This window comes from Arthrobacter sp. SPT-J7 (genome assembly GCF_059089965.1).
The window spans coordinates 1-56662 of record NZ_JBNHFF010000007.1; the positions used below are offsets into that span (position 1 = coordinate 1).

The following is a 56662-nucleotide window of genomic DNA, read 5'->3' on the forward strand; positions in this document are numbered from 1 at the left end:
AACGGGACGAGGTGTGTCCATTCGCCGGCTGCCGCAAACACGGCAAGGCCTGCCAGATCGACCACACCCGGGCCTTCCGCGCCGACGGCGCCCAGGGTGAAACCGACGCCGGGAACCTCGGCCCGCCGTGCGAGACCCACCACCGGCTGAAAACCAGCGCGGGCTGGCAGATGACACAGCCCGCACCCGGGGTGTTCGAAGTGACCACCCTGGCCGGCCGGACCTACACCGAACGGCCCGGCGAAGACAACGACCCTCCCGGCCAACCCCACTACCCGCCCGCCCTCGCCGCCGCCCTGCCCGAGGACCAACGCCGGCACATCGAACCGCTAGTCGTCCATTCACCGACGGGACCCGGGGCCGGTGGACACTCCTACGGTGACGATTGGCTGCCGTCCTGGCACCCCGCGCGCAAAAACCGTGCAGCGGACAAACTAAACGAGCCGCCGGCGGTCAACCAGCAGCAGGACCCGCCGCCGTTCTAGAGGGAAAGTGCGCGTATGTGCCCTCTAGGTCTTGGGCTGCGCGGCATTGCCGCGCACACCGAGCGAAGGCCCGCAGGCGGTTTGGAGAGGCGCCAGTTGACCGGCGAAACAACCGTTAGTCGTGCTTAGTGCCGAAAACGATTTCGTCCCAACTGGGGACGCTGGACCGCTTGGGTTTAATGGCCCGCTTAGGCGGTTCCGGTGCAGAGTCCGCTCCGTCGGCGCTATTCTCGTCGGTTGCTGATTCGTCAGCGGCGGTCTTCGCCCCCGCCTGTTCCGGCCGGTTCCTGCCCCAGACAAAACCGTTGTCCTGCGCCACGGTTTTCATCGGTGCGGTGGAAGGGCGCACTTCTTCTGCCGGCTGGCCGACGGGGGAGTGGGCGGTCTGTGCGACGTCGCTCGTTTCGACGTCGTCCTCTTCGGCAACGTGGCCCTGCGGGTCCTGATCGTCGCCGTGAGTCGCATCGCTAGGTTCGTCTCTGAGGAATTCGGGCGCTCCGGAAAGCGTGATTTCGTGCGTGATGGTGCTGACACCGTGCTCCAACTCCAAGGAGGAGACGGAGCCGTCCTCATAAGCGGGGGCCAGCGTCAGCGGGAACCCGGCCCGCTGACGAACGGCGGGGGCATCGTCGTCTTGGCCATCTGCTTCGTCAAACGAGTCATGTTCAAGTGAGTCACGCGGATGAGCGGCGGGCACCGGGCCTTGGGTGAGCATCAGGGCCAGCGCGTCGTCGGCGTCTTCATCGACGCCCAGCCGCTGACCGCGGCGCGCGCGCAGCACTTCCAGCAGCTCTTCCGACTCAGCGGACTGTTCGTCGTCCTGAGCGTCCGCCGAGTCGAGCTCTGCTTCGGCGTCGGCCTCAAAGTCGAATACGTGGTCGGTGACGGCCTTCAAGCGGCGCCCGGGTACAGGACCCTCCACCGTCTCCAGCTCGCTCAACTGCTGTGCCCATCGGTTGGCATTCTGGATGGTGCGGCGGGCAGCGTGGAAAATCCACCTCGCCGGCGGTTCTTCGCCGATCGACTCGGTGGCCGGCGCTGCCGGGACAGTGAACGAGGCCACGATCTCCCATGTGCCGTCGCTGCGGCGCCAGGAATCCCAGTTCATCGAGTCCGGTTCGATGCCGAAGGCATGGATGCGATGGTCCACCATTCCACCCAGGGTGGCCGGCTCATCGCCGAAGGCCGATCGGTAGCCGTCGTGCCCGGGCAGCGGACCCGCGACTTCTACCTTGCGGGCTTGCTCAACAATGTAGTGCCGCTCTGCCAGCACCGGGCTCTCGTAGCGCCGGATGCGTTCGAGGTCGAGGCCGGATTCGGCCGCAACCTCCTCTGCGGTGGCGCCTGCACGAATGCGCGCCTGGATTTCGCGGGGGGACAGGCCAGCTTCCGATGGCTCGCCGGCACCGGGGGCGCGTGTGGTTGTAGGGCGAAAAACCGCTGTTCGCAGGGCCTCGTCTATCGCCAGACGGTAGTCGTCTCCACCTGCGCTCAACAGCAGATGTTCGCCATCCTCATGGACACCCACCAGCCGTAGATCCTGCATGAAAACCCTCCACCAGACGACACGTTCTGCCTGAAACTCTGCCATCGATACAGTGCTTTTCCTATTGTTTTTGCAGGTGTGGCGTGGAGTTTGTGGCCAAGGTCGCCGTCCTGAGCCGCCGGCGTCCGAGCAGGCCACAAGCGCCCGGCAGCGGCGGAGTTTGTCATGCGCACAGTAATCAGGCAAGAATCTTCGCGTCACGGGCACAAAATCGACAACGGATACGTTGACCTGTGAGCGGCTCGTCAGGCACGGGACACCGGTCCCGGAGCGGGGGATCCTGCCTCGATGAACCTGGAACGGAAGGGAGTGAACGGACAACAATGGCCACTGACTACGATGCCCCTCGGAAGCCCGACGAAGAAACCAGCGAGGAATCCATTGAGGAGCTGAAGTCGCATCGGCGGACCGACAAGCAGTCTTCCGTCGTCGACGAGGATGAAGCCGAGGCAGCGGAAGGATTTGAACTGCCCGGGGCCGACTTGTCCGGCGAGGAGTTGCTGGTGCGCGTGCTGCCCGCGCAGCAGGACGAATTCACCTGCGCTTCCTGTTTCCTGGTACGCCACCGGTCACAGGTGGCCAAGGAAAAGGACGGACTGCTCTATTGCACGGACTGTGAGGGGTAGCAACAAGCTGTGCGGGCCATCCGCACAGCGCCCTCGTGCGGCTCGGCCTCAGCTGCGCCGCTGCGGCCGGCGCAACTGAGGTTCCGCCGGGCTAATTTTCGTTCTGCGCGGGGCGATTCAAGGCCGCGGCTAGCTGCTGCGGCCGGCGCGTCGAAGCGATCCAGTACGGTGTCAGGTCTGTTTCGTCGGTGATCTCGATGGTGACCACCGGATCAATCCAGCCGCGCATGCACATATAGGCGGTGCCGTTCAGCTTGCGACCGCGCTGCTCAGTGGCGGCCTCACCGGTGAAGGCCTCCACGTTGCCCACGTATCGACGCTCAATTTGGGCGCGGCCTACCTGAAGCATCGTGTCGGTGACCACGATCCGCGGTGTGGATGCGATCAGCAGCACGGCCAGCAGGATGGCGGCCACGACGGCGCCGATGATGCCGGCGGCCATGCTGATGGGTGCCAGCATCACGACGACGGCGGCGGCGGTGCCGGCGGCAATCAGCCAGACCCAGAAATTGGGCCAAAGCCGTTCCTCGTAGTGGGGCACGGAAGAAGGACCGCCGGCGGGACCGGAGCTGCCTGCAGGGGTCGCTGGTTGTGTCATGAACTCAGCTTTTCACCTTTTGGCGGCCATTTCACCTTGCTGCCGCCGCCGTTGCGGAACCAGCCTCGCACGCGGGCGGGAGGGCTGAAAACGCGCTAGAGTGTTGTGCGGAATATCTCAGCGGGCGAGCCTTGGAACGCCGGAAAACAGCCCGCACCTTCGCCCCTCTCAAGGACAGACGATCACGAGTGCAGCAGACAATTGAAACGCTGACCGTTCAGCTGAAAATGCTCGACGACGGTCTGGAAGCGCCGTCCTATGCCCACCCGGGAGATGCCGGTGCGGACCTGCGGACCCGGATTGATTTCCGGATTGCCCCGGGGGAGCGGATCCTGGTGCCGACGGGCGTGGCGATGGCGCTGCCGCACGGTTATGTCGCCTTGGTGCATCCTCGGTCCGGCCTTGCCACGAAACACGGCCTGACGATCGTGAATGCTCCTGGCACCGTTGATGCCGGGTACCGGGGCGAGATTGCCGTCACCTTGCTCAATACCGACGCCAGCGAGACGCTGACATTCAAGCGGGGCGACAGGATCGCACAGCTGGTCATCCAGAAGGTGGAAACAGCCGCGTTCGAGCTCGTCGCAGAGCTTCCGGACTCCGCCCGGGGCGCCGGCGGATTCGGGTCCACCGGAGGGTTCGGCGCGCAGTAGCGACGCGGGCGCGTCTGGCGGCCAAGCCCGCGAGCACGGGCGGCGGCCCTCCTGCCGCAGGCGGCAATAACGCCACGCAGACAGAGACCAACCCGGTGCAGCACCGGAGGAAGAGGAAACTCAAGCTATGGCATTTGGGCGTTCCAAAAAGAAGAACAAGAACGACGGCGAAGATCGCGCAACCGAGGCAGCCGAACTTGGTGAGCAGGTCACCCAGCAGGCGCCGGAGAGCGGTCCACGCCGCAACGGCCCCTTTGACGACTCCGAGCAGGACGCCGGGGAGGACTATCTGGATCTGGGCGCGCTCAAGATCCGTCCCCGCGAGGGCCTGCAGCTGCGGCTGGAGATCGAGGAAAAGTCTCAGCGGGTCGTCGCCGTGACGCTGGACTTGGCCGGGTCCAATCTGCAGCTGCAAGCGTTCGCCGCGCCGAAGTCCGAGGGGTTGTGGGACGAGATCCGCACCCAGATCGCCAGCTCGGTCGGATCCCAGGGCGGGACCGTGCAGGAGCTGGACGGTCCGATGGGTACCGAAGTCGTCGCCAAGCTGCCGGCGCAGGCTTCCGACGGCCAGAAGGGCTACCGGGTAGCCCGGTTCCTCGGCGTGGATGGGCCACGCTGGTTCTTGCGCGGCGTCATCGGTGGCCCCGCAGCGCTGGATCGTGCCAAAGCCGCGGACCTCGAGGAACTGTTCCGGTCCACCATAGTGGTCCGCGGCACTCAGCCGCTGCCGCCCAGGGACCTGCTGCCACTGAAGATGCCCAAGGGCGCCGCCGAACAGCATGCCGCCGCGCAGCAGGCTGCTGAGCAGCAGGCCGCCGAGCAGCAGGCCGCCGAGCAGCGGCGGCCCGGACTGTCCGCCCCGGAGCGGGGTCCGGAAATCACCGAGATTCGCTGACTTGCCGGAGCTTCCATTCCTGGCCGGGGCCGGCGCCAGTCCCATGGCTTATCTGCCGGAGCGCGGCCATGTTGCCGGCAGCGGTTTGGTGGAGGCTATTACCATCGAGCCGCCCAACCGGCCGCCGCGTTTTGCCGCCGTCGTGACCGACGCAGGCCAGCAGCATCCCGGAAAATCCCGTGACGGCGGGCACCCGCGGGTCAGGCTGGTCTGGCTGGGGCAGCACCGCGTCCCAGGGATCGTCGCGGGTATCCGGCTCTCTTTCGAAGGCATGCTGTTCCGCGTGGACGGGCTGGCCACTATTTATAATCCGCGCTACGAGATCCTCAGTCCGTTGGAGAATTGACCTATGACAGATCAGCACCCGGACAGCGGTCGGCAGCATAGCGGGCGTTCGAACGACGCCCAGCAGCCTGCAGCCAACCCCGACCCCGCCGAAGAACCAGGCAAGGGCAGGCCGGACGCTACCGAAGCGCTCGCGCGCAGCTATGCCGCCCGTGCCGGGGTGCAACGGAGCGCCGATGGACAAATCGACGTTTTGAAGACAGTGGGCGGTGTCCGCGGGCTGGCTGAGAGCATCCTGCCCGGTGTGATCTTCCTGGTGGTCTTCACCATCGGCCAGGAGCTCGGCCCCGCACTGATTGGGGCGCTGGCGGCTGCCGCCATCTTCACCGTGCTGCGCCTGTTGCAGCGGGGCACGGTCACGCAGGCATTCTCCGGCCTCGTGGGGGTTGCCATTTGTGCGTTTGTCGCCAACACTACGGGCCGCGCCGAGGACTTTTACGTCTGGGGCTTTTTCACTAATGCGGCCTACATTCTGGCCATGCTGGTCACCATTGCCGTCAAATGGCCGGCGCTGGGACTCATTTTCGGGCTGATCCGCAACGAGGGGACAGCTTGGCGCAAGCAGCCGCAGCGGCTCAAGGCGTACACCATCGCCACGTGGATCCTCACGGCGGTGCTCTTCCTGCGCCTCGCGGTGCAGGTTCCGCTCTACTTGATGGGTGATGACGGGCTGGTGGCGCTGGGTACCACCCGCTTGCTCATGGGCGTTCCGCTGTATGCGCTGGGACTGTGGTTGGCCTGGCTGGTCTCCCGTCCGGCCGCCGTGGAGGCAAGCCGGGGCGACTGAGTCAGTCTCCGGCGGCAGGCCGCCCCGTCAGGACCGCCCGCAGATCGTCCTCCGCGGCGATGGTGCTGATGAAGAAAAGCTCGTCGCTGGCTTCAATCACGTCGTCCGGGCTTGGCGTGATCGGAACGTCGTCGCGCAGAATAGCGACCACCGTGGCGTCCTGCGGCCAGGCAATGGAGCCAATCCTGCGGCCGATCAACGCCGACTCGGTGGGAACAGTGAACTCGACCATCGAAGCGATGCCGGTCTGAAGTGTCAGCAGTCGGACCAAGTCGCCGATCTCCACCGCTTCTTCCACCAGCGCCGTCATCAGGCGCGGGGTGTTCACGGCAACGTCCACGCCCCAGGAATCGTCGAACATCCAGTCGTTTTTTGGATTGTTCACCCGTCCCACCGTGCGGCCCACGCCGAACTCGCTCTTCGCCAGCAGTGAGACCACCAGGTTCACCTTGTCGTCGCCGGTAGCGGAGACCACCACGTCGGCATCCTCGAGCCGGGCTTCGCGCAGCGTGGTGATCTCACAAGCGTCGCCGATCAGCCAGCGTGCTCCCTTCAGCCCGCTGCGGCCAATCACTTCGGGCTTCGGATCGATCAGCAGGATGTCGTGGTTGTTCGAGAGCAACTCACGCGCGATCGACGAGCCAACGCTGCCTGCACCGGCAATTACGACTCTCATTCGGACTCCTCTACCGGCGGCCTGGACAGAATCCGGTCGATTTCGAATGTTAAATCTACGCTCATCATGGCGTGCACGATGTCGCCCTTCTGGTATCGAGTGCCCGGACCGGGCAGGATTCCTTCACCGAAACGCGTCAGGTAGGCCACCCGGGCGCTGGAGGCGGCTTCGATCTCGGTCAGTTGCCGGCCTACCCAGCCGTCGTCCAGTTGCACTTCGCCCAAGATCAGGCGGCCGGATGCCTCACGGAAGTCTCCCTTGATGCTCTGCTCGGGCAGGATCCGCCGCAGCACCTGATCTGCGCTCCAGCGCACCGCGGCCACTGTGGGGATACCGAGCCGCTGATAAATTTCCGCGCGTCCCGGATCGTAGATCCGCGCCACCACGTGCGGCACGTGGAAGGTCTCGCGGGCCACCCGCGTTGCCAGGATATTGGAGTTGTCGCCGCTGGAGACGGCTGCGAAGGCGTAGGCGTTCTCGATGTCGGCCTGCCGTAGCGTGTCCCGGTCGAAGCCAACACCTGTGACTTTGCGTCCTGTGAACCCCGAACGCAGGCGACGGAAGGCCCGGTCGTCCTGGTCGATAATGGCTACGCTGTGCCCTGAATCAACCAGGGTGTGGGCCAGCGTGACGCCCACGCGTCCGCAGCCCATGATCACAAAATGCGCCATCAACGTCCTTCCGGCACCAACCTGAAACAGCGGGATACAAATCTACTGCAACCATAACGCCGAACAGGCCCTCCCCCCGCCATGGCAAGCGGCCTTGAACCTGTCCGGCAGTGACGAGGTCGAGGACTCGCCGCCTCCCTGGGCCGTGCTCTGAGCCGAAATGGGACGGCTAACGGCAGTCATCAGACGCGGCGAGACGAGACTTCTTTCTGGTCCCGCCAAGGCCATGACCTCTCTCGCTATTCTGTGGGGCGCGAAACACCAGCGTGCTGACCTTCAGCCTGATGAGAGTGCAGTTGTGTGCGCGACAAGTGTCGCTCGCTTTCCTCCTTACCGGGCTGGAACTATTGGCTGAACAAGCCGAATAGTTCAGGATGTGAGCAGCATCGTTAGCAGGTTTCAGTGGCGCTGTGGGCCTCATGCCTAGGAATGGAACATGGGCGGAATCGACGAACTCATGGCGGAGTCCAATGAACGTTGGGCGCACGCAGCCAAGCGAGCTGAGGGGTTGGCAGACAACGGACTGGGCGCCGCCGTGAAGGTTTACTACACGCAATTCTGGCTACCGGGCGTCATCGTCCTAGTCGCGGTTGGTTCAGTAGTGGCTGCTCTAGCATTCGGGGCCTCTTATGGCGACTGGCCATCGAACGTAACGTTCGGCTTCTTGCTCGCGGGGGTAGGCACCATGGTCGGAGGTCTGATCTTTAACTCGAAGAAGGTCGTGCCGGCAGCCGAATATGGAAACGTCGACGTGACTCTTTCGCTCACTGGCGCGGAACAAAAACATGTCCGCCGACAGGTAGCAGGAAAAGCGGCGGTCGTTCCCGAGCATCTCACGGTAACCCGCGGTGCGGCTGTGCAACTGCGAAAGGCTCTCGCAACGCAACTGCTGATAATGCCGTTGTATCCCTTGGTCTTCATTCCTCAAGCAATCAGTGGCGCCGGACGTAGTGATCCATTCGGCTGGCTCTCTGTAGGCTTGGTATTCCTCTTCGTAATCTCGAGCGCTTTTCTCATACGAGATTTCCGCCGCTCGGGTCACTTTCTAACGCGAACGGCTAATCAGCCTGCAGGAGTGCGGTAGCTGATCCTTCGGCGGACATCATCAATCGCTTGGGAAGAGAGCGAATCTAGGACTTCGGTTCGCCTGACCAGGAAATAGGGTTGCAGGCATACTCCAAGCAAAATCCGATTGGATGACACGATGTGGAGCCGGGTCGCATTCAAAGCATTGACACTTCGTGGTGGCTTTATGGTCCTCTACTGCGGTGCGCTTCTCTACCTGGGCTACCTGCTTGAGAGTGTTTGGGCAGCCGTGGGAGCAATAATCGGCAGTGCTATAGGTGGTGCTATACGCATCCGGTGGCGAAACCACCCACGTCAGCGGTATGTGGCGCGGAACCAATATCTGGGATTCTTGCGTTTTCCCGACGGTGCACCGACGTCCGTAACCAGCAAATGGCGGTTCGGCCTCGCCACCCCGTCCGAGGATCATCTTGCGTTTCAACCGCGATGGAAGAACTCGCGGCTGGACTACGGGGATGTCATCCTTTTATCCGTCATCGGTGTCACTGGCTCGATGAGAGAGCCATCTCTGGCAGACGCCATCTTCAGAGTCCGGCCCACCTATTGGATCATGGAACTAGAAACAGACGTAGGGAAAGCAGAAATCGCGGGACCACTGGACCAACTCCACAAGAGCGCGGCAATCGTGTCCCGAGGAAACCGCATGGCTTGAACCCAGATTCTGTGGTGACCGTTTCCCCTGACTTCCTTCGACCCTCACCGGCACAATCTAACGTCGACAAGAGTGGAAGCCCGCTGAACGGTCCAGCGACGGACGGTTTCTCCCGCGGTTCTACGACCTTCCTGTCATCAGTACTGAAACCAAGGTCTGGGATACGCCGTGATTTCCCAGTCCAACAGCCGCCGGAGAGTGCGCGACAGAGGAACTAGGAGGAGGGACCGGCGTCGTGATCCGACGGCCGATTGCCGGCGGCGGCGGCGCGGGCGTCGCCGTCGTCGTGCGCATCCTTCTTCTTGCCGAACGGCAGGACTTTGAGCAGCGGGTGCAAGATGGCCATGACAACGAGGCCCCAGGCGAGTCCGAGGACGGCGGAGCACAGGGTGTTTACGAGCCAGGCCAGGAAGCTGCCGACCACCGCGATCCCGGCGAACGGGGACTCGAGGACGTGGACCAGGTCATAGGGACCGTGCCAGCCGAGGTCGTAGGCACCCTGCAGCATGATGTGACCACCGACCCAGAGCATGGCAATCGTCCCGACGAGGGTGATCGCTGCCAGTACCGCGGGCATCCCCTTCACGAGCAGTTCGCCGAAGCGCTGCGAGCCCGCGGAGTCCTTCGTGGTCAGGTGCAGGCCGATGTCGTCCATCTTGACGATGAGTGCGACGGCGCCGTACACGAGCACCGTTATTGCGATCGCCACGACGACCAGGATGAGCGCCCGGACCCACAGGGACTCGTCGGCTACCTCGTTCATGGAGATGACCATGATCTCGCAGGACAGGATGAAGTCAGTGGTGATGGCACCCTTGGTGACCTTGGCCTCGGCCGCCGGACCGCGTTCAACTGCCGGCGCCTTCTCTGCCTCGTGGTGGCCCCGGAGTTTGTGCCAAACCTTCTCGGCACCCTCGTAGCAAAGGTAGGTGCCGCCCAGCATGAGGATGAACGGGATGACCCAGGGGATGAAGGCGCTGATGAGCAGCAGCGCGGGCAGGATGATCAACAGCTTGTTCCGGAGCGAGCCCCAGAAGATCCGGTTGATCATCGGCAGTTCGCGGGAGGGGTCTGCTCCGGACACGTACTGCGGGGTGACAGCCGCGTCGTCGATCACCACGCCGGCGGCCTTGGTCCCCGCCTTGGCGGCCCCGGCAGCGACGTCGTCGAGCGAGGCTGCCGCTATCCGGGCAAGGGCCGCGACGTCGTCCAGCAGGGCAACGAGACCGCCGCTCACAGGGCGCCCCCGCAGTTCTCGACGGCGGGCTGCTGGACCTCGAGGCCAGGGTTCAGTCGAGCGATAAGCATGCTTCGAGTATACGGGGGCGGATGCCTATGATCCGGTGCGTGGCCTCTCGTCAGGGACTAAACTCACGCTGTTCGCGGCACTCGCAAGTGCCAATTTACGACAATGTTCCAGCAGCTGGTGCATGTGCGGTGAACGAGTGGACTGATGCGGCAACTGCTTTGATCGTCTCCACAGCTTGCCCTTGTTCAAAGCCATGTGTGCAAACAGCCAGGAGGTAGGAACTTGGCCCGTGGGGCCGCCCGACGAAGGCGACGTCGTGATGGATCCCGTCCACCCAGCCTGACTTGCTGCCCCAGTCGGTTGCGGGGGGAAGTTCCGTCCCAATCACCGGATGTTCCTGACGTCGCAGCTGCGCCAGCATGAATTCGGTGGTCTCCGGCTTAGTCAGCGTTCCCGTGACGATCGCTCGCATGATGCGCACCAGATCGCTCGCGGTGGTCTGGTGCGTGAATCCTGCATCCCGTGCTGCGTGGTCGCTGATGAGCCGTTCCAGCCTCGACGACTTCGCCCCGCACAGATCCAGTGCATCAGCTGCTGCCTCCATGCCGGTCAACTCCAAAACCATATTTGTTCCGGAGTTGGAGGAGGCATAAATCATCCGTCCCAACGCTTCGGCCAACGGCACCGTGCTGCCTACCGGGGGCATGCCCCGGTCTATCTCGTCTTCATCAAAGGTGAAGTCGCCGGCGTCGGCGATCCGGCTTGGGAATTGGTCCCTGACGGTCACCGGCTGATCAAGGCTGAGCAGGCCGGTGTCGATCTGGCGCATGGCCGCGACCAGGACGGCGAGCTTGATCGTGCTGGCAGAGTAGACGATGCTGTCCGGCTGGCGGGAGGCCAGCACCTGGCCCTCATAGTCCAAGGCCAGGTAAGAGATCGAGGGAACACCATCGCTGTATGGGGAAAACACGGGCATGCTCGAAATGCTCTCACGGACGGGGAGGTTAGCGGGATAATGGCACTCATGCTCTCATCCGGCCGCCTCCGCGCCCTCCTCGAAGTCTCCAGGACGGGCAGCATCTCGGCTGCGGCCAAAAAGCTGCAACTTACCCCGTCTGCGGTGTCGCACCAGATTTCGACCTTGGAGCGCGAACTGGAGACCAAGCTCATCGAACGCGGCACGCGGGGCGTCTGGCTCACCGCGGCAGGCCGCCGCTTGGCTGAGTACAGCGAGTCAATAGCCGACCTCATGGAACGGGCGGAGCAGGAGACCCGGGAACTGGGCGGCGGGCAACGCGGCACCCTCAGCCTGGGCTTCTTCGCCTCGGCCGGTCTTCACCTGGTGCCCACCGCCTTGTCCTCATTCATGGCAGAGCGGCCGCGCGTGGACCTGAACCTCATCCCCGGACAGCCCCACGAGCTGTTGCCGAGGTTGTTGAGCACTGAGCTCGACGTCGCCGTCGTCTTCGACTATTCGGCGGCTGCGCCTTCGGACATTAGCCATGGCAGGAGCCCAAGCGTTGTCTATCATCCGCTGCTCATCGACCCCCATTTCCTGGCGGTGCCGCACGGGTACCGGCAGCGGCCAGGCGAATCGGTGCGCATCGCAGACCTGGCCGGTGAGCAATGGATTGCCACAGAGGGCATGGACAACGAGGTGGCGCTAGTTGACCGAATCTGTGCGGCGGAGGGCTACGCGCCGAACGTACGCTGTCGGACGGACTACTACGACATCACGCTTGGCATGGTTTCTGCCGGACTGGGTTTTGCGTTGATTCCAGCCCTCAGCCTCGGGCCCGTTGCTGAACGGCGCCGTGCGCCCCTCCGCCGGCTGTCTACGCCGCACCCCTCGGTCAGGCACATCAGGGCGGCGACCCGTGGCGACAACCCCAACCCGCTGGTTCCGGCATTTTTGACGCATCTTCACAGCACGGCACGACGGATCCGCGAAGAGGTCGAACTCCTGACTGCTGCCGTCGAGTCCGCCTCCGGGTAATACCCGGGGGGCCTTCAGCGCGGTCCTGCCCCTGCGTTCCGCCGCACAGTGACACCTGGCCGGACACCCGTCAGCCGCCCGCCGCGCAGGACCTCACTGCCGGAGACAAACACATGTTCGATGCCTGTGGGTGCCAGCAGAGGGTCTGTAAAGGTGGCGTTGTCCGTGACTGTAGCGGGGTCGAACACTACCACGTCTGCCACCGACCCAGGGGCCAGCACGCCTCTGTCTGCCAGACCAAACCGCCGCGCTGGAAGCGCAGTCATTCTATGGATTGCATCCTCCAAGGACAGCAGGCCGAGGTCGCGGACATAGCGGCAAAGGACGCGGGCGAAGGTCCCGGCCCAGCGCGGATGGGGCTTGCCTTCCTTGGGCACACCGTCTGACCCGATCATGGTGCCCGGATGGGCCAGCACTCGTTGCATGTCCTTCTCATCCATGGAATGGGAAATGATGGTGACCGCTCCGGATTCGGCCAGCAGCAGGTCGGCCACATAGTCCAGCGGGTCCTGTCCTGCCTGGGCCGCCAGCCAGGCGATGCTGTGCCCCTCGCTGGCAGGATGCAGGGGTGCGCTGGCGACATCGATCTTGTCCCACCCGCCATTGCCCACGGTGTTTTCCCAGTCGGGTTCACCGTGGGTGATGGAAGCGCGCATACGGTCCCGCAGCGTCGGATCTGTGAGTCGGCCCAGCAAGGCGCCGAAGCCGCCGTCGGCAGCCCACGGGGGGAGCATTGCATGCAGTGAGGTGCTGGCGGCCACGTACGGATAAACATCACAGGTGACATCCAAGCCCAGCGACCGCGCCTCATCCATCATGGCCAACGTGGCGGCGGACCTGCCGATGCCGTGCTTACCTGCCGTCTTATGGTGGGATACGTGCAACGCAGTTCCGGACCGCCTTGCGATCTCCAGCGCCTCCTCGAGAGCCTGCTCCACTTTGCTCATCTCATCGCGCAGATGGGTCACATACGGCACGCGGTGTCGGGCCGACATCTGCCCCAATGCAACGAGTTCGGCCGTATTCGCATAGGTGCCCGGAGGGTAGATCAGCCCGGAGGACCACCCTGTTGCGCCCGCCGCCAAGGCCTGGTCCAACAGCGAACACAGTCTGGCCGTTTCCGACTCCGTCGCCCGACGCTGCGCGAAACCCATGACTGCTGCCCGCAGACTCGAATGTCCCAGCAGCGAGGCGATGTTGTTGATTCGGCCGGCGCCGTCGTGCCGTGCCGCGAAGGCGTCCATCGAGGGCAACGGATCGGCAGCAGGGCCGAGCAGCGCGATGCAGAATTCGCGCAGACCGGCGTCGTGAGCAGGCTCGGTCGCCGCAGGAAACAGCGAGTACCCGCAGTTGCCTGCGATCTCTGTGGTTACCCCTTGCCGCACGGCCGCGGCAGCCAGATCGGCGGACGGCTCTGTTGCGCTGGCGTTCAGGGCAGTGGCATCAGAGTGGGTATGAACGTCAATAAAGCCGGGACTAACCACCATCCCGGTGACATCCAAGACGATGGCTTGCCGTGGATCGACAGCGCGGGCTGCAACAATTCGGCCATGCGAGATGGCGACGTCGGCCCGCACGGGATCCGACCCGCTGCCGTCAGCCACGTGGCCGCCGCGCAGCAGGTATTCTCCGGACACGCTACCCGACCCTGGCGAGGAAATCGGCGGTCCGCCGGTGCTGGGGGTTTCTGAGCACTTGTTCAGCGCTTCCCGCTTCCACGATCGCACCGTCGGCCATGAAGATCACACGGTCCGCCACCTCTCGGGCGAAGGACATTTCGTGGGTCACGACCACCATGGTCATTCCGGATTTGGCCAGATCCTTCATGACGGCCAGCACCTCACCCACGAGCTCCGGGTCAAGGGCGGAGGTGGGCTCATCAAAAAGCATGAGTTGCGGCTCCATGGCCAGCGCTCTCGCAATCGCGACCCTTTGCTGCTGGCCGCCCGAGAGTTGAGCTGGGTAAAAGTTCATCCGGTCCCCGAGACCGACACTGGAGAGAAGATCCTCAGCGCGCGCCAGCGCCGCTGGTCTCGGCTGGCCCTTGATCTTCCACGGCCCTTCGACCACATTTTCCAAGGCGGTCATGTGCGGGAACAGGTTGAACCGCTGGAAAACCATGCCGATGCTTTGGCGCTGGCGCCGCAGGTCCTCATAGCGGCGTTCCATCAGCCGACCGTCGGGCTGCTCCACGTAGCCGAGCAGCTCTTCGTTAATCCAGATCCGGCCCGAGTCAATGGCCTCCAGCCTGTTGAGGCAGCGTAGCAGCGTTGTCTTCCCCGAGCCTGACGGCCCGATGATGCACACGACTTCACCGGCGGAAATGTCCAGATTGATCCCTTTGAGGATTTCATCGTTCCCGAAACTCTTCCGGACGGACCGGGCACGGACTATGAGGTTAAGCATGGGATCCTGGCTTTCGTCGTGAGACAGGGGAGAGGTTGGCCAGCACCTTGCTACGCACTGGCGTCCTGCCGTCGAATCCCTTTGAATACTTCTTCTCGAGGAAGTGTTGTCCGACGGTGGCCACGCTCGTCAGGACCAGGTACCAGATCGAAGCGACGATCAGCATCGAAATGACCTCAAAGTTTCCCAGGTAGATCCGCTGCACCACGGTCATCAGATCGGACCCGGCGATGATGGACACCAAGGAGGACGTCTTGAGCATGGAGATGAACTGGTTGCCCGTCGGAGGCAGGATGATGCGCATGGCTTGGGGCAGGATGATGCGGCGCAAGATGCCCGCGCGCGACATGCCCATGGCCTCGGCCGCTTCCCGCTGGCCGTTGTCAACCGAGAGGATGCCGGCCCGGATGATTTGCGACATGTAGGCACCCTCGTTGATCGCTAGTCCCAAGAGGCCTGCGATGAAAGGGGTGATGATCGATGCTTCGACGCCGAACAACTTGGGGCCGCCGAAGGGGATGCCGAATTCCAGCCGGGGAAAAATCACGCCGAGGTTAAACCAGAACAGCAATTGCACCAGTAGCGGAGTGCCCCTGAAAAACCAGGAGAATCCGCCGGCAACGATGCGCAGCACCGGGTTTCTGGACAACTGCATGACGGCCACTACCAGGCCGATAATCGTGCCGGCGGCCATCGAGATGACGCTGAGCGCGATCGTGACCCACAGGCCTTCGAGGATGGGGGCGGATGCGATGTATGCGGCGACCACATCCCAGTGGATGTTGGGTGTCACCACGAGTATGTAGACCACCCACAGCCCGAAGATTCCAGCAGCGGTACCGCCTATCCAGCGGCTCCAGGCCGGCGGCCGTCTGGCGTTGAGCGGAAGCTCCGGCGCCTGCTGGCCGCCGACTTCGGAGGTGTCGGTGCTACTGGCCGGCATTGATTTCTGCGCTCTCGACGGCGGCGTCTGTTACTCCGTACTTTTCAAGCACGCCCTGGTAATCCCCGTTGTCGATCAATTCCTGCAAGGCAGCCTGTACAGCGGTAGCCAACTCCTGGTTGGATTTGTCCACGGCCATGCCCCAGGGCCCGGCCTCGTACTGCTCTTCCAGGACCTCGTATTTGCCCGCTTTGGCAGCCAGTTCTACTGCCACCGGGTAGTCGACCATGGTGGCGATGGCCCGGCCGGTGTCCAGTTGGAGCAGCCCGGTCGGTGCGTCTTCCGATTCCGAGATTTTCATGGGCGTGCTGCATTCCTGCTCGGAGTAATCCTGCAGGATGGCCAGGTTGGACGAGCCTTTGGCTCCGACCACGTTCTTGCCGCATAGGTCGGCTATAGTGCCGATTCCTTCGGGGTTGCCCTTGTTCACCATGATCGCCCCACCGGCGACGAAGTAGTCGATGAAGGTGACCGCTTGGCGGCGCTCTTCGGTGTCGCTCATGGAGGAGATGGCCAGGTCCCACTGCTTGGACTGGAGGCCCGGAATCAGGCCGGGGAAGGAGGCGTTGGTGATTTGGAATTCGAGGCCGAGTTGACCGGCAATCAGTTCGGCGAGTTCCGGGTCCACGCCGATCAGTTCGGTGGTACCTTCCTTGTACATTTCCATCGGAGGGTATCCCTCGGCGGTCGCGACCTTGAGGACACCTTTCTCCTTCAGGGACGCGGGGACCAAGCTCTCGGCAGTGGCTCCCTCGGCAGCGGATGTTGCCGCATCGGTTTCGCCGCTGGCAGCGGGGGCTGCGGAGCGTCCGCATCCGGCCGCGGTAGCCAATAATGCAATCATTCCGAGGCTAGCCGCCGCGCGGCCCCACCCGTTGAGGCGCTTGTTCATGTCCCCCTGCTTTCTTCGTAGTGAGCCGGCCCAGCTGGATCTGTGCCGCCCGGGATGTTGAGAAGATGCTGCCATTCAGGCTGCGGGGACCACAATATTTTTCAATATTTAGATGCCAGTCATCGATTTCTTTCATGTCGGACTTGGCATCGTTCGGGCTCACCTCGCTAGCCATGGAGAAGCATAGCCCGCGGCCGCGCAGCACCAGTTACCCGAACAGGGCGGAATCGTCTCGCTCCATTGGCGTAGGTTGTTGCAGAAGATTTGCGGGCCGCCGGCTGTTGGGCACACGAATAAGGGGGTAAGCGACGCAGCCACGTTCCCGCCCGTGCAGGCGGAGCCACCGGCCGGAAGGCGGAGGCCCAGGACGCGCGTCAGAGTGGGGTGCCGGTTTCCTCGGCGAGCGCTTCGAGGAGTTGGTCCTGGAAGGCATGATTGTTGACGGCTTTGTGCGGCTGCTGCCGCTGTCGGTGGTACCAGTACCCGCCGCTGGTGAGCGCCTCGGGTTCATCGCTGGTTGCGAGCCATTCCTGGGTCTGGTGACCAAGGTCGAGGTCGTCGGGAGCGCCGTGTCCGCCCATCTTGGTCGGGACCCAGCCGGGGTCCACGGCATTGCTGAGCAGTTCGGGGTGCAGGCGGGCGAGCGCCGTCGCCAGCGTGGTGACGAACAGCTTGCTGTCCGCATAGGAACCCGGTGTCTTGCCCTGCCAGTCAACCTTGGCAAGCGATGGACGCCCCGCGAAGTGCGAACCGCTGCTCACATACACGCATCGCTTTGGTCCTTCGAGGAGCGCCGTGAGGAGGTAGGGGGCAATGATGTTGACCGGCATCACCGCTCGACCGCTCCAGACGCCGGCATTGTGGATCACGACGTCGAGCGGGTCACGGTCGTTGAGTTCCCCGGCAATCCGGCGCACCGCGTCGCGGTCGCTGAAATCGCCCACTACGATGTCTGCGCCGCGGTCGACCAGCGGGTCGAGAACGGCCGCGCGGTCCTGGTTACGGGCATGCACGACGACGTCGTGCCCGGCGGACAGCAGGGCATCCGCTGCAGCCCGGCCGAGGCCGTCTGCTGAACCGGTGACCAGGATTCTCATGCTGTGCCGGTCCCTTACTCCTCCACCGGTTCCTGCAGGGCGGCGAGCATGTGCATGTGCTCACGGTTTGACGGGTACAGGAGCCCGTAGGTGCGGTAGAGCTTTTCGTAGAGCGGTGCGGTCGCCGGATCAGGCTTCACCGTGGCAGCCGTCCGGGCCCAGTCCGTCCCGGCGGGCACGGCCCCGGTCCCGATGGCGGCGAGCAGCGCGTCCCCATAGCTGGCGCCGATGGTCTGTTCCGGGACCAGCTGTTCGCGGCCGGTGATGTTGCTAACGATCTCCGTCCAAAGCCGGGCCTTGGTGCCACCGCCGACGGCTGCGACGCGCCGGATCGGTTCGCCGGAGTTCTCGAGGTATTCGACGATCTGCCGGATGCCGAAGCCGATGCCCTCGTACGCAGCTCGAAACAGGTGGCCGCGTCCGTGGCGCAGCGACAGGCCGGTGATCAGGCCGCGGGCATCGGGATCGAAGACCGGCGTGCGCTCGCCGGCGAAGTAGGGGAGCAGCAGCAGTCCGTCGGAACCCGGCGGCACTGCGGCGGCCTCGGCGATGAGCTGCTCGAAGGAAACGTCGCCGAAGAGTCGCTGCAGCCAAGTGGTCAGGCTTCCGGAGGTGGACATCCCCGCGGCCAGCGTCAGCGACCCGGGGTCCACCCCTGCGGTGGTCCAGAGCTTGGGTTCGGCACGGAACTCCCCGAGGACCTGGACGAAGAACATGGTGGAGCCGTACATCAGCATGAGGTCGCCCGGCTGCCGGACGCCGGCGCTGAACGCCTCGGCCCAGGCGTCCACGGTGCCCGCGCAGACCGGCACACCTTCCGGCAGCCCCGTCGCCTCGGCCGCCTGGCTGTGAACATGACCGCCTACTTCGGCCGGCCACGCCAGCCGGGGTTTCGGCAGGTGGCCGGCGACGGCGTCGTACCGCTCCGGATGCCACCGGTTGCCGCGGAGGTCGTAGAGCGGATCGCATTGGCTGGCGGTGTGGTGGTCCATGACCAGCTCGCCGGTCAGCTTGGCCAGGATGAAGGAGTTCAGGCTGTGCCAGTTCCGGGCGCGGGCGAAAATTTCCGGTTCCCGGTTGCGCAGCCAGCGGAGCTTCGGGCCCACGGCCTGGGAGGAGAGGACTTTCCCCGCATCGCGGAAGATTGCCTCGGCACCGAACTCTTCCGTGAGTTCGCGGATTTCGACGACGGCGCGCGCGTCGATTCCGTACAGGATCGCCGGGCGCAGCGGGGTCAGGTTCTGGTCTGTGACGACCAGGCAGGGACCCATCGCACTGACGCAGACACCAGCGACAGCTCCGGCGTCGTTGCGGGAGAAAAGCTCCCGGCACAGCCGGACCACCTCCGTCCACGCCCCGCCCTCGGCGTCGAACTCCGCCCAGCCCGGCCGCGGGTAAGCGACGTCGTGCATGACGGTCGCACTGTCCAGGACTTCGCCTCGGGCGTCCGCCAGCACCGCTTTGCTGCTGCCGGTGCCGATGTCGATGCCCAGGAACATAGCGCTCAGCCGGCCGGCCACTAGGCGCGGCCGTGCGAGGTGCGGGACTTGCGCGATACGGCGTCGAGGATCACGGCCAGCAGCAGCACCACGCCGGTGATCATGTAGCGGAACGAGGACTCAAGGTTGAGCAGTGTCAGGCCGCTGGAGATGGACTGGATGACCAGGATGCCCAGCAGCGCGGAGAACGCGGAGCCGCGGCCGCCAAACAGGCTGGTGCCGCCGATCACCGCGGCGGCGATGGCGTTCAGGTTCACATCGCCGGTGCCGCTGCTCTGGGCCGAGGCGGCCAGTCGGCCGGCAGCCAGCATGCCGCCAACGGCCGCGAAGGTCGAGCACAGGACGAAGATGGACACGTAGATGCGGTTGACGCTGATTCCGGCCCGCCGGGCAGCTTCCCGGTTGCCGCCCACCGCGTAGACGGAACGACCCCACTGGGTCCGGGTGAAGGCGTAGTGCATGACGAGCACCAGGGCTGCGAAGAAAACAAACATCCAACCAACGCCTCGGGCCTGGTTGAGGTACCACACTGCGAAAAGCAGGATCACGGCCAGCACGACCGTCTGCACCAGAACCAGCCGCATCGGCCGCCCGGACAGCCCGGCGCTGACCCGCTGCCGGGAGAGCGTGAGCTGGCTGAAAAAGAAGCCGAGCACGCCGATGATGGCCAGCACGTAGGACAGCCAGACCGGCACGAACGCGGTCTGGCCGAACCAGACCAGGAAGGAATCGAACGGCAGGTTGATGGTGCCCTCGACCCCGAGCACCCACAGTTGCAGGCCGAGGAAGCCGAGCAGGCCGGCCAGCGTGATCACGAAGGACGGCACCCCGAACCTGGTGTACACCAGCGAATAGACCAGTCCGATCACAGCACCCGTGGCCAGCGCCGTCAAAATCGCCAGCCCGATCGGCCAGTCCAGCTTGACGAAAGTGACGCCGACGATCGCGGCGGAGAGGCCGCTGACGGAGCCGACGGACAGATCGATCTCGCCGACCAGCAGCACGCAGACGATGCCCAGCGCGATGACTCCGACGGCGGCGCTTTCCAACAGCAGGTTGACCAGGTTGGCGCTGGAAAGGAAGAACGGGTTGAGCAGCTGGAAAATGGTCCAAATGACCAGCAGGCCGATGATGATGGGCAGCACGCCCAGGTCGCCGCCGCGCACCCGGTTGATCCCGACCTTGACCGCGCCCTTGAAGCCCTCGGTCCGGATCAGCCGTTCATCCTGCAGGTCGGTGGCCAGCGGGACAACCGGGGCGTCTGGATCCGTTGTTGGGGTGGTTGGATTCGTTGTCATGGTACGGTCCCTTCTTCCGGTGCTGCCCCGGGTCCCCGTTGTCCCGTGTTTCCGGGTTGGCCGGGCGGCAGCGATCCGCCGCCTGGTCCGCCCAGCCCGCCGCCTGGTCCGTCAGTTCCACCTGCCATTCCTTCAGCGCTGGCAGCGGCACCCGTTTGGGCGGCGCGCTGGGTCACCACGTTGTCGGTGGCACCGGTAATGGCGGCGATCAGGTCGTCGGTGGACACGTCCTTCATCCGGAAGGTCCCGTTGTTCTTCCCCAGCCGCAGCACCGCAACCCGGTCGGCGACGGCTTGGACATCCTGCATGTTGTGGCTGATCATGATCACCGCGAGGCCGTTTTCGCGCAGCCGCTCCACCAGATTCAGCACTTCGGCTGTCTGCGCCACGCCGAGGGCGGCCGTGGGCTCGTCGAGGATGATGAGCTTCGGGCTGCCGAGCAAAGAACGGGCGATGGCGACGGTCTGCCGCTGGCCACCCGAGAGGGAGGCGACGGCGATACGCACTGAGGGAATTTTCGCCGACAACTGGCGCAGCAGCTTCCAGGACTGGACCTCCATCTCCACTTCGTTCAGCCGCCACGGCCCCAGCTCCCGGCCGAGGAAGAGGTTGTCGACCACGGTGAGGTTGTCACAGAGGGCGAGGTCCTGGAACACGGTGGCGATGCCCAGCGCAATAGAATCCACCGGCGTGTGGATGGTCACGTCCTTGCCGTCGAAGTTCACGGTGCCGGCGTCCTGCGGATGAACGCCTGCGAGGATCTTGACCAGGGTGGACTTTCCGGCGCCGTTGTCGCCGACCAGGGCAACGACTTCGCCGGCGTGGACGTCCAAGGCGATGTCCGTCAAGGCGGCGACGGCACCGAAGTGCTTGCTCACGCCCCGCATGGACAGCACCGGAGCTGCTGCCTCCGGCCGTTCCGCTGACACAGTGGACACTGCCTTCCCCTTTCCTTAGGGGCGGCGGCACCGCGGGATCGCGGCACCGCCGTCCGCGGCTGCACTACTTGATGTCGAGTTCGTCGCAGCCCTTCTTGTATTCGCCGGTGCAGATTTCCGCAGGCTTGTAGATGCCGCCGTCGAAAATCACTTTCTTGACGTTCTCCTTGGTGACCACCGTCGGCACGAACAGCGCGGCCGGGGTGTTGAAGAGCGTTGCGTCCGGTTTTGGCGTCTGTCCGTTCAAGAGCTGGACAGCCACCTCGGCCGCCTTCTCCGCAACGATCTTGATGGGCTTGGAGATCGTGTTGTACTGGTCGCCGCTAATAATCCGCTGGATCGCAGCGATTTCGGCGTCGTTGCCGGTGACCGGCGGCATGGGGGAGACACCGGCAGCCTTCAGGGCAGCAATGGAGCCGCCTGCCGTGCCGTCGTTGGCGGCGACGATGCCGGTGATCTTCTCACCGAACTGTGTGATCTGGCCGGCGACCCAGTCCTGCGCCTTCGACGGCTGCCACTCGGGCGTGTCATATGAGGCCAGTACCTTGTGGTCGCTGGAATCGACGGCTTCCTTCGCGCCTTCCTTGATCAGCTGCGCGGCCCGGTCGGTGGGGGAGCCGTTGACCATCAGCACACCGCCGGTCTTGTCGCCGTCGGAATCGAGTTTCTTGACCAGGTCTGTGGCTATCAGGTTGCCGATCTTCTTGTTGTCGAAGGAGACATAGAAGTCCGCCGGCGTGTCCGGGACCGGCCGGTCGTAGGTGACGACCTTGATCCCTTGGCCCTTGGCGGTGCTGACCAGCGAGGCAGCGGCGGTGCTGTCCACCGCGTCCAGGACCAGAACCTTGACGCCCTGGGTGATCATGGAGTTGGCCTGCTGCTGCTGCTTGTCCGCGTTGCCGTCGGCGTTCTGGTAGAGCACTTCGCAGCCGCCGCACAGCTCTTGGACCTTGGCCTTGAACAGCGGGCTGTCCTGCTGCTCGTAGCGGGTGGAGGCCCGGTCCGGCATCAGGAACGCGATCTTGCCCGACTCACCGCCGCTCGCACCTCCGCTCGCTCCGCCGCCGCCACCGCCGCCCCCGCCTCCTCCGCCGCCGCCGCAAGCGGTCATGCCGACGGCCAGAAACAGGGCGGTGGTGAAGCCCAGGATTCCCCGCGTGTACTTCTTCATCGGAACTCCTTGTACTGGTGGTGTGCCGCGTTGCCGCTCTTGCGTTTTCGGGCGCCCGCGGTCAGAGCCGCTGGGGGTAGATCATCGCCTTGAGCGATTCGGGTTCGGTGGAGGTGTTTTCCAGTGCGGCCGCGGTCTGCGGCAGTGAAAAGCTGTGCGTCACCAGTCCCTCCAGATTGATCCGGCCAGAGGAGACCAAGGCGATGCCAAGCGGCCAGGTGTCCTTGTACCGGTTCACCATCGAGATGGTGATCTCTTTCCAATTGAGCGTGGACAGAGGCAGCGGCACTTCCTCGGTTTTGGCCAACCCGATGACGGCGGCCCGCCCAGCCTCGTGCAACCGGCCGAGCCCGGCGGCGAGAACGCCGTTGGCGCCCGAACATTCCAGCAGCACGTCAAAGGTCCGCGCGGTCGGCGCATCGCTTTTCTCCACGGCGAATCCGTGGTCGCGGGCGATGCCGAGCCGGTAGTCGGAAATGTCCGTGAGCGTGACGCTTCCCGCGCCGAGGGCCCGCGCCGCTTCGGCCGCCAGCAGGCCAACCGGCCCGGCACCGGTGATCAGAACGTCGTCGCCGGCCTGAAGGTTCGCCCGTTGGCAACCCCACAACCCTACGGACAGAGGCTCGAGCAGCGCGCCGTCCTCGTAGCTCATCGAATCCGGTATCCGGAAAAAGCATCGGGCGTCCATGGCCAGATACTGCAGCAGCGCGCCGTCATAGGGCGGGGTCGCCAGAAACTCCAGGTTCGGGCAGAGATGGTAGCGTCCCGCCCGGCATTCGTCGCAGCTGCGGTCCGGCGTGCCCGGCTCGACGGCCACCCGGTCGCCGACGCGGATATTGTCTACCCCGTCGCCGACGGCGACCACTTCGCCGGAGACCTCGTGGCCCAAAATGAACGGGCCGTCAACCACGAACGGACCGATCTTGCCGTAGCGGAAATAGGCGACGTCGGAACCGCAGACCCCCACGGCTTCCACCCGGATGACGGCTTGGCCCGGGCCCGGCTCGGGCATCGGGCGCTCCTGAATCTCGATGCTGTTCAGGCCGGTCATCACGGCGGCTGCGTTGCCCATCAAGACTCCTTTGCAAGCAGCCCGAGGCCCAACGGCCCCGGGCGCTGGTGTGAGCCAGTGCACATTGACACGCACATGCTAACCCCGGCGGAGGTGCCGTGGCTATCAAATAGCAGGGCGGAGTTTCGCCAGCCTCTGTGAGTCTCCACCCGGCAGGATCAGGCGGTGCCAGGGAATGTCGGCCTTCGGTGCGCAAGCCGGGTGCCGTCTCCGCTTGCGAGGTTTGCATCCCGGGCGTCCGACGCCGCACCAACTCCTCCGTCCTGCCGCGCAGGCCCGTCCGTCCGCTGGCATAGACTCAGAGCCGTGAAGAATTGGCTCATGCTGTTGGCTGTCGCATCGAGCGAAGCGTGTTGACATTTTTCGATGCCCTCAAGCGGGTCTTGGTGGGCAAGCCATTCCGCACCGATCGGCTGAAGCAGGAGGCGCTACCGCGCCGGTTCGCGGTGCCGGTCTTCTCCGCGAACGCGCTCTCCTCGGTGGCCTACGCCCCGGACGAAATCCTGCTCACACTGGCCTTGGCCGGCGTGGCCGCCATACTGCTTGCCCCCTGGGTGGGCCTGGCGGTCATGGTGGTGCTGCTGGTGCTGGTGGCCTCCTACCGCCAAAGCATCCATGCCTATCCGGTCGGCGGCGACTACGAGATCGCCACCAAGAACCTGGGCAGGCCGGCGGGCATCACGGTGGGCTCCGCCCTGATGCTGGATTATGTGCTCACCGTGGCGGTGTCCATGTCTTCCGCCGCACAGTATTTGGTGTCCGCCATCCCGGCACTGAACGGCTGGCAGCCCGGGGCGGCCGTGGCCGGCATTGCGGTGCTGGCCCTGCTGCATCTGCGTGGGCTGGCCCGCGGGAGGCGTATCGTGGCGATTGCCACCTACGTCTTTGTGGGCACCGTGCTGCTGATGTGTCTGGTGGGGTTTGTCCTTGACCTCGCTGGAAGCCTCGGTGAGGCACCCAGCGCCGCGTTCGACGTCGTGCCCGAACCGGGCATGGAGGCCGGCCTGATGGGTTTGGCCGGCGCACTGCTGGTCCTGCGGGCCTTTTCTACCGGCGCCGCGGCGCTGACGGGGGTGGAGACGCCCGCCAGCAACGTGCCCGCCTTCGAGAAACCGCGGGCGAAGAATGCCGGTTTTGCGCTGCTGATGCTCGGCGTTTCCGCCACCGTGATCACCATGGCCGTGATGTACCTGGCCCGCGCCACCCAGGTGCGGGTGGTTCAGGTTCCCGCCGAACAACTGCGGTTGAACGGAGAGCCACTGCCGGCCGGCTATTTCCAGTCCCCGGTGCTGAGCCAGTTGGCGGAAACGGTCTTCGGCAGCGGCGCCCTGCTGTTTTACCTGACGGTCGCGGCCACCGCGGCCATTCTGGTGCTGGCCAGCCACTCGGCGTTCAACGCCTTCCCGCAGCTGGCATCGATCCTCGCCACCGACGGCTTCCTGCCCCGCCAGCTGCGCACCCGCGGGGACCGGCTCAGCTACAGCAACGGCGTGCTGGCGCTGGCGGCCGCGGCCGTGGTGCTGGTGCTGATCTTCAACGCGGACGTCACCCGGCTGATCCCGCTCTACGTCATCGGTGTCATCGTTTCCTTCACCTGCAGCCAGCTCGGCATGATCCGGCACTGGTCGCGCGAAATCCGGGCCACCCCGCACCGGCCGGTGCGCCGCCGGATGGTGCGTTCGCGGCTGATCAACCTGGTGGGCTTCATCCTCACCGTCACGGTGCTGGTGGTGGTGCTGGTCAGCAAGTTCATCTTCGGGGCGTGGCTGGCCGTGCTGGGCATCGTGGTGCTCTGGCTGATCATGCACAGTATTAACCGTCACTATGTCCAGGTGGCTCGGGAACTGGCGCTCGATCCAGACCAGCCGACCACCGCGCTGCCGTCGCGGGTGCACGCCGTGATTCTGGTCTCGAATGTGCGCAAGCCGGTGCTCCGGGCGCTCGCCTTCGCCCGGGCGTCGCGGCCGTCCCGACTGGATGCGGTGGTGGTGGATCTGGACCCCGAACAGACCGAGCGCACCCTGAGAGACTGGGAGAAACTCAACGTCCCGGTTCCGATCACCGTGCTGGCCTCGCCGTACCGCGAAACCACCACGCCGATCCTCGACTACATCAAAAGCATCCGCAGGGATTCCCCGCGCGAACTCGTGGTGGTCTATATCCCGGAGTACGTCGTGGGACGCTGGTGGGAACAGCTTGTGCACAACCAGACCGCGCTGAGGATCAAGACCCGCCTGCACTTTGAGCCGGGGGTCATGGTGGCCAGCGTGCCGTGGCAGCTGTCATCCTCCGCTTCCGCCCGCCGATACCAGGAGCTTCCATGACCAAACCCGCGCCGCAGCTGATCGAACTGACCGTCGGTGCTCCCGCGCACGGAGGCCACTTCGTCGCCCGGCACGAGGGCCGGGTGGTCTTCGTCCGGCACGCGCTTCCGGGCGAACGAGTGCTGGCACGGGTGACCGACGGCGGAGCGGGCGCTGGCTTCTGGCGCGCGGACACGGTGCAGGTACTGGAGGCGTCCGCCGACCGGGTGACGCATCCGTGGGCGCCGGCCGATGCCCTGGCGGCAGCGAAAGCCGGACGACCGCCCGTCGGCGGCGCCGAATTCGGCCACATTGCGCTGGCGGCCCAGCGCCGGCTGAAAGGCCAGATCTTCGCGGAGCAACTGCAACGGCTGGCCAAGCTGGAACGCGAGGTGACCGTGGAAGCTCCGGAGGGGGAGTACGACGACGGACTCGGCTGGCGTACGCGTGCCGCCTTCGGCGTAGGGCCGGATGGGCGCCTGGCCATGCATGCGCACCGCTCTGACGAGCTGATCCCGGTTCAGGAGATGCCGCTGGCCGTGGACGCCGTCAATGACCTGCGGCTGTGGGACCTGGACCTGACCGGGCTGGAGCGGGTGGAAGTCGCGGCACCGGCAGGCGGCGACACCCCGCTGGTGCTGTTGGTGCCCGCCGCCGGGACCACGCCGAGGCGGCTGGCCAAGCTCGCCGAACGGATCGAGCCCGGCGTCTCGGTGGCGGCCTGGGAGCCAGAGCCCGGCCGGCTCACCCGGCTGCGGGGACGCACCTGGGTCGCCGAAACCAGCGGTCCCCACCGGTACCGGGTAACCGGCGACGGCTTCTGGCAGATCCACCGGCTGGCGCCTGCCACCCTGACTTCCGCGGTGATGGACGGCTTGGCGCCGCGGGCGGGGGAGCGTGTCGCCGATCTGTACGCGGGTGCCGGACTGTTCACCGCGCCACTGGCCGACGCCGTAGGCAACACTGGCAACGTGCTCTCCGTGGAGGGATCGCCGGCGGCCAGCAAGGACGCGCGGAAGAACCTGCACGGCTTCGGCCAGATCGAGATCGTCCAAGGCAAGGTAGAGCGTGTGCTGCGCTCGCAGGCCAAGGTGCTGGACGCCGTCGTGCTTGATCCGCCCCGCGCCGGTGCCGGCAAAGCGGTGGTGCAGGCAGTGGCTTCCCGGCGGCCCCGCATGGTCGGCTACGTTGCCTGTGATCCGGCGTCCTTCGCCCGCGACCTCGGCTACTTCCTGCAACTGGGCTGGCAGCTCGATTCGCTGCGGGTTTTCGACCTGTATCCGCACACGCACCACATGGAGTCGTTCGCTGTGCTGACTCCCGGCAACGACTGAACGCCGCCGCCCGATTCCCGACTGTGACGCAGGCCTCAGGCGGCGATCCGGTTCCCGCAAACCTGCTACCGGCTAGGATGGAAGCAGTTGTTCCGGACGGTGCATACTGCCTCTGCCCTATAGATTCTGCGGGCTTCGGCGTGCAAAGCGGACCAGAGGTCGAGCCCGCAGCGGTCCCTTCACACTTAGGGACGCCTAACTAGCGGGTGGTTGCCGCCCGGACAAAGATAAAGTGTGGCGAGAGGAGTCCTGTTATGAGTAATGTGGACAGCTTCGGTTCCAAAGGCGTCTTGAACGTCGCCGGTGCCGAATACGAAATTTTCCGGCTGAGTTCAGTTGAAGGTGCCGAGAGCCTTCCGTTCAGCCTCAAGGTCCTGCTGGAGAACCTGCTCCGCACCGAAGATGGTGCCAACATCACCGCGGACCACGTTCGCGCCCTGGCCGGTTGGGATCCCAACGCGCAGCCGGACACCGAAATCCAGTTCACCCCCGCCCGCGTGATCATGCAGGACTTCACCGGCGTTCCCTGCGTCGTGGACCTGGCGACCATGCGCGAAGCCGTCAAGGACCTCGGCGGCGATCCGAAGCGCGTGAACCCGCTGTCTCCGGCCGAGCTGGTCATTGACCACTCGGTCCAGATCGATGTGTTCGGCAATGCCGGTGCGCTGGAGCGCAACATGGAGATCGAATACCAGCGCAACGGTGAGCGCTACCAGTTCCTGCGCTGGGGCCAGACCGCGTTTGAGGACTTCAAGGTTGTCCCGCCGGGAACCGGTATCGTGCACCAGGTCAACATCGAGTACCTGGCCCGCACCGTGATGACCCGCGAGGTCGACGGCAAGGTCCGCGCCTACCCGGACACCCTGGTCGGCACCGACTCGCACACCACCATGGTCAACGGCCTGGGCGTGCTCGGCTGGGGCGTCGGCGGCATCGAGGCCGAAGCAGCCATGCTGGGCCAGCCGGTCTCCATGCTGATCCCGCGCGTCGTCGGCTTCAAGCTCACCGGCGAGATCCCGGCCGGCGCCACCGCCACGGACGTGGTGCTGACCATTACCGAGATGCTGCGCAAGCACGGCGTGGTAGGCAAGTTCGTCGAGTTCTACGGCGAAGGCGTGGCGGCTGTGCCGCTGGCCAACCGCGCCACCATCGGCAACATGAGCCCGGAATTCGGCTCCACCGCCGCGATGTTCCCGATCGACGACGTGACCCTCGATTACCTGCGCCTGACCGGCCGTCCCGAGGAGAACATCGCCCTGGTCGAGGCCTACACCAAGGAACAGGGCCTCTGGCACGACCCGTCCCGCGAACTGAAGTTCTCCGAATACCTTGAGCTGGACCTGTCCACAGTGGTGCCGTCCATCGCCGGACCGAAGCGCCCGCAGGACCGGATTGAACTGACCACGGCCAAGCACCAGTTCCGCAAGGACCTGCAGAACTACGTGGCGTCGGACAACGAAGACGCTCTGGACGAGGCCATCGAAGAGTCCTTCCCGGCCTCCGACGCGCCGGCAGCGACCTCCCGTTTCCGCCACTCCTCGGCGGCGCAGGACGACCGCCCCACTGGCGGTTCGGCTGCCCAGGGACGCCACGTCGCGCTGCCCAGCGACGGCCGCCCCTCCAAGCGCGTGCACGTCACCATGGAAGACGGACGCGAGTTCGAACTGGACCACGGTGCGGTCTCGATCGCCTCGATCACCTCCTGCACGAACACGTCCAACCCCTCGGTGATGCTGGCTGCGGCCGTGCTGGCCCGCAACGCGGTGGAAAAGGGCCTGTCCTCCAAGCCCTGGGTCAAGACCTCCATCGCCCCGGGTTCCAAGGTCGTCACCGACTACTACGAAGAGTCCGGCCTGATCCCGTACCTGGAGAAGCTCGGCTTCTTCGTGGTTGGCTACGGCTGCGCCACCTGCATCGGAAACTCCGGCCCGCTGGAGCCCGAAATCTCGCAGGCCGTTCAGGACAACGACCTCTCCATCACCTCGGTCCTGTCCGGCAACCGGAACTTCGAGGGCCGGATTAACCCGGACGTCAAGATGAACTACCTGGCGTCCCCGCCGCTGGTTGTCGCTTACGCCCTGGCCGGCACCATGGACTTCGACTTCGAGAAGCAGCCGCTGGGCCAGGACCCGGAGGGCAACGATGTGTTCTTGAAGGACATCTGGCCGAACCCGGTTGAGGTGCAGGAAGTCATCGACGCCTCGATCAACAAGGAGATGTTCGCCAAGGGTTACGAAGGCGTGTTCGAGGGCGACGAGCGTTGGAAGGCGCTGGAAACCCCCGAAGGCGACACCTTTGCTTGGGACCCGAACTCCACTTACGTGCGGAAGCCACCGTACTTCGAGGGCATGACGGCGCAGCCGGAGCCCGTCCAGGACATCAGCGGCGCCCGCGTGCTGGCCAAGCTGGGCGACTCGGTCACCACCGACCACATCTCCCCGGCCGGTTCCTTCAAGTCGGACAGCCCGGCAGGCCGCTACCTGCTGGAAAACGGTGTGGAGCGCAAGGACTTCAACTCCTACGGTTCCCGCCGCGGCAACCACGAAGTGATGATCCGCGGTACCTTCGCGAACATCCGTCTGCGCAACCAGCTGCTGGACAACGTTGAGGGTGGCTTCACCCGCGACTTCACCCAGACCGGTGGTCCGCAGGCCTACATCTACGACGCGGCGATGAACTACCAGGCCGCCGGCACTCCGCTGGTGGTGCTGGCAGGTAAGGAATACGGCTCTGGCTCGTCCCGCGACTGGGCTGCCAAGGGCACCGCGCTGCTGGGTGTCAAGGCGGTCATTGCCGAAAGCTTCGAGCGCATCCACCGCTCGAACCTGATCGGCATGGGCGTCCTGCCGCTGCAGTTCCCGGCCGGCGAGTCCGCTGCCTCGCTGGGCCTGACCGGCACCGAGACCTTCTCCATCTCGGGTGTGACCGCGCTGAACGAGGGCACCACGCCCAAGACGCTGAAGGTCACTGCCACCGGCGAGGACGGCTCCACCAAGAGCTTCGACGCCGTGGTGCGCATCGACACCCCGGGCGAAGCCGACTACTACCGCAACGGCGGCATCCTGCAGTACGTGCTGCGCCAGATCTCGGCCAGCTAACCACTGCCGAGCGCGCCAGCGCAGGGGCGGGTGTCCGGACAACCGGACGCCCGCCCCTGCTGCATCCGGGCACGTTTCCCGGGCAGATGTCCAGCCGGCAGCGGTGTGTGCACCCTCGCATCAGCGGAACGCGAGGTGGAGGATGGATGGCGGTAGGATTAACCGACGCTTTGTGAAGGAAAGGACCTGCTCTGTGGGATTGCTTGAGACCATTCGCGAGCCGCGCGACCTGCGCCGGATCGACATGGTCCAGATGCAGGACCTGGCCCAGGAGATCCGCCAGTTCCTGATCACCAACGTCGCACAGACCGGCGGCCATCTGGGTCCGAACCTCGGCGTTGTCGAGCTGACCCTGGGCATCCACCGCGTGTTTGACTCCCCGCACGACAGCATCGTTTTTGACACCGGCCACCAGTCCTACGTGCACAAGTTGGTCACCGGACGGCAGGACTTCGGGACACTGCGGCAGCAGGGCGGCCTGGCAGGCTATCCGGACCGGGCCGAATCGGCTCACGACATCGTGGAAAGCTCTCACGCGTCGTCGTCGTTATCCTGGGCAGACGGCATTTCCCGTGCCCGCCAGCTGACCGGCGAAGGCGACCGCTACGTGGTCGCAGTGGTGGGCGACGGCGCCCTCACCGGAGGCATGGCCTGGGAAGCGGTCAACAATATCGCCGCGGACCGGGACCGGCGCGTGGTGATCGTGGTCAATGACAACGGACGCTCCTACGCCCCGACCATCGGCGGACTGGCCGACCAGCTGGCCGCGCTGCGCCGGACCACCATCGACAAGGTCCGCACCCACCGCGCCTACGAGGGCACGCTCAACTGGTGGAAAGACAAGCTGCAGTCCGGCGGCCCGCTGGGCCAGTTTGCGTACAAGAGCCTGCACGCCACCAAGAAGGGCATCAAGGACTGGTGGGCGCCGCAGGGCCTGTTCGAAGACCTCGGCATGAAGTACATCGGCCCGATCGACGGGCATGACCTGGAAGCCGTCGAGGCGGCCCTGTCCCAGGCCAAAAAGTACAGCGGACCCGTGATTGTCCACGCCATGACGGAGAAGGGCCGAGGCTACGCGCCGGCCCGCGCCCATGAGGCGGACCAGTTCCACGCCGTGGGCGTGATCGACCCGGAGACCGGCGAGCCGGTTGAATCCGGCGGCCGGAAGTCGTGGACCTCCGTCTTCGCGGACGAGATCGCGGACCTCGCCGACGAACGCCGCGACATCGTCGGCATCACCGGAGCCATGCTGATTCCGGTGGGCCTGCAGAAGTTCGCGTCCAAGCATCCGGAGCGGGTCTTCGACGTCGGCATAGCGGAGCAGCACGCGCTGACCAGCGCGGCCGGAATGGCCTACGGCGGGCTGCATCCGGTGGTGGCCCTCTACGCCACCTTCCTGAACCGCGCCTTCGACCAGCTGCTGATGGACGTTGCGCTGCACAAGGCCGGCGTCACCGTGGTGCTGGACCGCGCCGGGGTCACCGGGCCGGACGGCCCCAGCCACCACGGCATGTGGGACATGGCACTGCTGCAGGTTGTGCCGGGCCTGCACCTGGCCGCGCCGCGGGACGCCGCGCGGCTGAAAGAGGAACTGCGCGAAGCGGTAGCCGTCAACGACGCGCCGACCGTGGTCCGGTTCTCCAAAGGATCCGTGGGGCCGGACGTCGAGGCCATCGAGCGGCTCAAGGACGGCGTGGACGTCCTCGCACGGCGGCCCTCCGGCTCCACCGAAAACGACGTGCTGATCGTCAGCGTGGGTGCTATGAGTGAGCTGGCGCTGGATGTCTCCGGCCGTTTGGGCGCGCAGGGCATCAGCTCCACCGTGGTGGACCCCCGGTGGGTGCTGCCGGTGGCGCCGTCGCTGATCGGCCTGGCGGCCCGGCACCGGATCGTCGTCGTGATTGAAGACGGTGTGCGCGCCGGCGGGGTAGGCTCCCGCATCCGGCAGGAAATGCGGGCGGCCGGCGTGGACACGGCGCTGAACGAAGTGGGCCTGCCGGTGGAGTTCCTGGCCCACGGCACGCGCGCCGAAGTGCTGGAACGCGTTGGCCTGACCGCGCAGCAGGTGGCCCACGACACCGTGGCGCAGGTGCTGGGCACCAAGGTGCCGTTCGCCCGCCCGCTGCCCGGCCAGGAACTGCCGACCGGCCAGATTCCCAAGATCCAGTGACCGGGCGCATCCCTGCCCAGGCACAGCCTGGCGACATGGTGGTGTTCCGCAACTGGAAGTACGACGGCGGTGCGCACTGGCTGGTGCCCGGCACTTACCTAGGTACGGACTCGTTCGGCGACTGGATCTTCCAGCCCGGGGGATCTCTGGTGGCCCGGCCCGGAGTTGCCTTCTTCGCTGGCTCCGACGCGGTGCAGTTCCTGCCCCGCGAGGGCGACTTTGTGGCGACGTTCTATGACGAGACCTATCCCGGCGACTTCCGCATCTACGTTGACCTGGCCACCGGCATCCGGGTGGATCCGCTGCTTCCGGCCGGCTGGGAAGTCCAGGTCACGGACATGGACCTGGACGTGATCCGCACCGCCAGCGGCCGGGTATACATCGACGACGAGGACGAGTTCGCCGAACACCGCGTGACGATGGACTACCCGGAAGCGCTGGCTTCCCAGATGCAGGACAGCTGCCGCGCGCTCTACGAGCAAGTAGTGGCACAAACCCCGCCGTTCGATGGAACGGCCCTGACGTGGTTGAACAAAGGACGGACATGAGCTTTCTTCGGGTCTACAAGAAGAACGACGACGGCGCGCTGGTCTTCCGCGAGGCGTGGTTCGACGAAGACTACGGCCAGTTCGTGGTGAACCACGGAACGGTCGGACACCAGAGCACCACACAAGACAGCAAGAATGTCACGGCTGAGGCCGCCGAGTCGCTGATGGACGCTTTTGCCGCCCAATGCGCCGAGGACGGCTACGCGGAACTGGCGCCGGGGGAGCAGTCCTGGGTGGTGGCCCAGTATGCGTTGAAGACGGCGGCCGGGAGCGACCGCGATCGCTACCTGGAAGACAAGGCCAAACGCACCATCACCGAGTACTTCGCTTGGCGCGGGCTCGGCACCGTGGAGAAGACCGAGTTCGTCCCGCACAAGCTCAACATCTACGTGATGGCACCGGACGCCGCCAAGGCCGTGGCGGGCCTGAAAGTGTGCCTGCGCGAAGCCAAGCTGGATTACACCAAGCTCAGCATCGGCGTCGCGCCGTACGACAACCTGGCCGCCGTGAAGCAGAAGCATCCCGTGCCGGCTAAGGCGGCCTTCAGCCTGGACTGACAGGGGCGCCGGCGGCTTGGTCGGCAAGGGGCGCTGCTCGCGCGCTGCCGCCCGGCGTTGACCTTCCCGGCGCGGCGCTACTTCGGCACTGCCGGAATGATGCCTGCAGCCAGGGCCGCCTCACGGTAAACCGCGGCCAGGCTGGCCACGTTGTGGTGGGCATTGAGTCCGCTCGGATTCGGTACAGCCCAGAGCTCGGCCCCGGCGATCCGCTCCGGCTGGCGGCCCAGCTGCGCCTTCGGCCGTTGAAAGCCCACCCGGTAGGCCGTTACTCCAGCCACCGCCACCACCCGCGGACCGAGCGCGTCGATCATCGCTTCCAGCCGCCGCGCGCCGGCCCGCAGCTCGTCGGATCCCAACTCGTCCGCTCTGGCCGTGGCCCGCGGGACAATATTGGTGATGCCCACGCCCCGGGCGATCAGATGGTTGCGGTCTTCCTCCGTCATCCCGTCGCCGGCGCGGATCAGATATTCCGTGATGCCGGCAGCGGCCAAAGCCGGATAGAACCGGTTGCCGGGCCGGGCGAAATGCGAACCGGTGGCAGCCGACCACAGGCCGGGATTAATGCCGACGAACAGCAGTCGCAGGCCCGGGCCAACAAGGTCAGGGACGATAGAGTCCTGGAAGCTGAGCAGTTCAGTCCGGGTAAAAGCCACCCAACCACTCTTTCACACGGTCGCCACCAGGCGCCCAGCGCTGCCGGCCTGCCTGGAAGCCAGCAGACATCCGCGGCGGATCAGGTGTAAAGGTGCATGGCGTCTGCAGCGGCGCCGAGGTCGGTGAAGCCCCGTGATTCATAGAGCCTGCGCCCGGGTGGGTCCGCTGTGAGGCTGACGTACGCGCCGCGCGGCGCACGTGCGCGGATGTCGTCGAGCAGGCTATCGAGTACGGCAGCGCCAACGCCGCGCCGTTGATGTTCCGGCAGGGTGGCCATGTCGGCGATGAGGAAGTACCAACCGCCGTCGCCGATGATGCGGCCCATCCCGACGGGCTCGCCCGTTGGACCAACCACATGCCTAAACGACCACGACCCCGCGATCGCGGCGACTCCCTGCTCCCGCGTCCTTGACGAGAGTCCGCTGCCTGTCCTGAGCCTCAAGTAGTCATCGATGGTGGGAGCGGAAGCAACGAGTTGATAGAGAGAGCGAAGCGGCACCATCTCAGTCTATTGGCTCGAGGCAGCCGAGAGGCCCGGCGCCCCTGGAAGCAGGGCACCGGGCCTCTGCTGCGGCCCCTACGGTCGGGACCGTGTGGATCAGTCGGTACCGGCGTCGAACGCGGCGCGGTCCAGCGCCTCGTCGGCTGCGCGGTCGGCAGCGTCCAGGCCGGCCGTTTCTGCGATCTCGGTGGCGCCGCCGGCTTCCAGCGCGCCGACCAGTTCGGCTGTCGGGCCGCCCACCAGTCCCAGCGCGGCGTACTGCTCCAGCCGGGAGCGGGAGTCGGCGATGTCCAGGTTGCGCATGGTCAGCTGGCCGATGCGGTCCAGCGGGCCGAAGGCGGCGTCGCCTACGCGCTCCATGGACAGCTTGTCCGGGTGGTAGCTCAGCGACGGCCCGGTGGTGTCCAGGATGGTGTAGTCCTCGCCGCGGCGCAAGCGCAGGGTGACCTCGCCGGTAACAGCGGAGCCTACCCACTTCTGCAGCGATTCGCGCAGCATCAGCGACTGCGGGTCCAGCCAGCGGCCCTCGTACATCAGGCGGCCCAGGCGGCGCCCTTCCGCGTGGTAGCTGGCAACGGTGTCTTCGTTGTGGATGGCATTGAGCAACCGCTCGTAGGCGATGTGCAGCAGCGCCATGCCCGGAGCCTCGTAAATGCCGCGCGACTTGGCCTCGATGATCCGGTTCTCGATCTGGTCGGACATGCCCAGCCCGTGCCGGCCGCCGATGGCGTTGGCCTCGTTCACCAGGGCGACGGCGTCGGCGAACTCGGTGCCGTTGATGGCCACCGGGCGGCCGGCCTCGAAGCGAATGGAAACGTCTTCAGTGGCGATCTCGACGTCCTCGCGCCAGAAGGCCACGCCCATGATCGGCTCGACCGCTTCCAGGCTGGTGCCCAGGTGCTCCAGGGTCTTGGCCTCGTGCGTGGCACCCCAGATGTTGGCGTCGGTGCTGTACGCCTTTTCGGCTGAGTCGCGGTACGGGAAGTTGTGCGCGGTCAGCCACTCGGACATCTCCTGGCGCCCACCCAGTTCGGAGACGAAGTGCGGGTCCAGCCACGGCTTGTAGATGCGCAGCCGCGGGTGGGCCAGCAGCCCGTAGCGGTAGAAGCGCTCGATGTCGTTGCCCTTGTAGGTGGAGCCGTCGCCCCAGATGTCCACGCCGTCTTCGCGCATCGCGCGCACCAGCAAGGTGCCGGTCACGGCACGGCCCAGCGGGGTGGTGTTGAAGTAGGAGCGGCCGCCGCTGCGGATGTGGAAGGCGCCGCAGGCCAGCGCGGCCAGGCCTTCCTCCACCAGGGCCGGCTTGCAGTCCACCAGGCGGGAGATATCGGCGCCGTATTCGGCGGCGCGGCCGGGCACCGCGTCAATGTCCGGTTCGTCGTACTGGCCGAGGTCGGCCGTGTAGGTGCAGGGCACGGCTCCGCCGTCGCGCATCCACGCAACTGCAACGGACGTATCGAGTCCTCCGGAGAAGGCGATGCCGACGCGTTCGCCGACGGGAAGGGAAGTCAGAACTTTGGCCATGGTTTCGATCATATGTGCAGCGGCACCTAAAGGCAGAAGCGGCAACGCCGACGGCCCCCGCGTGACGTGCCGTAGATCACCGGCGAGGTCTCCGCGGGTAGGATTTGAGGCGGGCCACCAACCTCAAGCGAGAAGGATGTATCGATGGAATACCGCCGTCTTGGCAAGTCCGGATTGACCGTCTCCGCCGTCGGGCTCGGATGCAACAACCTGGGCCGCTCGAACACTCCCACCGAGACCCAAGAGGGGACGAACGCCGTCGTCACGGCCGCGCTCGACGCCGGTGTAACCCTTTTCGATGTGGCCGACACTTATGGGAAGACTCCCGGACTGAGCGAGGAGTTCTTGGGCAAGGCACTCGGCGCCCGCCGTGACGACGTCGTGGTGGCCACCAAGTTCGGCATGGACATGCGCGGTGCCAACGGCGAGGACTTCGGTGCCCGCGGCTCGCGGCGCTACATCGTCAAGGCCGCCGAAGCGTCGCTGCGCCGGCTGGGCACGGACTGGATCGACCTCTACCAGTTCCACACGCCTGACCCGCTGACCCCGATCGAGGAGACCTTGTCCGCCTTGGACGACTTGGTCCGCGCCGGCAAGGTGCGCTACATCGGCCACTCCAACCTGGCCGGCTGGCAGATCGCCGAGGCTGAATTTACGGCCCGGATGGGCGGCTACACGCCGTTCATCTCCAGCCAGAACCACTACAACCTGATGGACCGCCGCGCGGAACTCGAAGTCACGCCCGCTGCCGAAGCCTATGGGCTGGGCGTGCTGCCGTACTTCCCGCTGGCCAACGGCCTGCTGACGGGCAAATACAAGGACGGCAAGGCGCCGGAGGGCAGCCGCCTGACACACTCGCGCAGCAACCTGCTCAAGGACGCCGACTGGGAGCAGCTGGGTGCGTTCTCCCGCTTCGCCGCCGACCGCGGGCTGCAGGAGATCGAGGTGGCGTTCTCCTGGCTGGCCTCCCGCCCCTCCGTAGCGTCGGTGATCGCCGGTGCCACCAAGCCTGAGCAGATCCGGCAGAACGCCGAAGCGGCAGGCTGGCGGCCCACCGGTGACGACCTCGCCGAGCTCGACTCGATCTTCCCGGTCGAGCCGAAGGTCGCGCTGTTCTAGAAACGTGACGGGGGCTGACACTTTGAAGTTCCTGATCACTGGCCACATTGCAGGACTTCATGCGCAGTTTGCTGGACACTGGCACTCGCATCAGATTCGGAAGCGGCGGACGAACTGAAGTTGGCGGGGGTGGTGTGGCGCCACAATGCAGCGCAGACCTGGAAAGATCGCTTTGAGTATATTTCTACGATTGACCCACCGGCTCGGCGACCGCGTTTATCTCCAGCCCCAGTCGCGCATCAGCCACCAGCCATCAAAGCGACCATAGGTCCTTGAGGATGGCTAGCTGGGTGCTCTGCCGCTGTTTAAGCACGGGAGCCGTCCACTCCGGTGTATTGGTCACTTTGATCGTCAAAGTAAAGGGTGCTGTTCCGTGCTTCCCACTGAAGTACTGAGTTTTCTTCCGCTCAAAATCTGAGTTCGAGGCCTGCGCGTTTTTCGAGCGGTTGAGCAGGACAAGGTTGGCCAAACGATGTGTCCAATAGTGTCGTTCGTCTTCGTCGAACTCGGACATCCATCGCGAATCACGGTGCGGTGTCTGCGGCAGCACATGTTCGACCGTGATGATTGGGTGGTGGTAAGTCACTCCGCTATTTCCTGCCAGCGTTTCATCTAGACGGAGCAGGACATATTTGACGACGCGTTTGGATTCGTAAATTGGCCCGTCTAATAGCTGTAAAGTGTCGGACTGTTCGACTTCCGTAAGTTCAAAGCTGGGCGCGTCTAGGCCTAGACCGTTGTCCAGTTCCTTCAATAGGTCTGCGTAGCGCTGTGCACGAGGTGTTGCATAGACCCGCCGGATGAGCATGCTGGCCGCCAGCCTTTCCAGCCTCCGCAGGAATTCCTCCAACCAGTCGATGTCGTGGTGGTGGTGCTTCAGCGCCCAGAGAGCCGGCGGCTTCCAATCATTGTTGTCCAGTTGCGCCAAACGGGTGAACCACCGATTGATGGAGTCCGCACCGGACGAAGAGCTGAAATCCGCATCCCGCAGCTGCTTGTAGGCGCGCGTGTAAGGCACAAGCACGTCATCGACAAAGGCCGCTGCATTGTTCTCCTCAAAGAAACCGGCAAGCACTTGCTCTCGGAACTCTTTGAGCAGCTCACGTTGCCCGCGACTCTTCGCAAAAATCACTCGGATATGAAGGAACAGGTCCGCGAAATCGTCGCGGCCGAGCTCCACTTCGGCGTCTTCCCACTTCTCGGCGTAGTCTGCTCGGACACCCTCGGCAATTTTCCCGATTACCTCAGCCTTGAAAATGTCCGAGGGGGAGAGATCGAGGCCACGGGCGTTCATCACACTGAAGATACGGTGGGCGCTGTTTAGGTCTTCCGTTGCCACGGTCACGAGGAACGTTCTGAGTATGAGCATCGTGATCAGGTCCAGCCGCTCTTGGCCCGTTTGTTTCGACAACCTGTTGTAAAGTGCCTTGGCATTCGTCATAATAGCCAGCTGCGCATCGGTGACGAACATGTCCGTAGGGATGTCGAAAAGCTCCTGCAGCTTCCCGCGCGTCTGAATGTAGGTTTCGAAGAACTCCCGGTCACGTTCTCTCAGATGCAGACGTGGGTGGGACGGAATGCCCTCAATACGGCGCCCCTTTTCCATGACCATACTGTAGAGCTCCGAAGCAACGTCGGCTTCCTCAGCCAATTCACGTAGGACTGACAGCAGAATGGTCAAGGTCGTAAGACGCTGTTGTCCGTCAATGACATCTGCCTTAGGATGCCGCACGTCCTTCACCAGTACCAGCGAACCCAAGAAATAGGGCTCATCCGGGTTGCGCTTCAAGGCGTCTAGCAAGTCCTCCAACAGTTGGAGAGCTTGCTCTTCGCCCCAGGAGTAGGGGCGCTGGTAGTCCGGTATGGAGAACTCATAGTCGCTGCAGAAAATCTTTGCCAAGTTCTTCTGGGCGGCATGGATGTTGCTGGCCTCGGTTGGCTGGGTCATGATGTAGTTGCTTTCCGGTTATTCGACAACGTTGAGTTGCGGCGCGCCGATCCAATGTGGTTGGTTCCGGCGAGCCCGTGATGGTCCGCTTGCGCAGGTCACCGACTTCGCGGCGCGCTCACTCGTAGTTCTTCACCGTCCGGCGAAGGGTGTCTGCATAGTTATAGATCTCATCAAGCGACTCGATCGAGTGACGGGTCTCCTGCTTTTCTTCGTCGAAAACACCCAGATACTTTTGGCTTCTGTTGAAGTGGAGCCTGGCGATCGGCTTCCTGTTGTTATCGTCGAGCAGGACAGCAAAGTACGACTTTGCATCTCGGTGCGTGACTCGCTGGGGTTTGACATCGCTGCAGACGATCGCCCGAACGATCTGGAACCCCTCTATTTCCTCAAGGGTTGTTTCAATGCCGTCATCCTGGTTCAAATCTTCCTCGACGATCGCTTCGCTGGTGACGGAATCAGCCAGTGAAGCTTGGGCAGCCTGAATGACCGGTGACTCTCCCAAAGCTGCTTTCAACCGGTCGTTGACCTGATCGTTGAGGTATTGCCGAGTTGCTTTGGTGACCAAGCCCGTAAACTGCTCGCGGACTTTCTGCGTGAATGCGCCTTCGTAGACCTTCGCCGTTAGGAACTTCACCCAGTCGTCCTCAGGGGACTGGAAAAGGCCTGCAATAGTGCGCTTCAGCTGTCCGATGTACTTCAGTTCTTCAGCGGCGCTGATGATCGACTCAAGGTCGAAAACATCTTTAGACAGTTTGACCAGTTCCGGGATGAGCGTTTCGTCGATGTCGTTCATGTCCAGAATCAGGAACGGCTTGGCATCCATGCGATTAGGGGCATCAAGGTCCGTGTAGAAATGGTAGACCTCGCCGTTAGTAAGGATCGCAATACGGGCGTTGGTGACCGCAAAGTAGCGGTACAGCTGCGATGCATGTTCCACACGAAGGTCGCCGAGCGATTTCTTACACTCAATCAGCATCTGGACTTCGCCATCGCGCACGATGGCGTAGTCGATTTTCTCGCCCTTCTTGATGCCGACGTCCGCAGTAAACTCGGGGACCACTTCCAGAGGGTTGAACACGTCGTATCCGAGAATCGTCGAAATGAAAGGCATAACGAAAGCGTTCTTCGTCGCCTCTTCCGTCTCGATGATGTCTCGCTGTTGCTGGATCTTTGCGGCCAATGCGGCCAGTCGTTCTGTGAACTGCAATGCTTCCCCCTGCTCGATGCGGACCGTTCGTTCAAAGGTAGAGGACGGTACTGACACTTAGGACTATCGACCGTTGCGCGACTTTCGTGAGGGAGAAAGCGTGTCAGGACGGGAAAATGTTTTCTCGCACCGGGAGGCAGTACGTCCGTCCTGAATTAGTCCGCGCCATTGGACCTATTGATACCGGACTGCGGTGGAGCTTTTGCAGCACCGATTCGACCTCCAGCACCTTCAGCGCCGGGGCATCGGTCTCTGAGCGGAACGCAGGGTGCGCGAGCGCGTAGGTATGCAGGTACTTCTGCATGGCCGGAAGTTCATGGGCGTCGACGCAGAGCAGCATCATGGTCAGCTCGCTGCCGCCACTTGCCCGATCCGCTGGTCCAACGTCAGTCTGGCCAGTTGCTGCGCGCGAGTGCGGACAGCGGCTGCGGCTTGAAGGGCAACGGACGACGTCGGTATGAAGCTCGAAGCCGCCACTGCCAAACCTTCTGCCCAGCTGTGTCAACCGCCGTCAGGCTCAGCAGCAATACGGCCGCGAAAGCCGCCGGCACGAGGCGGGAGGATGCGGGCGTGTAAGCCGGTAAGAACATGCCCTGCTTCCTCGAATGCGGGCCGATCGCGTGATGCAGGCACTTTTTACGCCGCGATCTTGCTGCCGAAGCTGGAAGAAAGAGGGTAGGCGGAGACTTGGGTCAGAGCGTGACGGTGATCCACTCGCCGTCGATGGCAGCGGCATAACGGGGGAGCGGCGCCGGTGCCGGACCACCCGTCACCGTGCCGTCGTCGAGCGCGAAGGTCGAGTTGTGGCACGGGCAGGCGAATTCGCTGTCCGTGGCGTGCACGGCGCAGCCTTGGTGGGTGCACACCGCACTGTAGGCAAGCACCGTCGTCTCATCGGGACGATAGACAAGTACCTTCTGCCCTTCGGCTTCACCGCTGGCGCTCCCGCCGACCGGCACGTCGCTCAGCTTACCCACGCGGACCGGCGTCCCGTCGGTCGCGATAGGCGACGCGGAAGCGCCTTGCGCGCCGGTGAAGTCCTGAAAGGGAGAGCAGGCTGTTAGCGCGCCCACGGAACCAGCGGCGGTAGTGGCGGTCAGTATGGCTCGGCGTGAAGGCAGGGAGGAAGTCATGTCCGTTATTGTTCCGGACGTTCCTTGGATCTTTCTAACCGAACCGCAGGAATTGATGGAACGACGCACACTTCACACGGTGACGGTGATCCAGTCGCCCTCGATGGCCGCGGCAAAGCGCGGTAGCGGTTTCGGCGCTGGTCCATCCAGCACGGAGCCATCCTGGGCACTGTAAACAGAGCCATGACAGGGGCAGTGGAATTCGGCGCCCGCCGGCGCCACCGTACAGCCCTGGTGCGTGCATATGGCGCTGTAGGCCTCCACGGTTTTCTCATCCGGGCGGTAAACCAGAACTTTTTGACCGCTGACCTCGCCGCTCGCGCTGTCCCCGACGGCAACATCGGCGAGCTTCAGGACCTGCACCGGTGTGCCGCCTGAAGCCGCAGACGAGGGAGAGCCTCCGCCTGGGCCGTTTGCGCCTGTCGCGGTTTGGCCGCTGCCGCTTCCCGATGGTGCGCAGGCTGCTAGGACACAGGCAGAACAGGCCGCCGCGGACACACCCAGCAGTGTGCGCCTGCTGGGACTCGCATCAAGACTCAAGGGCTGACCTTCCCATTCGAAGCTTGCCGGATCCTGACGTATGTGACGGCGGGATGTTCCGAGGAGTGCGGGCTGTGCCCCTGTACAGGGCAGTGTGTGGAGGCGCCTCGGCCCCGGCGTACCCCGCCGTCAATCTTAAAGACGCCTTCGTGGGCTGGGGGGTTCACTGCGGACATTGGGGAGTACGGGAGCGGCCATGTACGAGCGGGGCAGTGGGACGCCCGTACGCGAGGCCACCCGCACCGGTTACTTAGCTTGGTCCCCATCCCGGGCGTCCCTCTGGCGCTCCTCGTATGCCTTGAGCCCGACCCCTGCAGCGAAGTAGGTCACGATCAGCGTAGGCAGTCCGATAACGAGTAGTGTCCTCACGTTGTCAGTCAGGATGGCAATAATCGTGGCCACCGCGTACAGAACAGCCAAGACTATCCGGATCTGGATCTGCTTCATCGGCGGTTTCCCCGTTCATCTCCCCGTTTGAACTGCTCTTTGAAACATTACGGCTGCAGCACTGCCTTACATACCGTCAACTGCCAAGCGGGCACGGCAGTGGATGCCTGAGGCTGTTCCGGCGCCCTTGGCGTGTAGCTATGGTTAGGCCATGACAGGCAGCGGACAGCGCAACGCTTGGTTGCGGATGACAGACCGGATGGGTCTGACCGAACCTGGGGTAAAGCCGGCGAGGCCAAGCCCCCGCGCCCTGCTGTTCTTGATCGTCCTATGGTTTGTGTCGGCTCTGGTCTGGTTCGCGATGGTCATGCATACGCAGGGTGAAATCCAAGTTTTGTACGTAGTCCTGGCTCTGACTTCACTCACAGTGAGCGTGGCCAACTTCGTGATGCTGCACCAGTCCAAAAAGAACGGGGACGGCTCAAGGGTGGACAGGACGGGCCAATAGGCTCAGATGAGGCAGCCAGCCATTTCGTGACGGGCCCTCGTTGAGTGGAGGCAACTTCCGCGCAAACTTACGGGACGCCCGTGATACAAGCCGAGGGCGCAGATCTACTGACTTTGCCGGCTCATCCGGGTCGGTGTAAACCTGTCAATACAGGTGGACCCGGACCCTGGGAAAATCGCAAGGAGATCATCGTGACTGACCTCACCCCGCTCTGGTCACCCCTGCAGATCGGTTCCACGCAGCTGCCCAACCGTGTGGCTCTGGCCCCCATGACCCGCATCAGCGCCACCGAAGAGGGAATGGTGACGGAGAAGATGGTCTCCTACTATGAGGCCTTCGCGCGCGGCGGATTCGGGCTGCTGATTACCGAGGGCATCTACCCAGACACCGCTTACAGCCAGGGCTATCTGTATCAGCCCGGACTGGCGACCGATGAGCAGGCGCGGTCGTGGGCGACGGTCGTCGACGCTGTTCATGCGGCCGGATCCACGATCTTCGCCCAGCTCATGCACGCTGGGTCCCAGGCCCAGGGCAGCCGCTTCACGGACTCCACGATCGGCCCCTCGGCGGTCGCCCCCAAGGGGGAGCAGCTGGGCTTCTACCGCGGCGAGGGCCCGTACCGGGTGCCCTCGGAAGTCACGCGGGAGCAGATGGAGGAGGTCCGTCAGGGCTTCGTGGCCGCCGCGCTGCGCGCAGAGGAGGCCGGGTTCGACGGCGTTGAAATCCACGGTGCCAACGGCTACCTGCTAGACCAGTTCCTTACCGACTATCTCAATCTGCGCACCGACGAGTACGGCGGCTCGCCGCAGAACCGGGTGCGTTTCGCCGCGGAGATAGCCCGCGCCGTGCGCGAGGCCGTGGGTCCGGAGACGACCTTGGGCATCCGCATCTCCCAGTCAAAAGTCAGCGACCACGACCACCGGTGGGCCGGCGGCGCCGAGGAAGCAGCCGTCATCTTCTCCACCCTGGCCGCCACGGGCATCGACTTCATCCATACCACCGAGTACAAGGCCTACGCCCCGGCCTTCGGCGACGAGGGCCCCTCGCTTGCAGCCCTGGCCAAGCAGCACTCCGGGCTACCGGTGATCACTAACGGACACCTGGACGACCCGGAGACGGCCGTGTCCATGCTGGCCGACGGCGCGGCCGACGTCGTCGCCTTGGGGAAGGCGGCTCTGGGCAACAGGGACTGGCCCAACCGCGTTCGCAACGGCCTGCCCCTCGACGAGATCGACGCGCGCCTGTTCGCGCCGGTGGCCGACCTTAAGGACTGGGAGCTCGAGCTGCTTTCCTAAGCGCAAGGCTTTCCAGACCTTCGCGGACGGCCGCGTGCGCCCGACGGCGCGCGCCGTCGTCGTCCTCTATTGGATAAGGACGACGGCGGCGCGTCGCGGCGGTCCTACCGGTCGGGGTGGAACTTCCGGCCGTTGATTCGTTCGGAGGCGCCGACGCGGTCGAGGTAGGGGGTGATGCCGCCCAGATGCAGCGGCCAGCCGGCGCCCATGATCATGCACAGATCGATGTCCTCGGGCGCGGCGACCACGCCTTCGTCGAGCATGAGCCCGATTTCCTCGGCCAGGGCGTCCTGGGTGCGGCGGAGCAGTTGCTCGGAGGTGCTGGGGGAGTCACCAAATTCCAGCAGCGCCAGGGTGGTCTCGGGGATGACCTGCCGGCCGGCGTCATCAATCACCCACAGGGACTTGATGCCGTTGTCGATGAGCCGCTGCTGGTTGGCGGAGACGCGGAACCGGTCGCCGAACGCGGCGTGCAGCGATTCGGTGACGTGCTGGGCCACCGGGATGCCGACCATGGCCAGCAGGGTGAACGGGGTCATCGGCAGGCCCATGGGCTTCAGCGCGTTGTCGGCCACGTCTGCGGGGGTGCCTTCGTCGAACGCCGTCGCCACTTCGCCCATCAGCCGCAGCAGGACGCGGTTCACCACAAAGGCTGCGGCGTCCTGGACCAGCACGGTGGTCTTCTTGAGCGCCTTGCCCAGCACGAAGGCGGTGGAGAGGACTTCGTCGCTGGTCTTCGGCGCGCGCACGATTTCCAGCAGCGGCATCACGGCGACGGGGTTGAAGAAGTGGAAGCCGATTACCCGTTCGGGGTGCAGCAGGTCCGCTGCCATCTCGGTGACGGAGAGCGAGGACGTGTTGGTGGCCAGGATGCAGTCCGCGGAGACCACTGCTTCGACTTCGGCGAAGACCTGTTTCTTGACGGACAGTTCCTCGAACACCGCCTCGATCACGAAATCGGCGTCTGCGAAGGCTTGCTTGGAGACCGAACCGGTGACCAGAGCCTTGGTGCGGTTGGCCGCATCGGGGGAGATGCGCTTTCTAGCCAGCAGCTTGTCCACTTCGGCATGGACGTAGCCCACGCCCTTGTCCACCCGGGCCTGGTCGATGTCCGTCATGACCACCGGCACCTTCAGTTGCCTGGCGAACAGCAGGGCCAGTTGGCTGGCCATCAGGCCGGCGCCGACCACGCCCACCTTGGTGACCGGCCGGGCCAGCTGCGGGTCAGGTGCACCGGCGGGACGCTTGGACCGCTTTTGCACCAGCTCCAGGAAGGCGTACACGGTGTCGCGGAAGTGCGGGGTCTTCATCAGCTCGGCCAGCGCTTCGACTTCCAGGTCGGCGGATTCCTGCTGGCTCTTGCCGCGGCCGGCTTCCATCACGTCCAGCACCTTGGCCGGCGCGGGCGCGGCGTTGGAGGTCTTGGCTTCAATGAACGCACGCCCGGCGGCGATAGCCTGGTCCCAGTCAGCCTCGGTGGCGGCGGAGGTCTCGGCGCGGCGCCCGGCGACCTGCCGGCGGGCGCCGTCGTCGGTCAGGATCCGTGCGGCCCAGGCCAGCGACTGCTCCAGGAAATCCGCCGGCTCGAACAGTGCATCGGCGATGCCCAGCCGGTAGGCAGCCGGGCCGTTGAGCATCTTGTTGTTGCTCAGCGGGTTCTCAATCATGACCTTGACCGCGTTGGCCGGGCCGATCAGCCGCGGCAGCCGGAAGACGCCGCCCCAGCCGGGGATCAGGCCCAGGAAGGCTTCCGGCAGCGAAATGCCGTTGGCACCAGCGGAGACCGTGCGGTAGTCGGCGGCCAGCGCGATCTCCAGCCCGCCGCCCATCGCCGCACCGTTGATGAAGGCGAAGGTCGGCACGCCCATGGTCGCCAACGTGGCGTAGACGTCATGGCCCAGCCGGGCCATGGCTCGCCCGTCCTCGGGCTCGGTGAGCTTTCCGACGGAGCCCAAATCTGCGCCGGCCACTAAGTAGTAGGGTTTGCCGGTGACGGCGACGGCGGAGATTGTGCCGGCCGCGGCCCGGGCCTTGAGCCCTTCGAGCGCCGTGCCCAGCTCCATCAGGGTGTTCGGCCCGAGGGTAGTGGGCTTGCGGTGGTCCAGGTCGTTGTCCAGGGTCAGCAGGGCAAGGGTCCCGGCCCCGGGCAGCTCCACGTCCCGGACGTAGGAGTGGGTGACAATCTCGTCCGGGAACTTGGCGGCCAGGGCGGTGAAATCTGCGGCGGTCATGCGTGGTCCTCTCCTGCGGATGCTGCGGCGGCGGGAATTGCCTGGCGGCCCGAGTACTCTGCGTGGTGCGGGTTTTCCCAGATCACGGTTCCGCCCATGCCCAGCCCGATGCACATGGTGGTCAGCCCGTACCGGACCGACGGGTCGTCTTCGAACTGCCGGGCCAACTGGGTCATCAGCCGCACCCCGGAGGCGGCCAGCGGATGCCCGACGGCGATGGCCCCGCCATAGCGGTTGACGCGCGGATCGTCGTCGGCAATGCCGTAGTGGTCCAAAAAGGCGAGGACCTGCACGGCGAAGGCTTCATTGATCTCGAACAGTCCGATGTCTGCGATGTCCAGGCCGGCCATCTTCAGCGCCTTCTCGGTGGCAGGGACCGGGCCGATGCCCATCACCTCGGGCTCCACCCCGGCGAAGGCGTAGGAGACCAGCCGCATCTTCACGGGCAGGTTCAGCTCCTCGGCGGCTTCCGCCGATGCCAGCAGCGAAGCGGTGGCTCCGTCGTTCAGGCCGGCCGCATTGCCAGCGGTGACACGGCCGTGCGGGCGGAACGGGGTGCGCAGCCCGGCCAGGTCCTGCAGGGTGGTGTCCGGACGCGGCGGCTCGTCGGTGCTGTGCAGCGACCACCCTTCGCCCGGCTTCCTGCCGGTCACCGGCACCAGGTCAGGCTGGATCTTGCCGTCCTGGTACGCCGCTGCGAGCTTGGCCTGGCTGGCCGCGGCGTAGGCATCGGCGCGTTCCTTGGTGATGGCGGGAAAGCGGTCGTGCAGGTTCTCCGCAGTGTTGCCCATGTTCAGTGCGGCAGGGTCCACCAAGCGCTCGCTGGCAAACCGTGGGTTCGGGTCCACGCCTTGGCCCATCGGGTGGTTTCCCATATGTTCGACGCCGCCGGCCACCACCACGTCGTACGCACCGAAGGCGATGCCGCCGGCCGTCGTCGTCACCGCGGTCATGGCACCGGCGCACATCCGGTCGATGGCGAAGCCGGGCACCGAGCGGGGCAGTCCGGCAAGCAACGCCGCGGTACGCCCAATGGTCAGCCCCTGGTCGCCGGTCTGCGTGGTGGCGGCAATGGCCACGTCGTCGATGCGCTCCGGCGGCAGCGACGGATTGCGGCGCAGCAGTTCACGGACGCATTTGACCACCAGATCGTCGGCGCGAGTGCCGGCGTGAATGCCCTTCTCACCCGCTTTACCGAACGGAGTGCGCACGCCGTCCACGAAGACGACATCACGCAGGGCGCGGGGCACGGACGTAGGGCTCACTGGAACCTCCATGAGATGCGGGACACAGTACCAGCCACATGTTACCCGCGGGTAATATGCCCAGCAAGCGGCGGCCGTCGGCGCCGGTCAGAAGTGCCGCGTATAGGCTGGCCCTGTTGGCAACCCGGTGAGGAGCTATGGACCTACAACAGCCGCCCCGGCAGGCCCCGGCGCATCCCGGTGCGGTCTCCGGCGCGCTGCTGGTGCTGGCCGCTTCCGTGCTGTGGGGAACCACCGGAACGGCTGCCACGTTTGCGCCCGACGTCGGCCCGCTCGCCATCGGCGCCGTAGCCATGGGAGTGGGCGGACTGCTCCAGGCGCTGACCGCGCTGCGGCCGATGGGACGCGCCCGTCTGCAACTGCACGGTCAGTGGAAACTGGTGCTGCTGGGTGCCCTGGCCGTGGCGGTGTATCCGTTGGCCTTTTACAGCTCGATGCACCTGGCCGGGGTTGCGGTGGGCACGGTGGTGAGCATCGGCTCGGCACCGCTGGCTTCTGCCCTGATCGAGCGGGCCTTCGACCGGCATAGCTTGAGTGTGCGCTGGGGCGGTGCCGCCCTGCTGGGACTCTCCGGGACAGCACTGCTCTGCTTCGCTGCCGCGCGAGGCGGCGGTCATTCCGCCGGCGGTACCGGGGATGCGGCAGGCGGTACGTTGGCCGGGATCGGCTTGGGCCTGCTGGCCGGACTGACGTATGCCCTCTATTCCTGGGCGGCCCACCGGATCATCGACGGCGGCGTGCCGGCCCGTGCCGCCATGGGAGCGATGTTCGGCGCCGGCGGACTGCTGCTGATGCCGGTGCTGCTGGCCACGGGGGCGCCGCTGCTGGCGTCCTGGAGCAACGCTGCCGTCGGTGCGTACATGGCTTTGGTGCCGATGTTCGCCGGCTACGCGTTGTTTGGCCTCGGGCTGGCGCGGGTGCGCGCAAGCACGGCCACCACGCTGTCGCTGGCGGAGCCGGTGGTGGCTGCGGTGCTGGCGGTGTTGGTGGTGGGCGAACGCTTGCCGCTGCAGGGCTGGAACGGGATCGTCCTGGTCATCGCCAGTCTGGCCGTCCTGACCGTGCCCGGACGGCGGCCGCACATGGAAGCGACCGGTGGGAGGCCGGTTGCCGAGTCGAAGCGTGGGAACGCCGCAGAGCGCAGCTAAGCGAGGGCGTCGGCATGCTGGTGACCTGGTCGAGTGGATCCACCGGCCGTTGGACCGGCCGCCTGCTCCTGCCCGCCGGGCGCAGCCCGATTGGACAGGCTGCGCGCCGGATCTGACACCATCGGAAATATGGATGATTTTCTTGACCTGATCCAACCGGCGACAGTAGTGCTGATCGCCGTCGCCGCAGCACTGGTGATCACGTCGCTGCTGCGGCTGGCAGTGAACCAGCTGTTCCGGCGCGTGCCGAACATCCGGAACGTCTCGGCCCGCGGGCGCAACCCCTTCCGGGTGGCACTGGCCGCCATCGGAATCCGGGCGGGCCTGCGTATCACCTCCGCCAATGAGCCGTGGTTCAACGCCGTGGAATTCGTCCTGATCGTGGTGCTCATAGCTGCGCTGGCCTGGTTCGCCGTCGTCGTACTCCTGGTCATTGAGGCGGCCATCCTGGCCAAGTACCGCACGGACACCAAGGACAACCGCCGGCTGCGCCGGCTCAAGACGCAAGTGATCCTAGGGCGCCGTGTGGCAGTGGCGCTGATCGTCACGATCGCGGTTGCCTGCGTGCTCCTGACCATTCCCCAGGTCCGGGCACTCGGCGCCGGCATCCTGGCCTCCGCCGGCGTCCTGTCCGTGGTCGCCGGCCTCGCCGCGCAGAGCTCCCTGACCAACGTCTTCGCCGGCATGCAGCTGGCGTTCACGGATGCCATCCGGGTAGATGACGTCGTGGTGGTCGAGAATCAATGGGGCACGGTGGAGGAGATCACCATGACCTACGTGGTGGTCCACATCTGGGATGACCGGCGGCTGATCCTGCCCTCCACCTACTTCACCAGCACGCCCTTCGAGAACTGGACCCGCCGGACCTCCGCCCTGCTGGGAACGGTGGAGCTGGACGTGGACTGGCGGGTGCCCCTGGACGCGCTGCGCGAGCACCTCAAGACCGTGGTGGAGGCGGCCGAGATCTGGGACGGACGGACCGCCATCCTGCAGGTCACCGACGCCGTCAACTCGCTGGTCCGGGTGCGCATCCTGGTCAGTGCCGGGGACAGCGGCACCTTGTTCGACCTTCGCTGCCTTGTGCGGGAATCCATGGTTACCTTCCTGCAGCGCGAATACCCGCAGGCGCTGCCCCGGCAGCGGTGGGAAGCAGTCAGTCCGGTGAACACCGGGGAGACCCCCGCCCGCCGTCGCCCGGCGGCCGCGGCGAAGACCGACGCGGTCGACTCTCAGCTGTTCACCGGCTCGATCGAAGCCGTCGAGCGCAACCAGGCGTTCACCGGTCCCGGCGACGAGGCCTACGAGGAGCGTGGGCGCAAGGCGAACCAAGGTGGGTAGACGCGCGCACGGATGCGGCGTGGATGCCGCTCAATCACTGCAGACCCGCCGCCTGCCGATGGTGGGCCAGGGCGAAAGGTCAGGCGGGGGAGCGCCGTTCACGCCGGCGTCGTCGGATGGAGCCGACAGCGGCACCGGCAGAGGCTGAAGCCCCGGCGGCACCGGCGGACGTGGAAGCCGATGCGGCACCGGCAGACGTTGGGGCCCCGGCGGCACCGGCTGTGCTGCCGGTGGAAGCCCGCCTCCGCACGGCGCTGCGGGCAACGCCGTCGCCAGCGTCTTGGGGTTTCTCCTCGCGTTCCTTCAATGCCAGCGGCTCCGGGTTGGCGTAGGCATCCGCCAGCAGGCCGGCGGTGAGTTTGCGCTGCCAGGCCCGGGCGCCGAGCTCTTCCAGGGCGGCGTCCACGGTCTGTTCCGTGATCGGCTCCGGCGGACGCCAGGCGGTGCGGCGCAGGTAGTCGGGGGTGAGCAGGTTCTCCACCGGCATGTCCAGCTGCTCGGCCAGGGTTGCCAACCGGGGCCGGACGGTTTGCAACCGGGCCGCGGCAGCCGGGTCCTTGTCCGCCCAGGAGCGCGGCGGCGGGGGAGCGTTGGTGGGCAGGTGCAGTGGAGGCAGGTCGGTCTGGTTCCGCGCGGCGGCAATGCACCGCAGCCAGCGCGGGGCTTCGCGCTGGGCAGCCCGCCCGTGGAAGCCGTGGGTTTCCAGCAGCTGGGGAACGGTGGCGGGCATGGCTTTGGCGGCGGCGACCACGGCGGAGTCCGGAATCAGCCTGCCCGGTGCGACGTCGCGCTTGGCGGCCAAAGCCTCGCGTTCGTTCCAGAGTTCGCGCACGGCGGCCAGCTGCCGGCGGTCGCGGATCTGGTGCAGGCCGGAAGTGCGCCGCCACGGGTCTACGCGCGGGGACGACGGCGGGGCGGTGCGGACGGCCTCGAACTCTTCCAGCGCGTACTCGAGTTTGCCGGCGTCCTTCAGCTTGGCGATCAAGGCCTCGCGGAGTTCGATGAGCACCTCGACGTCGAGGGCTGCATACCGAAGCCAGGGCTCGGGCAGGGGGCGCGTGGACCAGTCCGCGGCGGAATGCTCCTTGGCCAGGGTGAAGCCGAGCAGGGATTCGATCACCGCGGCCAGGCCCACGCGGGGCATCCCGGCGAGCCGGGCGGCAAGTTCGGTGTCGAAAAGTTTGTCCGGCCACATGCCGAGTTCGGACAGGCACGGCAGGTCCTGGGTTGCGGCGTGCAGGATCCATTCGACGCCGCGCAGCGAGTCGTTGAGCAGCCTCAGGTCGTCGAACGGCTCGGGGTCGATCAGCCAGGTGCCGGCGCCTTCGCGCCGCAGCTGGACCAGGAACGCGCGCTGACCGTAGCGGAAGCCGGAGGCCCGCTCGGCATCGATGGCGACCGGCCCGGTGCCCGCTGCCAGGGCGTCGGCGGCCCGCTGCAGTCCGGATTCGGTGGCGATGACCAAGGGAACGCCCTCGCGCGGAGCATCGAGGTGGATCAGCTGGGAAGCCTGCTCCTGGGGTTCTGCGGCGTCGTTGGAAGTGCTCAGGTCTGGGCTGTCGGGCCCGGACGCGTCCGAAGTCAAGGAGCTCATGATCCGTTCAGTTTAGGCCAGCAGTATGCGGAGGGCCGAATATATGATGCCGGCAACATTCGTGTTGCCTACCGGCCCGCGTTTTTTGGACCGGCTCAGCGGTTGCTCACGCGCTTCGCTAGTTCCGGCGGCGGTTCGGCAGCGCCGTCACACCGTCCGGCAGCGGCGGCAGCCCGGCGTAGGTGCAGACCATGTCGCTCCAAGCCTCCAAATGCGAGCGGATGTCGGCGGAGGCAGGCGTCCAGGAGGCGCGCAGCTCGATGTCGATCGAGTCCTGCCGCCCGCTGAGCGTGCCGTAGCTCTCGGACAGGATGCGGGTGGCGGTTCCCCCGGCATTGCGATACGGGGCGCCGTGGTTTTCCAAGGCTTCCACCAGCCAGTCCCAGGCGACCGAGCCGAGCATGGTGTCGTTCCCCATCTCCGCGTCCAGTTCGGCCCGGATATAGGTGACAATCCGGAAGGTTCCGTCCCAGACCGGCGAGCCTTCCGGGTCATACAGCAGGATGAACCGCCCGGTGGCCAGTTCCTGCCCGTCGGCGGTCTGCAGTGGGGTAACCGCGGGTTCGTGCAGCGGCCGGGGGCCAGGCTGGGCGATCACCTCGGCGCCGAGGGCGACGGCGAACGGGGCCAACCGCGAGGGAGCCGGGATTTCCTCCAGCTTCAGTTCGTTCCGGCACTGCGCTTGGCGCAAAGCCGACAGTGCCTGCATGAACTCAGGCGGCACTGCTGAGAGATCAATCGCACTCACAATGCCAGATTAGGCCTGCCGCCGCGCGACGTCAGGCAGGCGCGCCGAAAAAGTCGGGCTAACCGGGAACCAACCGGAACCTGGCTAGGAAAGCTCGCTCCGGATGGCCGCCGCGAACGCATCGATGTCCTCTTCGGTGGTGTCGAAAGAGCACATCCAGCGGACCTCGCCGCGCGATTCATCCCAGTCGTAGAAGCGGAACTTCTGCCGCAACCGGTCCGCCACGCCCGGCGGCAGCGCGGCAAACACTGCGTTGGACTGGGTGGGCTGGGTCAGCGACAGCCCGGTGGTGCCCTCCACGGCGGCGCGCAGCCGGGCAGCCATGGCGTTGGCGTGGGAGGCTGAACGCAGCCACAGGTCGCCGTCGAACAGGGCGATGAACTGGGCCGAGATGAACCGCATCTTTGAGGCCAACTGCATGTTCATCTTGCGCAGGTAGGGCAGGCCGTGGGCCGCATCGGGATTCAGCACCACCACGCATTCGCCGTAGAGCAGGCCGTTCTTGGTGCCGCCGAGCGAGAGGATGTCCACGCCGGCGTCGGTGGTAAAGCTGCGCAGGTCCGTGCCCAGCGCGGCGGCCGCATTGGAGAGCCGTGCCCCGTCCATGTGCAGTTTCATGCCGCGCTCGTGCACATGGTCGGCAATCGCGCGGATTTCCTCGATGCTGTACAGCGTGCCCAGTTCCGTGCTTTGCGTGATGGACACGGCCAGCGGCTGGGCGCGGTGTTCGTCGCCCCAGCCCCAGGCCTCCCGGTCGATCAGCTCGGTGGTGAGCTTGCCGTCCTCGGTCGGCACGGACAAGAGTTTGATTCCGCCCACGCGTTCGGGCGCGCCGTTCTCGTCCACGTTGATATGGGCGGTGGAAGCACAAATGACGGCGCCCCAGCGCGGCAGCAGCGACTGCAGGGACAGGACGTTCGCGCCGGTGCCGTTGAACACCGGGAACGCCTGGGCGGACTCGCCGAAGTGCCCGGCGATGACCTGCTGCAGCCGGGCGGTGTACGCATCCTCGCCGTAGGCAACCTGGTGCCCGCTGTTGGCATGCGCCAACGCCGTCAGGATCTCCGGGTGGACGCCGGAGTAGTTATCGGAGGCAAAGCCGCGCAGGTCGGTGTCGTGCAGGGAACCGGAGAGCAGGGGGGAATCAGTCACGTGTTTCAGTATTCCTTAATCAGTGGGTGCCGTCACAGCGGGTGAACATCAGGCCAGCCGGATATGTGCTCCGTTGAGCAGGGCGGCGTCCAAGACGAACAAACCGGCTGCGGCACGGCCCAGGTCCGCCACGTCGGTGAAGCCCGGGAACGACTTCGCCGGATCGGCCCGGCGCATGGAGTCATCCACCAGCGCTTTGACCGCCAGGACGACGGCGGCGGAGCGCTGGGGGACGGGCCCCTCCTTGCGCCCGGACTGGGCTCGGCGGAAGCCGTCGGCGACCGAGAGCATCCAGCTCTCCGCGGCTGCCTTGGCCGCGGCGTAGTTGGCGCCGGAGGCGGTAGGGGATTCGGTTGCGGTGGCCGAGACGATGGCCACCCGGCCGGATCGGGACGCCTCGAGCTGGGGGTAAAAGGCGCGCGTGGTGTTGCGCAGCGTGGTGATCAGCTGCGTCTGCAGGAAGTCCCAGTCTTCGTCCGACTGGCCGGTCAGCCCTTTGCCGCCGCGCCAGCCGCCGACCAGATGGATCAGGCCGTCGGTGCCGCCGTGCTGCGCGGCGATCGATTCGGCCAGCCCTTCGACCGCCGCGCGGTCGGCGAGGTTGCACTCGAAGGAGGCAACGGCGTCGTTCTTCCCGTAGGCGGCGGTGAGCCGGTCCCTGTTGCTGCCCACCGCCAGCACCGTGGCGCCGGCCCCGGTCAGGGCGGCGGTGACCGCCTGGCCAGAGGCGCCGGAGGCTCCCGCCACCACGACCTTAAGGCCGGCCAGCGCGTCGGGACCCGGCGCGGCGCCCAGCAGCTGGTCGGAGCCGACGGGCGCCGCGCCGGTGTTCGACTGTGCTCCGGCGGCCATCTCAGGCCGCCTCTCCGGTGATGCCGGAAGTGGACTCGATCACCGGCTTCATCTTCCGGGACAACGCCTCGTAGAACATGGACAGCGGGAACTCGTCGTCCAGAACCTGGTCGGTCAGCTCGCGCGGCAGGCCGGTCAGCGGGAGGGCGTCGGGGCCCTTGGCCCAGACCGAGGCCGGATGCGGGGTGAGCGTCTTGGTCAGCATCTCGTACGCGGCCAGCCAGTGCGCCACCTTGGGCCGGTCGATGGAGCGCCAGTAAAGCTCCTCGATCTCCTGGCCCAGGGCCACCACGGCGTCCGCCACGGTGTCCCAGTCGATGGAGAGCTCGCCGTCGGTCCAGTGCAGCACCCGGTGCTGATGGAGCCAGGCGAAGAGCAGCTGGCCGCCCAGGCCGTCGTAGTTGCGCACCCGGTTGCCGGTGATGGCGAAGCGGAAGATCCGGTCGAAGATCACCGCGTACTGCACCAGCTGGGCGTGCTTGCGGACCTCGTCGGAGGCCTTGCTGTCGTGGGACAGGCGCACCGATTCCCGGAAGGCCGTCAGGTCGCAGCGCAGTTCCTCGAGCGAGTAGAGGAAGTACGGCATCCGCTGCTTGATCATGAACGGATCGAACGGCAGGTCGCCGCGCATGTGCGTGCGGTCGTGGATCAGGTCCCACATCACAAAGGTTTCCTGTGTCAGCTGCTGGTCATCCAGCAGCGCGGCGGCTTCCTCCGGCAGCTGGAGCGAGGTGATTTCGGCGGCGGCGCGGACCACGGTGCGGAAGCGGGCTGCCTCGCGGTCGGCGAAGATGGCGCCCCAGGTGAAAGCGGGGGTTTCGCGCACGGCCACGGTTTCCGGGAAGAGCACGGCGGAGTTGGTGTCATAGCCGGCGGTGAAGTCGAGGAAGCGGATGGGTACGAACAGTTTGTTGGAGTAGGCGCCGGCCTCCAGTTCGCCGATGAAGTCCGGCCAGATGACTTCGATCAGCACGGCTTCGACCAGCCGGTCGCTGCTGCCGTTCTGCGTGTACATCGGAAAAACCACCAGGTGCTGCAGCCCGTTGATCCGGTGCTGCTGCGGCTGGAACGCCAGCAACGAGTCGAGGAAGTCCGGAACGCCGAAGCCGCCGTCGCGCCAGCGGCGGAAGTCCGCGGCCAGCTTGTCCAAATACTCGGCGTCGTGTTCGAACAGCGGCGCCAGCTGCTCGATGGCTTCGATGATGGCGTTCGTGTGCCGGACGGCCGCCGCCTTGTTGCCGTCTTCCGGCACCGAGCCGTCCTGGACCTGCAGCCCGCGCAGTTCGGTGGCCGCCGCTTTCAGGCGCAGCCAGGCGGGGTGCCGGGCCGGGTTGTCCTGCAGCGGGCCGGGGGAAGTGGAGCGCGTGGTGGTGATGGTCATCGTTGCCTCGCCTTTCCGTCGGCCGGGAAGGTCCCGGCAATGTCCGAAGTATGCAGCGAGCGTAGCAACGCAACAGCCGCACTTATTTCAAAACAGGCAACAGGTAAGCAACTGTAATGCTCGGCTCGCCGGAGGGGCGGACATGACAAAGCCCGGCTCGCGCTGGCCGGGCTTGATCACGGCCGGGAACGACGAAGCGTTACCGGCGCAGCGGGAGGAGAAGGAACTAGGTGGGCTGTTCTGCGCCCTTCAAGGTCAGGGACACCGAGTTGATGCAGTAGCGCTGGTCCGTGGGGGTCTCGTAGCCTTCGCCCTCGAACACGTGGCCCAGATGCGAATTGCAGTTGGCGCAGCGCACCTCAATCCGCACCATGCCCATGCTCGAGTCCCGCAGGTAGCGCACCGTTCCCTCGGCCAGCGGCGCCCAGAAGGACGGCCAGCCGCAATGCGAGTCGAACTTCTCCTTGCTGGTGAACAGCTCGGCGCCGCAGGCGCGGCAGCTGTAGACACCTTCGGCATGGCTGTCCCAGTACTTACCG

General features: G+C 65.5%; 53 protein-coding genes (1 of these 53 cut by a window edge). 19 read left to right on the forward strand and 34 right to left on the reverse strand.

Annotated features, from left to right (window positions below; translation table 11 throughout):
- Positions 1 to 485 (forward strand): HNH endonuclease signature motif containing protein (locus tag AC5RWX_RS12520; RefSeq protein ID WP_494097502.1); only part of this gene is annotated, 485 nt, incomplete at its 5' end.
- Between the two features lie 115 nt (positions 486 to 600).
- Here AC5RWX_RS12520 and sepH read toward each other — a convergent pair.
- Entirely contained in the window at positions 601 to 2031 is a 1431-nt protein-coding gene (gene sepH, locus AC5RWX_RS12525; RefSeq protein WP_493957874.1) for a septation protein SepH, read from the reverse strand.
- Positions 2032 to 2354: 323 nt separating this feature from the next.
- Here sepH and AC5RWX_RS12530 point away from each other — a divergent pair, with 323 nt between their 5' ends.
- Positions 2355 to 2657 carry a DUF4193 domain-containing protein gene (locus tag AC5RWX_RS12530; protein WP_127515375.1) on the forward strand — a complete coding sequence of 101 codons (303 nt, stop codon included), beginning with the start codon at positions 2355 to 2357 and terminating at the stop codon, positions 2655 to 2657.
- A gap of 91 nt (positions 2658 to 2748) precedes the next feature.
- Here AC5RWX_RS12530 and AC5RWX_RS12535 read toward each other — a convergent pair whose 3' ends face one another.
- Positions 2749 to 3255: a DUF3093 domain-containing protein gene (locus tag AC5RWX_RS12535; RefSeq protein WP_493940375.1), complete on the reverse strand. Its 507-nt coding sequence runs from the start codon at positions 3253 to 3255 to the stop codon at positions 2749 to 2751.
- Between the two features lie 188 nt (positions 3256 to 3443).
- Here AC5RWX_RS12535 and dut point away from each other — a divergent pair, with 188 nt between their 5' ends.
- From dut to AC5RWX_RS12555, 4 genes are all read left to right on the forward strand, one after another.
- Positions 3444 to 3908 carry a dUTP diphosphatase gene (gene dut, locus AC5RWX_RS12540; RefSeq protein ID WP_493940376.1) on the forward strand — a complete coding sequence of 155 codons (465 nt, stop codon included), beginning with the start codon at positions 3444 to 3446 and terminating at the stop codon, positions 3906 to 3908.
- A 127-nt stretch (positions 3909 to 4035) separates the two neighbouring features.
- Positions 4036 to 4803 carry a DUF3710 domain-containing protein gene (locus AC5RWX_RS12545; protein ID WP_493940377.1) on the forward strand — a complete coding sequence of 256 codons (768 nt, stop codon included), beginning with the start codon at positions 4036 to 4038 and terminating at the stop codon, positions 4801 to 4803.
- A 1-nt stretch (position 4804) separates the two neighbouring features.
- Positions 4805 to 5149, forward strand: a complete 345-nt coding sequence (locus AC5RWX_RS12550; protein ID WP_494097503.1) for a hypothetical protein — start codon at positions 4805 to 4807, stop codon at positions 5147 to 5149.
- Between the two features lie 3 nt (positions 5150 to 5152).
- The gene (locus AC5RWX_RS12555) at positions 5153 to 5935 is read left to right on the forward strand and encodes a DUF3159 domain-containing protein (protein ID WP_493940379.1); all 783 of its coding nucleotides are present in this window, start codon (positions 5153 to 5155) and stop codon (positions 5933 to 5935) included.
- A 1-nt stretch (position 5936) separates the two neighbouring features.
- Here the strand turns inward: AC5RWX_RS12555 and AC5RWX_RS12560 are convergent, their stop codons facing one another.
- Both AC5RWX_RS12560 and AC5RWX_RS12565 read right to left on the reverse strand, forming a co-directional pair.
- Complete coding sequence (locus AC5RWX_RS12560; protein WP_493940380.1) at positions 5937 to 6611, reverse strand: potassium channel family protein; 675 nt, start codon at positions 6609 to 6611, stop codon at positions 5937 to 5939.
- Positions 6608 to 7282 (reverse strand): potassium channel family protein, encoded by a 675-nt coding sequence (locus tag AC5RWX_RS12565; protein WP_493940381.1) that lies wholly within the window; start codon positions 7280 to 7282, stop codon positions 6608 to 6610. The genes AC5RWX_RS12560 and AC5RWX_RS12565 overlap by 4 nt, the downstream gene beginning before the upstream one ends.
- 436 nt (positions 7283 to 7718) lie before the next feature.
- On the opposite strand from AC5RWX_RS12565, the gene AC5RWX_RS12570 reads away from it, so the two are divergent.
- Positions 7719 to 8366, forward strand: coding sequence for a hypothetical protein (locus tag AC5RWX_RS12570; RefSeq protein WP_493940382.1), 648 nt, complete (start codon positions 7719 to 7721; stop codon positions 8364 to 8366).
- 868 nt (positions 8367 to 9234) lie between these two features.
- Here AC5RWX_RS12570 and AC5RWX_RS12575 read toward each other — a convergent pair.
- Together AC5RWX_RS12575 and AC5RWX_RS12580 are read right to left on the reverse strand one after the other, a co-directional pair.
- Positions 9235 to 10257, reverse strand: a complete 1023-nt coding sequence (locus AC5RWX_RS12575; RefSeq protein ID WP_493940385.1) for a DUF808 domain-containing protein — start codon at positions 10255 to 10257, stop codon at positions 9235 to 9237.
- 166 nt (positions 10258 to 10423) lie between these two features.
- Positions 10424 to 11245, reverse strand: coding sequence for a serine hydrolase (locus AC5RWX_RS12580; RefSeq protein WP_493940386.1), 822 nt, complete (start codon positions 11243 to 11245; stop codon positions 10424 to 10426).
- Positions 11246 to 11293: 48 nt separating this feature from the next.
- Between AC5RWX_RS12580 and AC5RWX_RS12585 the strand changes: the two genes are divergently transcribed.
- On the forward strand, positions 11294 to 12265 hold the full coding sequence (locus AC5RWX_RS12585) for a LysR family transcriptional regulator (RefSeq protein ID WP_493957875.1): 972 nt from the start codon (positions 11294 to 11296) through the stop codon (positions 12263 to 12265).
- A gap of 14 nt (positions 12266 to 12279) precedes the next feature.
- Here the strand turns inward: AC5RWX_RS12585 and AC5RWX_RS12590 are convergent, their stop codons facing one another.
- The 11 genes from AC5RWX_RS12590 to AC5RWX_RS12640 all read right to left on the reverse strand — a co-directional run bounded on the left by AC5RWX_RS12590 (position 12280) and on the right by AC5RWX_RS12640 (position 23581).
- Positions 12280 to 13902 (reverse strand): N-acyl-D-amino-acid deacylase family protein, encoded by a 1623-nt coding sequence (locus AC5RWX_RS12590; RefSeq protein ID WP_494097504.1) that lies wholly within the window; start codon positions 13900 to 13902, stop codon positions 12280 to 12282.
- Position 13903: 1 nt separating this feature from the next.
- A complete protein-coding gene (locus AC5RWX_RS12595; RefSeq protein WP_493940389.1) occupies positions 13904 to 14671 on the reverse strand; it encodes an amino acid ABC transporter ATP-binding protein in 768 nt (255 codons plus the stop codon).
- Positions 14664 to 15614: an amino acid ABC transporter permease gene (locus AC5RWX_RS12600; RefSeq protein WP_493940390.1), complete on the reverse strand. Its 951-nt coding sequence runs from the start codon at positions 15612 to 15614 to the stop codon at positions 14664 to 14666. Before AC5RWX_RS12600 ends, AC5RWX_RS12595 begins: the two co-directional genes overlap by 8 nt.
- Positions 15601 to 16446 (reverse strand): ABC transporter substrate-binding protein, encoded by an 846-nt coding sequence (locus AC5RWX_RS12605; protein WP_493957876.1) that lies wholly within the window; start codon positions 16444 to 16446, stop codon positions 15601 to 15603. Before AC5RWX_RS12605 ends, AC5RWX_RS12600 begins: the two co-directional genes overlap by 14 nt.
- A gap of 19 nt (positions 16447 to 16465) precedes the next feature.
- Positions 16466 to 16669: a hypothetical protein gene (locus AC5RWX_RS12610; RefSeq protein WP_493942993.1), complete on the reverse strand. Its 204-nt coding sequence runs from the start codon at positions 16667 to 16669 to the stop codon at positions 16466 to 16468.
- Positions 16670 to 16880: 211 nt separating this feature from the next.
- Complete coding sequence (locus tag AC5RWX_RS12615; RefSeq protein WP_493940394.1) at positions 16881 to 17603, reverse strand: SDR family NAD(P)-dependent oxidoreductase; 723 nt, start codon at positions 17601 to 17603, stop codon at positions 16881 to 16883.
- A 14-nt stretch (positions 17604 to 17617) separates the two neighbouring features.
- Positions 17618 to 19102, reverse strand: coding sequence for an FGGY-family carbohydrate kinase (locus tag AC5RWX_RS12620; protein ID WP_493940395.1), 1485 nt, complete (start codon positions 19100 to 19102; stop codon positions 17618 to 17620).
- Positions 19103 to 19122: 20 nt separating this feature from the next.
- Positions 19123 to 20400, reverse strand: coding sequence for a sugar ABC transporter permease (locus AC5RWX_RS12625; protein ID WP_493940396.1), 1278 nt, complete (start codon positions 20398 to 20400; stop codon positions 19123 to 19125).
- Positions 20397 to 21329 carry an ATP-binding cassette domain-containing protein gene (locus AC5RWX_RS12630; protein ID WP_493940409.1) on the reverse strand — a complete coding sequence of 311 codons (933 nt, stop codon included), beginning with the start codon at positions 21327 to 21329 and terminating at the stop codon, positions 20397 to 20399. The genes AC5RWX_RS12625 and AC5RWX_RS12630 overlap by 4 nt, the downstream gene beginning before the upstream one ends.
- 73 nt (positions 21330 to 21402) lie before the next feature.
- Positions 21403 to 22509 (reverse strand): ABC transporter substrate-binding protein, encoded by a 1107-nt coding sequence (locus AC5RWX_RS12635; protein WP_493940397.1) that lies wholly within the window; start codon positions 22507 to 22509, stop codon positions 21403 to 21405.
- Positions 22510 to 22570: 61 nt separating this feature from the next.
- Complete coding sequence (locus AC5RWX_RS12640) at positions 22571 to 23581, reverse strand: NAD(P)-dependent alcohol dehydrogenase (RefSeq protein WP_493940398.1); 1011 nt, start codon at positions 23579 to 23581, stop codon at positions 22571 to 22573.
- Between the two features lie 350 nt (positions 23582 to 23931).
- Between AC5RWX_RS12640 and AC5RWX_RS12645 the strand changes: the two genes are divergently transcribed.
- The 6 genes from AC5RWX_RS12645 to AC5RWX_RS12670 all read left to right on the forward strand — a co-directional run bounded on the left by AC5RWX_RS12645 (position 23932) and on the right by AC5RWX_RS12670 (position 33591).
- Positions 23932 to 25905 (forward strand): APC family permease, encoded by a 1974-nt coding sequence (locus AC5RWX_RS12645; protein ID WP_493940399.1) that lies wholly within the window; start codon positions 23932 to 23934, stop codon positions 25903 to 25905.
- A complete protein-coding gene (locus tag AC5RWX_RS12650) occupies positions 25902 to 27218 on the forward strand; it encodes a class I SAM-dependent RNA methyltransferase (RefSeq protein ID WP_493940400.1) in 1317 nt (438 codons plus the stop codon). The genes AC5RWX_RS12645 and AC5RWX_RS12650 overlap by 4 nt, the downstream gene beginning before the upstream one ends.
- Positions 27219 to 27472: 254 nt before the next feature.
- A complete protein-coding gene (locus AC5RWX_RS12655; RefSeq protein WP_493940401.1) occupies positions 27473 to 30316 on the forward strand; it encodes an aconitate hydratase in 2844 nt (947 codons plus the stop codon).
- A gap of 193 nt (positions 30317 to 30509) precedes the next feature.
- Complete coding sequence (dxs, locus tag AC5RWX_RS12660; protein WP_493940402.1) at positions 30510 to 32486, forward strand: 1-deoxy-D-xylulose-5-phosphate synthase; 1977 nt, start codon at positions 30510 to 30512, stop codon at positions 32484 to 32486.
- Complete coding sequence (locus AC5RWX_RS12665; protein ID WP_493940404.1) at positions 32483 to 33034, forward strand: DUF402 domain-containing protein; 552 nt, start codon at positions 32483 to 32485, stop codon at positions 33032 to 33034. The genes dxs and AC5RWX_RS12665 overlap by 4 nt, the downstream gene beginning before the upstream one ends.
- Positions 33031 to 33591: a hypothetical protein gene (locus tag AC5RWX_RS12670; protein WP_494097505.1), complete on the forward strand. Its 561-nt coding sequence runs from the start codon at positions 33031 to 33033 to the stop codon at positions 33589 to 33591. The genes AC5RWX_RS12665 and AC5RWX_RS12670 overlap by 4 nt, the downstream gene beginning before the upstream one ends.
- 77 nt (positions 33592 to 33668) lie before the next feature.
- On the opposite strand, the gene AC5RWX_RS12675 is transcribed toward AC5RWX_RS12670, so the two are convergent.
- The 3 genes from AC5RWX_RS12675 to argG form a co-directional block, all read right to left on the reverse strand.
- Entirely contained in the window at positions 33669 to 34247 is a 579-nt protein-coding gene (locus AC5RWX_RS12675; protein WP_493940406.1) for a mismatch-specific DNA-glycosylase, read from the reverse strand.
- Between the two features lie 80 nt (positions 34248 to 34327).
- Complete coding sequence (locus tag AC5RWX_RS12680; RefSeq protein WP_494097506.1) at positions 34328 to 34750, reverse strand: GNAT family N-acetyltransferase; 423 nt, start codon at positions 34748 to 34750, stop codon at positions 34328 to 34330.
- A 96-nt stretch (positions 34751 to 34846) separates the two neighbouring features.
- Positions 34847 to 36274 carry an argininosuccinate synthase gene (argG, locus tag AC5RWX_RS12685; protein ID WP_493957877.1) on the reverse strand — a complete coding sequence of 476 codons (1428 nt, stop codon included), beginning with the start codon at positions 36272 to 36274 and terminating at the stop codon, positions 34847 to 34849.
- Between the two features lie 144 nt (positions 36275 to 36418).
- Between argG and AC5RWX_RS12690 the strand changes: the two genes are divergently transcribed.
- Positions 36419 to 37393, forward strand: coding sequence for an aldo/keto reductase (locus AC5RWX_RS12690; protein ID WP_493957878.1), 975 nt, complete (start codon positions 36419 to 36421; stop codon positions 37391 to 37393).
- Positions 37394 to 37646: 253 nt separating this feature from the next.
- On the opposite strand, the gene AC5RWX_RS12695 is transcribed toward AC5RWX_RS12690, so the two are convergent.
- From AC5RWX_RS12695 to AC5RWX_RS12720, 6 genes are all read right to left on the reverse strand, one after another.
- Positions 37647 to 39341 (reverse strand): DUF262 domain-containing protein, encoded by a 1695-nt coding sequence (locus AC5RWX_RS12695; RefSeq protein WP_493942316.1) that lies wholly within the window; start codon positions 39339 to 39341, stop codon positions 37647 to 37649.
- Positions 39342 to 39459: 118 nt separating this feature from the next.
- Positions 39460 to 40551 (reverse strand): type I restriction endonuclease, encoded by a 1092-nt coding sequence (locus AC5RWX_RS12700; protein ID WP_493942318.1) that lies wholly within the window; start codon positions 40549 to 40551, stop codon positions 39460 to 39462.
- A 103-nt stretch (positions 40552 to 40654) separates the two neighbouring features.
- A complete protein-coding gene (locus AC5RWX_RS12705; RefSeq protein WP_493942317.1) occupies positions 40655 to 40894 on the reverse strand; it encodes a hypothetical protein in 240 nt (79 codons plus the stop codon).
- Between the two features lie 349 nt (positions 40895 to 41243).
- Positions 41244 to 41684 (reverse strand): QcrA and Rieske domain-containing protein, encoded by a 441-nt coding sequence (locus AC5RWX_RS12710; protein WP_493939583.1) that lies wholly within the window; start codon positions 41682 to 41684, stop codon positions 41244 to 41246.
- A 72-nt stretch (positions 41685 to 41756) separates the two neighbouring features.
- A complete protein-coding gene (locus tag AC5RWX_RS12715; RefSeq protein ID WP_493939584.1) occupies positions 41757 to 42047 on the reverse strand; it encodes a QcrA and Rieske domain-containing protein in 291 nt (96 codons plus the stop codon).
- 423 nt (positions 42048 to 42470) lie between these two features.
- A complete protein-coding gene (locus AC5RWX_RS12720; protein ID WP_493957879.1) occupies positions 42471 to 42671 on the reverse strand; it encodes a hypothetical protein in 201 nt (66 codons plus the stop codon).
- A 151-nt stretch (positions 42672 to 42822) separates the two neighbouring features.
- Between AC5RWX_RS12720 and AC5RWX_RS12725 the strand changes: the two genes are divergently transcribed.
- Positions 42823 to 43119, forward strand: coding sequence for a hypothetical protein (locus tag AC5RWX_RS12725; RefSeq protein WP_494097507.1), 297 nt, complete (start codon positions 42823 to 42825; stop codon positions 43117 to 43119).
- 191 nt (positions 43120 to 43310) lie between these two features.
- Positions 43311 to 44414 carry an oxidoreductase gene (locus tag AC5RWX_RS12730; protein ID WP_493939585.1) on the forward strand — a complete coding sequence of 368 codons (1104 nt, stop codon included), beginning with the start codon at positions 43311 to 43313 and terminating at the stop codon, positions 44412 to 44414.
- Positions 44415 to 44518: 104 nt separating this feature from the next.
- Here the strand turns inward: AC5RWX_RS12730 and AC5RWX_RS12735 are convergent, their stop codons facing one another.
- Both AC5RWX_RS12735 and AC5RWX_RS12740 read right to left on the reverse strand, forming a co-directional pair.
- Positions 44519 to 46645 (reverse strand): 3-hydroxyacyl-CoA dehydrogenase NAD-binding domain-containing protein, encoded by a 2127-nt coding sequence (locus AC5RWX_RS12735; RefSeq protein WP_493939588.1) that lies wholly within the window; start codon positions 46643 to 46645, stop codon positions 44519 to 44521.
- Positions 46642 to 47910 (reverse strand): thiolase family protein, encoded by a 1269-nt coding sequence (locus AC5RWX_RS12740; RefSeq protein WP_493939589.1) that lies wholly within the window; start codon positions 47908 to 47910, stop codon positions 46642 to 46644. Before AC5RWX_RS12740 ends, AC5RWX_RS12735 begins: the two co-directional genes overlap by 4 nt.
- Before the next feature lie 137 nt (positions 47911 to 48047).
- Between AC5RWX_RS12740 and AC5RWX_RS12745 the strand changes: the two genes are divergently transcribed.
- Complete coding sequence (locus AC5RWX_RS12745) at positions 48048 to 49058, forward strand: DMT family transporter (protein WP_493939590.1); 1011 nt, start codon at positions 48048 to 48050, stop codon at positions 49056 to 49058.
- Between the two features lie 129 nt (positions 49059 to 49187).
- Positions 49188 to 50396 (forward strand): mechanosensitive ion channel family protein, encoded by a 1209-nt coding sequence (locus AC5RWX_RS12750; protein ID WP_493939591.1) that lies wholly within the window; start codon positions 49188 to 49190, stop codon positions 50394 to 50396.
- A gap of 79 nt (positions 50397 to 50475) precedes the next feature.
- Here the strand turns inward: AC5RWX_RS12750 and AC5RWX_RS12755 are convergent, their stop codons facing one another.
- The 6 genes from AC5RWX_RS12755 to msrB form a co-directional block, all read right to left on the reverse strand.
- A complete protein-coding gene (locus AC5RWX_RS12755; protein WP_493939592.1) occupies positions 50476 to 51990 on the reverse strand; it encodes an HRDC domain-containing protein in 1515 nt (504 codons plus the stop codon).
- A 118-nt stretch (positions 51991 to 52108) separates the two neighbouring features.
- Positions 52109 to 52699 (reverse strand): DUF3000 domain-containing protein, encoded by a 591-nt coding sequence (locus AC5RWX_RS12760; RefSeq protein ID WP_493939686.1) that lies wholly within the window; start codon positions 52697 to 52699, stop codon positions 52109 to 52111.
- 123 nt (positions 52700 to 52822) lie between these two features.
- Positions 52823 to 53890, reverse strand: coding sequence for a threonine aldolase family protein (locus AC5RWX_RS12765; protein ID WP_493939593.1), 1068 nt, complete (start codon positions 53888 to 53890; stop codon positions 52823 to 52825).
- Positions 53891 to 53938: 48 nt separating this feature from the next.
- A complete protein-coding gene (locus tag AC5RWX_RS12770) occupies positions 53939 to 54742 on the reverse strand; it encodes an SDR family NAD(P)-dependent oxidoreductase (RefSeq protein WP_493939594.1) in 804 nt (267 codons plus the stop codon).
- 1 nt (position 54743) lies between these two features.
- Positions 54744 to 56123 (reverse strand): DUF6421 family protein, encoded by a 1380-nt coding sequence (locus tag AC5RWX_RS12775; RefSeq protein WP_493939595.1) that lies wholly within the window; start codon positions 56121 to 56123, stop codon positions 54744 to 54746.
- A gap of 226 nt (positions 56124 to 56349) precedes the next feature.
- On the reverse strand, positions 56350 to 56662 hold the 3' portion of the coding sequence (msrB, locus tag AC5RWX_RS12780; RefSeq protein ID WP_493939596.1) for a peptide-methionine (R)-S-oxide reductase MsrB. Its footprint extends 119 nt past the window's final position; only the last 313 of its 432 coding nucleotides appear in the window; its start codon lies beyond the right edge, outside the window — the gene reads right to left on this strand; it ends in the stop codon at positions 56350 to 56352.

Excerpts from the sequence above, each read along its gene's own strand:
- sepH (WP_493957874.1), bottom strand. The coding sequence starts at position 2,031 with ATGCAGGATCTACGGCTGGTGGGTGTCCATGAGGATGGCGAACATCTG.
- AC5RWX_RS12530 (WP_127515375.1), top strand. The coding sequence starts at position 2,355 with ATGGCCACTGACTACGATGCCCCTCGGAAGCCCGACGAAGAAACCAGC.
- AC5RWX_RS12535 (WP_493940375.1), bottom strand. The coding sequence starts at position 3,255 with ATGACACAACCAGCGACCCCTGCAGGCAGCTCCGGTCCCGCCGGCGGT.
- AC5RWX_RS12545 (WP_493940377.1), top strand. The coding sequence starts at position 4,036 with ATGGCATTTGGGCGTTCCAAAAAGAAGAACAAGAACGACGGCGAAGAT.
- AC5RWX_RS12555 (WP_493940379.1), top strand. The coding sequence starts at position 5,153 with ATGACAGATCAGCACCCGGACAGCGGTCGGCAGCATAGCGGGCGTTCG.
- AC5RWX_RS12560 (WP_493940380.1), bottom strand. The coding sequence starts at position 6,611 with ATGAGAGTCGTAATTGCCGGTGCAGGCAGCGTTGGCTCGTCGATCGCG.
- AC5RWX_RS12565 (WP_493940381.1), bottom strand. The coding sequence starts at position 7,282 with ATGGCGCATTTTGTGATCATGGGCTGCGGACGCGTGGGCGTCACGCTG.
- AC5RWX_RS12570 (WP_493940382.1), top strand. The coding sequence starts at position 7,719 with ATGGGCGGAATCGACGAACTCATGGCGGAGTCCAATGAACGTTGGGCG.
- AC5RWX_RS12580 (WP_493940386.1), bottom strand. The coding sequence starts at position 11,245 with ATGCCCGTGTTTTCCCCATACAGCGATGGTGTTCCCTCGATCTCTTAC.
- AC5RWX_RS12585 (WP_493957875.1), top strand. The coding sequence starts at position 11,294 with ATGCTCTCATCCGGCCGCCTCCGCGCCCTCCTCGAAGTCTCCAGGACG.
- AC5RWX_RS12595 (WP_493940389.1), bottom strand. The coding sequence starts at position 14,671 with ATGCTTAACCTCATAGTCCGTGCCCGGTCCGTCCGGAAGAGTTTCGGG.
- AC5RWX_RS12600 (WP_493940390.1), bottom strand. The coding sequence starts at position 15,614 with ATGCCGGCCAGTAGCACCGACACCTCCGAAGTCGGCGGCCAGCAGGCG.
- AC5RWX_RS12615 (WP_493940394.1), bottom strand. The coding sequence starts at position 17,603 with ATGAGAATCCTGGTCACCGGTTCAGCAGACGGCCTCGGCCGGGCTGCA.
- AC5RWX_RS12620 (WP_493940395.1), bottom strand. The coding sequence starts at position 19,102 with ATGTTCCTGGGCATCGACATCGGCACCGGCAGCAGCAAAGCGGTGCTG.
- AC5RWX_RS12625 (WP_493940396.1), bottom strand. The coding sequence starts at position 20,400 with ATGACAACGAATCCAACCACCCCAACAACGGATCCAGACGCCCCGGTT.
- AC5RWX_RS12635 (WP_493940397.1), bottom strand. The coding sequence starts at position 22,509 with ATGAAGAAGTACACGCGGGGAATCCTGGGCTTCACCACCGCCCTGTTT.
- AC5RWX_RS12640 (WP_493940398.1), bottom strand. The coding sequence starts at position 23,581 with ATGGGCAACGCAGCCGCCGTGATGACCGGCCTGAACAGCATCGAGATT.
- AC5RWX_RS12650 (WP_493940400.1), top strand. The coding sequence starts at position 25,902 with ATGACCAAACCCGCGCCGCAGCTGATCGAACTGACCGTCGGTGCTCCC.
- AC5RWX_RS12655 (WP_493940401.1), top strand. The coding sequence starts at position 27,473 with ATGAGTAATGTGGACAGCTTCGGTTCCAAAGGCGTCTTGAACGTCGCC.
- AC5RWX_RS12670 (WP_494097505.1), top strand. The coding sequence starts at position 33,031 with ATGAGCTTTCTTCGGGTCTACAAGAAGAACGACGACGGCGCGCTGGTC.
- AC5RWX_RS12680 (WP_494097506.1), bottom strand. The coding sequence starts at position 34,750 with ATGGTGCCGCTTCGCTCTCTCTATCAACTCGTTGCTTCCGCTCCCACC.
- argG (WP_493957877.1), bottom strand. The coding sequence starts at position 36,274 with ATGGCCAAAGTTCTGACTTCCCTTCCCGTCGGCGAACGCGTCGGCATC.
- AC5RWX_RS12690 (WP_493957878.1), top strand. The coding sequence starts at position 36,419 with ATGGAATACCGCCGTCTTGGCAAGTCCGGATTGACCGTCTCCGCCGTC.
- AC5RWX_RS12695 (WP_493942316.1), bottom strand. The coding sequence starts at position 39,341 with ATGACCCAGCCAACCGAGGCCAGCAACATCCATGCCGCCCAGAAGAAC.
- AC5RWX_RS12705 (WP_493942317.1), bottom strand. The coding sequence starts at position 40,894 with ATGATGCTGCTCTGCGTCGACGCCCATGAACTTCCGGCCATGCAGAAG.
- AC5RWX_RS12710 (WP_493939583.1), bottom strand. The coding sequence starts at position 41,684 with ATGACTTCCTCCCTGCCTTCACGCCGAGCCATACTGACCGCCACTACC.
- AC5RWX_RS12720 (WP_493957879.1), bottom strand. The coding sequence starts at position 42,671 with ATGAAGCAGATCCAGATCCGGATAGTCTTGGCTGTTCTGTACGCGGTG.
- AC5RWX_RS12725 (WP_494097507.1), top strand. The coding sequence starts at position 42,823 with ATGACAGGCAGCGGACAGCGCAACGCTTGGTTGCGGATGACAGACCGG.
- AC5RWX_RS12735 (WP_493939588.1), bottom strand. The coding sequence starts at position 46,645 with ATGACCGCCGCAGATTTCACCGCCCTGGCCGCCAAGTTCCCGGACGAG.
- AC5RWX_RS12745 (WP_493939590.1), top strand. The coding sequence starts at position 48,048 with ATGGACCTACAACAGCCGCCCCGGCAGGCCCCGGCGCATCCCGGTGCG.
- AC5RWX_RS12750 (WP_493939591.1), top strand. The coding sequence starts at position 49,188 with ATGGATGATTTTCTTGACCTGATCCAACCGGCGACAGTAGTGCTGATC.
- AC5RWX_RS12755 (WP_493939592.1), bottom strand. The coding sequence starts at position 51,990 with ATGAGCTCCTTGACTTCGGACGCGTCCGGGCCCGACAGCCCAGACCTG.
- AC5RWX_RS12760 (WP_493939686.1), bottom strand. The coding sequence starts at position 52,699 with ATGCAGGCACTGTCGGCTTTGCGCCAAGCGCAGTGCCGGAACGAACTG.
- AC5RWX_RS12770 (WP_493939594.1), bottom strand. The coding sequence starts at position 54,742 with ATGGCCGCCGGAGCACAGTCGAACACCGGCGCGGCGCCCGTCGGCTCC.
- AC5RWX_RS12775 (WP_493939595.1), bottom strand. The coding sequence starts at position 56,123 with ATGACCATCACCACCACGCGCTCCACTTCCCCCGGCCCGCTGCAGGAC.